Raw genomic sequence first — 57,671 nt, 5'->3', positions numbered from 1 at the left:
TCCGCGCCCTGCCGGCAGGGCGCCCGAAGGATGGTGTGCGCATGCTCGACGACATCGACCGCGCCCTGATCCACGCCCTGCACATCGACGGACGCGCCTCCTTCAGCCAGCTGGGCGCCGTGCTGGCGGTGTCCCCGCAGACGGTCTCCCGCCGCTACGAACGGCTGCGCGAGCAGGCGGCCCTGCGCGTGGTGGGGCTGCCCGACCCGCAGCTCACCGGGCACGAGCAGTGGCTGCTGCGGCTGACCGCGGCGCCCGAGACCGCGCTCGACCTCGCGCACGCCCTGGTGCGCCGCCCGGACACCTCGTGGGTGTACCTGACCGGCGGCGGCACCGAGATCGTCGCCGTACTGGAGACCCCGCTGGGCATGGCGCACGGCCACTCGCTGCTGCTGCACGAACTGCCGCCGAGCGTCGGCCTCACCGCCGTCTCCGCGCACCATCTGCTGCACACCTACCTGGGCTGGCGCACCCCGTGGCGGATGAGCGCCAACGCGCTGACCGCACGGCAGCAACGGATGCTGGGCGCGCCGAGGTCCAACGGGTACGGCGGGCCGCAGCAGGACACGCAGGTGCAGCTCACCCCCGCCGACCACGCCCTGATGGACGCGCTGCGGCGGGACGGGCGGGCCGCCGTCGGTGAACTCGCCGCCGGCACGGGCTGGTCGCCGGCGACCGTCTCGCGCCGCCTGGATCATCTGCGCGCCTGCGGGGCGATCTTCTTCGACATCGAGCTCGACCCGGGCGTGCTGGGCGGCAGCGCCAAGACCCTGCTGTGGATGGCGGTCGCCCCGGCCCACCTCGACGAGGTGGCCACCACGCTGGCCGGCCACGACGAGCTGGCCTTCGTCGCCCACACCACCGGCCCCACCAACCTGGTCGCCCACGCCCTGTGCCGCGACACCACGGCCCTCTACCACTACCTCACCCACGGCCTCGGCTCGGTCAAGGCCATCCGCACCCTGGAGACCGCCCCGGTACTGCGCACCCTGAAGGCGGTGGGCACCCTCACACCGGCTGGGCGACCGAGGGCGAGCCGCTGACCGTCGCCGTCGCCCAAGTGGTCGCACCACCGCGGGCGAGCGGGGGACCGCCCTTGTCGCTCGGGCAGTTGCGCCGCCGCGCTCAAGGCCATCCGCCCCGAGACCACGCCCGCGCTGCGCACAGGAAAGCCCGTCGGCGCGATCGCACCCGCAGGCCGACATCCCGCCGAGGGCCGGCCGTTGACTCGTGTGACTCCGGCGCCTTGGTGCCCAAGTGGTTTGCGGGGCCCGTCAGTTGGCCAAGGTGGTTGTCGAGGCTTCCGGGAGAGCGACGACGTGACGGGAGGGGCCACGTGCCCGAGGACAGTGCCCGGCCGACCGGCCGCACCGCTGCAGCCGACAGCGGCTTCGCCGCGGACGGGACAGCGCACGCCGCGCGGATCTACGACTACATCCTGGGCGGCAAGGACTACTACCCCGCCGACCAGGAGGCGGGCGACGCCATGTGCCGGGAGTGGCCCGCCCTGCCCATCCACATGCGGGCCAACCGCGACTGGATGAACCGCGCGGTGCGGTGGCTCGCCGAGGAGGCAGGGGTACGCCAGTTCCTCGACATCGGCAGCGGCATACCGACCTCGCCCAACATCCACGAGATCGCCCAGTCGGCGGCCCCCTCCTCCCGGGTCGTGTACGTCGACAACGACCCGCTCGTCCTCGCGCTCTCCCGGGGCCTGCTCACCAGCACGCCGCAGGGCCGGACTTCGTACGTCGAGGCGGACATGCGCGATCCGCAGGCCATCCTCGACAGCCCCGCCTTCCGCGACACCCTGGACCTGGGCGAGCCCGTCGCCCTGACCGTCATCGCGATCGTGCACTTCCTGCTGGACGAGCACGACGCCGTCGGTATCGTCCGCCGCCTCCTCGAACCGCTGCCGTCGGGCAGCTACCTTGCCATGTCCATCGGCACGGCCGAGTTCGCGCCCGAGGAGGTCGGCCGGGTCGCCCGCGAGTACGCGGCCCGCGACATGCCGATGCGGCTGCGCACCTTCGCCGAGGCCGAGGAGTTCTTCGAGGACCTCGACCTCGTCGAGCCGGGCATCGTCCAGGTCCACAAGTGGCGTCCGGACCCCGCGGACGCCGGGGCGGTCCGCGACGAGGACATCGCGATGTACGGGGCGGTGGCCCGAAAGCCGTAGACACACCCCCTGCTGGCAGGAAAGGCATCATCACGATGCGGCAGCGACAACTCACTCAATGTTGCTGATCACTTGACTACCGGCGGTCACACACGATTGGCTCCGGCCAGCGAGAGTCACCCGGACGGGGTACGACACGTCGGACGTCGTGCGGGGGCTCCCTCTCGCCGTTCCTCCAGCTCGGCCGCACAGCGAGGTGCCGCTCCCCTCATGAAGACTCCTCCCCCACCCGCCGTCCCCCGCAGATCCCGGGCGGTCGCCGCCCTGGCCGTCGCCGGCTGCCTGCTCGCGGCCGGCTGTTCCGCCTCCGGTGGCACGTCCGCCTCCGGCGCGGACCCCCTCGGCAAGGCCGGAAACGGCCGGTTCAGGGTCACCCTGGTCACGCACGCCGACAACGGCGACACCTTCTGGAACCTGGTGAGGAAGGGCGCCGAGGCCGCCGCCGCCAAGGACGGCATCGACCTCACCTACACCAACGACCCCGACGCGGCGGGCCAGGCCGAGCTGGTGCGCGACGCGGTCCGCGACAAGGTCGACGGCATCGCGGTGACCCTGGCGAAACCGCAGGCGATGAAGGCCCCGGTGGCCGCGGCGAAGGCGGCGGGCATCCCGGTGGTCGGCCTCAACTCCGGCATCTCCGACTGGCAGTCCGCCGGACTGCTCGAGTACTTCGGACAGGACGAGAGCGTCGCCGGTCAGGCGGTGGGCGACAAGCTGGACGACCTCAAGGCCGAGCACGCCCTGTGCGTCATCCACGAGCGCGGCAACGTCGCCCTGGAGGCCCGCTGCGCCGGCGTGAAGAGGACCTTCGGCGGCCGGACCGAGAACGTCTACGTGGAGGGCAACGACGCGGACGCGACCGCCGCCGTGCTCACGGCCCGGCTGCGGCAGGACCCGACGATCGACGAAGTGGTCACCAACGGCGCGCAGTTCGCCCTCACCGCCGTCAAGTCGGTGAAGGCCTCCCGCAGCAAGGCCCATGTCGCCACCTTCGACCTCAACCAGGACATGGTGAAGGCGATCAAGGACGGCGACGTGCAGTTCGCGGTGGATCAGCAGCCGTATCTGCAGGGCTATCTCGCGGTCGACGCGCTGTGGCTCTACCGGACCAACGGCAACATCAGCGGCGGCGGTGTGTCCCCCGTGCTCACCGGTCCGGCGTTCGTGACCAAGACCAACGTGGCCGCGATCGCGAAGTACGCGGAGCGCGGCACGCGCTGAACGACACTTCGTACGTCAATGTCTCGAAAGATTCGCAGACCCGTGGCACGTGCGGTCACTTGTACGGATAGCATCCTGTGCACCCCATCTCTCCCCCGCTCACGGCCACCCCCCGTGTTCCCCCTCCGCTCCGCTGACCGCCTAGGACGACGATGTCTCCACGGACAGGTGCCCGGCGCCGTCTCGGCTCCATACGTCTTTCCCTGATCCTGCTGGCCCTGGTGCCCAGCGTCACCCTCGCCGCCATGTGGGGCGTGACGACGACGCAGATGTTCACCGAGGGGCTGCGGCTGCGCGGGCAGACCGAGCTGAGCCGGTCGACGGGTGCCATGGGCACGGACGCGACGCTCGCGCTGCAGCGGGAGCGCAGCCTGTCGGCGGCCTGGCTGGCCGATCCGCACGGCTCGCGGGCAGCGCTCGACGCGCAGCGGAAGAAGACGGACCGGGCGGTCGCCAAGCTGGTCGGCCAGACCGACGCGATCAACAAGGCACCCTCGCGCATCTCGGACCGGCTGTACTCGGTGCTCGGCTCGGTCAGCAGCCTCGAGTACTACCGCAGCCAGGTCGACGACCCGGCCGACATCACCGCCGCGCAGGCGCTGGACCAGTACAGCTCGATCATCGACGACCAGATCCACGCCTTCCAGGAGCTCTCCCAGGTCGACGACGGCGACCTCACCTCGCAGGCCGGCCCGCTGGTCGCGCTGGAGCACGCGGCGGAACTGGTCTCGCAGGAGGACGCCCGGCTCACCCTGGCCTGGCCGTCCGGGCAGCTGAGCGCGAAGACGTGGGCCGACTTCGCGCAGCTGGTCAACACCCGGCGCTGGCTGGTCGAGGACCAGATCGTCCCCTCGCTGCAGGGCAGCGCGAAGACGCAGACCGAGCGGATCCTGCAGAGCTCCGAGTGGCAGACCCTCCAGGACGTCGAGGACAAGGTGCTCGCGGCCCGGGCCTCCGCCGCCGGCGGGAAGATCCCGCTGCCGGACACGCAGAAGCAGTGGACGGCCGCGCTGAACACGGTCGGCGACCGGTACACGGAGCTGATCGAGGACCAGACGACCGGGCTGCTGGACCGCAGTGCCGACAAGGCCGAGAGCACTCTGCTGACCGCCGCCTCGCTGAGCGCGGGCGGTCTGATCGCGCTGCTGCTGTGCGTGGGCATGTCCTGGCGGATCACCCGCTCCCTGTCCCGGCGGCTGCGCGGCCTGCGCGAGGCCACCCTGAGCCTGGCCGAGGAGCGGCTGCCCGAGGTGGTGGCCCGTCTCGACCGGGGCGAGACGGTCGACGCGGACGAGGCGGCCCCGCCGCTGGACTACGGCGGCGACGAACTCGGCCAGGTGGCACGCGCGTTCAACAAGGCGCAGCGCACGGCCGTGCACACCGCCGTCGAACTCGCCGACACCCGGCGCGGCTTCCAGAAGGTCATCCTCGGCATCGCCCGGCAGAGCCAGAACCTGGTCAACCTGCAGCTCACCAAGCTGGACGCGCTGGAGCGCGAGCACTCCGACCCGGACGTCCTCAAGGGCCTGTACGAACTGGACTCCACGGCCAGCCAGTTGCGCCGCTACGAGGAGAACCTGGTCATCATCAGCGGCGAGCAGCCCCGGCGCAGCTGGCGGGAGCCGGTCGCGCTGATCGACATCCTGCGCAGCGCCGTCGGCGAGGTCGCCGAGTACCAGCGGGTGGACGTGCACACCGACGAGGACGTGTACCTGGCGCCGCCCGCGGTGGCCGACGTGATCCACCTGCTGGCCGAGCTCATCGACAACGCGACCGCGTACTCGCCGGCGCCTGCCCCGGTCGGGGTGCGGGCCGCGATGGTCGCCAAGGGCCTCGTCGTGGAGGTCGAGGACCGCGGGCTCGGCCTGTCCGAGGAGGACTACGCCTCCTTCAACGAGCAGTTGGCGGTGGAGCCGCAGTTCGACGTGGTGGCCCTGGCCGGCGACCTCCGGCTCGGCATGTTCGTGATCGCCCGCCTCGCCACCCGGCACGGCATCGCGGTCACGCTGCGCCCGTCGCCGTACGGCGGCACGACGGCGATCGTGCTCCTCCCGCACGAGATCGTCGTACGGGAGGCACCGGCCACCCCTGCCGAGGAGGAGCCGGCCGACGCGGAGGAGCCCACCGAGCCCGTACGGGAGCCACGCATTGCCGCCCCCGCGCGCACCGCACCCTCCCCGGCACCGGAGCCTTCCGCGCGTCGCGACGGCATCACACCGCTCCCCCGCCGTGTCCCCCAGACCAGCCTGGCCGCCGAGCTGCGCGAGGACGCGCCGAGCGGTGAAGACAACGGTCACGCCGAGGAGTTCACCGCGGAGCAGGCCGCCTCCTCGCTCGCGTGTTTCCAGCGCGGCACGCTCCGGGCGCGTGACGACGAGACAGAAACGCAGTACGACCAGGAGGAAGCAGCCGTATCTCGGGAACCGGACGAGCCCCTCCCCGCCGAAGGCACCACCTCCCCCACTCTCGACTGCGCTCGAGCGGGGGGACCCCCATCCTCGACTCCGCCCGCCGACCGCTGACGAAGGAACACCGCCATGACACGCCCCATCCCAGCCACCCATACCCAGCTCGACCAGCTGCTGACCGGACTCGTGGAGCGGGTCGCCGAGGTCAACCACGCCGTCGTGCTCTCCGAGGACGGACTGGTCGTCAGCAAGTCCACCGGGTTCCTGCGCGACGACGCCGAACGCCTCGCGGCCACCGCGTCCGGTCTGATGAGCCTGAGCAAGGGCGTCAGCATGGACTTCCGCGGCGGCCCGGTGCGCCAGGCGCTGATCGAGATGGCCAACAGTTTCCTGATACTGACCTCCGCCGGCCCCGGCGCCCACCTCGTCGTCCTCACCAACGCGGGGGCCGACGTCGGCGTGGTGGCGTACCAGATGAACATGCTGGTGAAGAAGATCGGCGAGCACCTCAGCGCGGCACCGCGGGCAGGCATCGGCCCCACCGTCGACTCCGGCGCGTGAGGTGGGCGGAGGCGACACGGACGGCCGACTGGTCCGGCTGTTCGCGCTGACCGGCGGACGGACCCGGCCCAGCCGCGCCGACTTCACGCTCATCACGACGGTGACCGCGGTGGACCCGCCGCCGACCTGGGCCACCCGGCCGCAGCCCGAGCACCAGCGCATCCTGCGCAGCTGCGCCGAGCCGATCGCCGTCGCGGAGCTGTCCGCGCTGCTCGACCTCCCGGTGAGCGTGGTCGTGATCATGCTCTGCGACCTGCTGGAGGCGGGCCGGATCACCGCCCGTCCGCCGCACCCGGTCTCCCGGACCCCGGACCTGGACCTGCTGCAGAAAGTGAGGGACGGTCTTGGCCGCCTCTGACACCATCACCCGGTCGGCACCCGACACGGTCAAGATCCTGATCGCCGGGGGCTTCGGCGTGGGCAAGACCACCATGGTCGGCTCGGTCAGCGAGATCGTGCCGCTGCGCACCGAGGAACCCCTGACCGCCGCGGGCCTCGGCGTCGACGACCTCGACGGCATCGAGGAGAAGCACGCCACCACCGTGGCCCTGGACTTCGGCCGCATCACCATCAGCCGCGAACTGATCCTCTACCTCTTCGGCACCCCGGGCCAGCAGCGGTTCTGGTTCATGTGGAACGACCTCGCCCTCGGCGCCCTGGGCGCGGTCGTCCTGCTGGACGTGCGCCGCCCGGAGTCCAGCTTCGCCGCGATCGACTTCTTCGAACGCCGGAACATCCCGTTCGTCGTGGGCGTCAACGGTTTCTACGGCGAGCACCCCTATCCGCCCGCGGAGATCCGCGAGGCACTGGCCCTCCCGGACGACGTCAAGGTGCTGCTGTGCGACGCCCGCGAGCGGGAGTCTTGCAAGGCCGTACTCATCGCCCTGATCGACCAGTTGATCGCCTCGGCGGTGCAGTCGAACGGGAACGGGCGGCTCACTCGTCCGGGCCGCTGAGCGGCTCGTTCGAGGGCGGGACGACCCGCGCCGTGAGATCGGGCTCCGGCATGTCCTGGTCGAAGGGGAACATGGGGCGGCGGATGCGGTGGTGGCCCAGGCGCGCCAGGTCCTGGTCGACGCCGCCCGGCGTGAGGGCCATCTTCCAGTCGGCGCGCAGGGCGAAGAGCTCGGGCTCCAGATAGCCGATCTTGACGACGACGACGTCCGCCGTGCGCGGGTCCAACTCCAGGTCGGTGAAGTCCCGTTCGAGGTGGTACGGCTTGCGTAGCCGGGTCAGGATCACATGCACGCTCCCCACCCGCAGCACCACTTCGAGCTCGGCGTCGACGTCGCCGTGCCGGATCGCGTGGACCACACCGGTCATGGTGAGCGGCCCTGCGTCCCGGTCGTCGACCTCCGCGCCGGCCGTGACGGTGACCGTCGCGCCGACGCCGGCCTTCTCGGCGATCTCGACGGCGTCCGGCCCCGGCAGGGAGGCGTACAGGACGGTCGGGCCCGAGGGGTCGGCGAACTCCGGGCGGGCCAGGATGCGTTGGAGGCTCCAGGTGACGTCGCCCGCGCCGCCCGCGGTCGGGTTGTCGCCGGTGTCGCTGATGACGTAGGGGCGGGCGGTGGAGGCCAGCGCCTCGTCGAGACACCCGTCCAGGGTCCCGGTCGGTGCGACGAAGTCGAAGTCGTGCCGGGCCGCCCAGAAGCCGCGGGCGAGGTGCTCGGCGCCCGACTTCACGACGTCCGGCGAGTCTCCCGTGACCACGACCGCGGCCCGGTTGCGGGGTTCGTCCGCCCACGCGTAGCCGACCCAGATCGCGGCGTCGGTGACTCCGGGCAGCGCCTCCACGTCCTCGACCGCCGCGTACACGCTCTTCGCGGGTTCGATACGGGTCGAGGTCTGCTCCCCGGCCAGCAGCACCGGCACCGGGATCCAGGCCTTGACCGGGCGCGGCGCCCCGCTCGCCAGGAGGTCCACGAGGTTGCGGGCGGCCCGCTCCTTGGTGTCCATCGCGTCCTCGTGCGGGGCCATGCGGTAACAGGTGATCAGGTCGCTGCGGTGGACCAGTTCGCGGGAGACGTTGCCGTGCAGGTCCATGGAGGTCGACACGAGCACGTCCGGGCCGACGACCTCCCGGATCCGGTCCAGGAGTCGGACCTCCGCGTCGTCCAGGCCCTCGACGGTCATCGCGCCGTGGATGTCGTACCAGAGGCCGTCGATCGGTCCCGACTCCCGTAGCCGGTCGAGGAGTTCGCCGGACAGGTCGGCGTACGCGGCCGCCGTCACCATGCCGCCGGGGCGTGCCTTGCCCACCAGGGCGCCGCGCCAGTCGGCGGCGGCACGCAGCGGGGCGTCCGGGGCGAGGAACGGGTAGCGGGTGAGGACGTCGGCGCCGCGCAGGGGGTGGAAGGCGGGGGCCTCGGTGCGGGCCGGGGAGAAGGTCGAGGACTCGATGCCGAGTCCGGCGACGGCGATGACGGGGCGCTGTGGCGACATGGCTGCTCCGAAGGTCAGGGGTGGTGGTTGCCGGTCACGGCGTGCAGCGCGTGCGCCAGCGCCCGCTGCAGCGCGAACTGGCCCGCGCCGACCAGGCCCGCATCGGCGCCGAGGCTGGCCCGCTCGATCGCCAGATGCTCGGTCACCAGCGGATGGCAGCCCTCGTACAACTGGCTGCGTACGGCGGCGACGAACGGCTCCAGGGTGGAGAGGATGCCGCCGAGGTAGACGGCGTCGGGGTTGAAGAAGTTGACGTTGGCGGCGAGGACCTGACCGAGGTAGCGGCCGGCCTGGCGGACCGCGCGGGTCGCTTCCGGGTCGGCGTCGGAGGCGAGGCGTACGACGTCCTCGGTGGACGTCACCTCCAGGCCGCGTTCGCGCAGGATGCGGACGAGGGCCGCGCCCGAGGCGACGGTCTCCAGACAGCCGGTGTTGCCGCAGGAGCAGGGGATGTCGTGGGCGGCCTCGACGCGGACGTGGGTGATCTCGCCGGCGGCACCGGTGCCACCGCGGTAGAGGCGGCCGTCGGCGATGACGCCGGCGCCTATCGCCGTACCGGTCTTCACCATGATCGACTGGCGGCGCCCGGCGGGCTGGACGGTGTGCTCGCCCACGGCCATGCAGTTGGCGTCGTTCTCGATGGCCGCGGGGACGCCGAAGCGGTCCTCCAGCCAGGCGCGGACGGGGAAGCGGTTCCAGCCGGGCATGCGGGAGGGGAGTGTGACGACGCCGGACACGACGTCGACCGGGCCGGGGAGGGAGAGACCGACTCCGCGCAGCAGGGCCCGCCCGTGCCGGTCGGCGAGCACCTCCAGCGTCTCGGCGAGTCCGGGCAGCGCGGCCTCGGGTCCGTCGGCCGTCGGGAACGGCACGGTCGAGACGTCGGTGAGGCCGCCGCCCGGCAGCACCACCCCCACATGCGCATGCCGGCCCCCGAGTTCGGCCGCCACCGCGAAGCCGTCGCTGCCGCCGAGGCGCAGCACCTTGCGCGGGCGTCCGCCGGCGGAGGACACCGTGCCCTCCTCGGCGACCAGACCGTGCTCCAGCAACTGGCCCACGGTGAAGGAGATCGTCGAGGGCGCGGCTCCGAGCAGCCCGGCGATCTCCGTCCGCGTCGTGGCCTGTCCGGAGGCGAGGAGTTCGAGGACCCGCTCGGCCAGCGAGGAGACGCCGACGCCGTTCTTGCGACGTGGCGGACTTTTTTCGGTCATGGACGAAGTAACTTCCGTCGACGGCGTTCGGAGCGACGAGCGTAGGTCAACTCCGGCCTCTCCGTGGTTTTTTCAGAACGGCAGTAACAGGCTTTTTACAGCTGCACGCCTGTTTCTTCGAACACTCGGGTCGTTGACTGTCCTCGCCCCCGCCTGAGTTCCCCCCTTTCTGCGAGGAGAGCCATGTCCCCTGCCCGCACCAGATTCCTGGCCGCCGGTGTCGCCTTCTCCGCGGGCACGCTGCTGCTCGCGGGCTGCTCCGGGACGAGCGGCACGTCGTCCGGGTCCAAGGACTCCATCACCTACGCGCTGCCCGCGAACTTCACGCCGAACTGGATCCTGCCGATCGGCACGGCCGCGCATCTGAACACCAACAACATCTCCATCGCGAACACGCTGTGGGAGCCGCTGATCGCCTACGACGGCTCGACCGGCAAGATCGCCTGGAACAAGGCCGGTTCGATCGCGACGGCCGCCGACTTCGCGTCCGACAACAAGAGCGTGAAGATCACCCTGGGCGACCGCCACTGGAGCGACGGAAAGCCCATCACGTCCGAGGACGTGAAGTTCTGGTTCGACCTCATCAAGGCCAACAAGGCGCAGTGGGCGGGCTACACGCCCGGCAAGGCGCCCGACAACTGGACCTCCTTCAAGGCCGGGGACGACCGCCACTTCACGATCACCTTCGACAAGGCGTACAACCCGCAGTGGATGCTGGCGAACGAGCTGAACAGCATCAACCCGCTGCCCGAGCACGTCTGGGACAGGGGCAGTCCGAAGCAGACCTGGACGTACCTCAACAACGCGGCCAAGAACATCGGGAGTTACGCCTCGAACCCGCTCTGGAAGACCGTCAGCGGCCCGTACACCGTGAAGTCCTTCTCGACGGCGGGCAAGGTCGTCCTGACCGCCAACAAGAAGTACGACGGCGGGGAGAAGCCGGGCATCGCCACCGTGAACCTGCTGCCCTTCACCACGGCGGACGCCGAGAAGAACGCCCTGCGTTCGGGCACGGTCGACTACGGCTACATCGAGGCGACCGACCTCGACCAGAAGGACAGCTTCACCGCGCAGGGCTACGAGGTGAAGCCGTGGTCGGGCTGGGCGATCACCTACATGCCGTACAACTTCAACAACCCTGCCATGGGTGCCGTGTTCAAGCAGCTGTACGCCCGCCAGGCGGTCCAGCGGTCGATCGACCAGACGAGTCTCGCGAAGGTCGTCTTCAACGGGACGGCGGTCCCGGGCTACGGGCCGATCCCGCAGGCCCAGACCTCCGACTTCCTCTCGCAGGCACAGAAGGACAACCCCTACCCGTTCTCGACGAGCGCCGCCAAGTCCCTTCTCTCCGGCCATGGTTGGACCGAGCAGGGCGGGGTGATGACCTGCACGAGCCCGGGCAGTGGCGCCTCCCAGTGCGGTGAAGGGGTGGCCAGGGGAACGAAGTTCGAGATGCAGGTGCTGTCGCAGTCCGGCTCGACCGTCACCGACAACATGATGAGCGCGATCCAGTCCTCGCTCGCGAAGACCGGCATCAAGTTCTCCATCAGGACCGCGCCGGTCAACTCGGTCCTGTCGCAGACCCCGCAGTGCACCACGAGCCAGTCGATCTGCAAGTGGCAGCTGTCCTTCTTCGGCACGGCGGGCAGCTGGTACTTCAACGCCTTCCCGACCGGTGACTCGCTCTTCCAGTCCAAGGGCGGCTCGAACTTCGGCGGCTACTCCGACACGGCGGTGGACCGGCTCATCTCCGCGTCCACGACGTCGAGTTCGAACCAGGCGATCCAGGACTACAGCGCGGCTCTCGCCAAGGACCTGCCGGTGATCTGGCTGCCGGAGCCCGACTACCAGATCTCCGTCGTCAAGAAGGGCCTCGGCGGCTTCTCCCAGGACTCGCTCGCCAACTTCCACCCCGCGCAGTGGAAGTGGACCAGCTGAGGCATGGAGACTCTCGCCTATCTGGCCCGGCGGGTCGCCCAGGCCCTCGTGGTGGTCCTCATCGTCACGGTCGTGGTCTTCTGCCTGCTGCACGCGCTGCCCGGGGGTCCCGCACGCGGGATCCTCGGCCCGCAGGCGACGGCCCAGCAGATCGCGGCCTTCAACCACGAACAGGGCCTGGACCGTCCGCTGCCGGTCCAGTACGTCTACTATCTGCGCACCCTGCTGCACGGTGATCTGGGAACGTCGTACACGCTCAACGAGGCGGTCTCGCAGCTGATCGAGCAACGCCTGCCGAAAACCCTGGTGTTGACCGTCCTGTCCGCACTCGTCGGGCTGCTGCTCGCGATTCCGCTCGGCATGTGGCAGGCGGTGCGGCGCAACAAGCCGGCGGACTATGTCATCACCACGCTGAGCTTCGTCGCGTACTCGACGCCGGTGTACTTCCTGGGGCTGATCCTGGTGCTGGTCTTCACCCAGACGCTGCGGTGGTTTCCGTCCCAGGCGCCGCAAGGGGACACCGTGGGCCAGGTGTTCGCGGATCCGGTGGCGCTCGTGCTGCCGGTGGTCACGGGGGCCGCGTCGATGGTCGCCGTGTTCAGTCGGTACATGCGCGCATCGACCTTGGAGAATCTCTCCGAGGACTACGTGCGCACGGCGCGGGCCGGGGGTTCAAGGCAGGCGTCGATCCTCTTCAGGCACGTCTTCCGCAACTCGTTGACGCCTGTGATCGCCATGCTCGGTTATTACGTGCCGGTGCTCTTCGGCGGTGCGCTCGTCGTGGAGCAGCTCTTCAACTACCCGGGGATGGGGCTGCTGTTCTGGAGTGCGGCGCAGTCTTCCGACTATCCGGTGCTGCTCGGGTGTGTGCTGGTCATCTCCGTGGCGACGGTCGTGGGGACGTTGCTCGCGGATGTCGTGCAGCGGGTTGTCGACCCTCGGGTGAAGGGGGGACGGGCGTGAGCGGTCGTATGGAAGCTGCGGGCCGGTGGGGGTTGATCGCGCAGTTCCCCGCGCCCCTGAAAGGATCGCGCTTCGCGCGCAACAAGCTTGCGGTGGCCGGGGTCCTGGTCGTCGCCATTTTCCTCCTGTTCTGCTTCGTCGGTCCCCTCCTCCACTCCACCGACCAGACCCACACGAACCTCACGCAGGTCAACCTCGTGCCCAGCGACGCACATTGGCTGGGCACGGATGCCGTCGGACACGACGAGCTCGGGCGGCTCATGTACGGCGGGCGGGTCTCGTTGCTCGTCGGGCTCGCGGCCGGGATTCTCGCGACCGTCATCGGGACGCTGTGGGGCGCGACCGCCGGGTACGCGGGCGGCTGGGTGGACGCGGTGATGATGCGGGTCGTGGACGCCGGGATCGCCATCCCCGCGCTGTTCATCCTGCTGGTCGTGTCGGCGATCACGACCCCGGACACGCTCGGGCTGATCCTCGTACTCGGCCTGGTGTCGTGGCTGGTGCCGTCCCGGCTGGTGCGGGCCGAGACGCTCACGCTCAAGAGCCGCGACTACGTGCTGACGCTGCGCGCGACCGGCGGCACGCACGGCCGGGCCATCACCCGGCACATCCTGCCCAACTCGGTGTCCACGATCGTCGTCGCGGCCACCTTCCAGGTCGCCGACGCGATCCTGCTGGTCGCCTATGTCTCGTATCTCGGCCTGGGTGTGCAGCCGCCGAAGACGGACTGGGGCGGGATGCTGTCCGCCGGTCTGACGGCCGCGTACTCCGGACGCTGGTGGCTGATCGTTCCACCCGGTCTCGCGATCATCCTCGTCGTGTGCGCGTTCAACGCGATCGGCGACGGGCTGCGCGACGCCTTCGACGTGAGGGGGCGCGGATGAACGCGCGGGACAAGGTGCTGGAGATCGAGGGGCTGGGGGTCACGTTCACGACCGACACCGGTGACGTATCTGCGGTATGTGACACAGCACTGCACGTGCGGCCCGGCGAGACGCTCGCGCTCGTCGGCGAGTCCGGCTCCGGCAAGTCGACGGTGGCCCTCGCCGCGCTGGGCCTGCTGCCCGGCAACGCGCGGGTGTCGGGCCGGGTGGCGATCGACGGCACGGATGTCGTCGGGGCCCGCGAGGCCGAACTCGCCCGTCTGCGCGGCCGTACGGCCTCCATGGTCTTCCAGGAGCCGGCCACCGCCCTCGACCCGCTCACCCGGGTCGGCGCGCAGATCGCCGAGGTCATACGGAACCACCGCCCCGTCTCGCGGAAGGAAGCCGCCAGTGAGGCGGTCGAGCTCCTGCGCCGCGTCGGCATTCCGGAGCCGGAGCGGCGGGCGTCCGCGTTCCCGTTCCAGCTCTCCGGCGGGCAGCGGCAGCGGGTCGTCATCGCGATGGCGATCGCCAACTCGCCGGCCCTGCTGGTCGCGGACGAGCCGACGACCGCGCTCGACGTCACCGTGCAGGCCGAAATCCTCGATCTGCTACGGGGGTTGGCGGCCGACTCGGGCACGGGCGTGCTGCTGGTCACGCACAACATGGGCGTCGTCGCCGACTTCGCGGACCGCGTGGCCGTCATGCTGCAGGGTCGGATCGTGGAGACGGGCCCGGTGGAGGAGGTGCTGCTGCGGCCGACGCACGAGTACACGCGGAAGCTGCTGGCGGCGGTGCCCCGACTGGTGTTCAGCGGCGAGGACGCCCCTCCGAAGGAGGACGCTCCCGTCGTGCAACTCCGGGACGTCTCCGTGCAGTTCGGACGAGGGCCCCGGGCGGTACGGGCCCTCGACGGCGTGTCGCTCGACGTCCGGCCCGGCGAGACCGTGGGCCTCGTGGGCGAGTCCGGCTCCGGCAAGTCCACCGCGGCCCGGGTCGCCCTCGGCCTGGTTCCGGCGGACTCCGGCACGGTGTCGCTCTTCGGCACCGACGTGGGGCGTTCCCGGGGCCGGAAGCGGCGGGCCCTGCTGTCCGGCGTGGGCGTGGTGCTTCAGGACCCCGTCGCCTCGCTGGACGCCCGGATGAGCGTGGCCGAGTGCGTCGCCGAACCGCTGCGGATGCACCGCCGGGGCATGTCGGCGGCCGAGCGCCGGGCCCGGGTCGCGGAGGTACTGGAACTGGTGCGGCTGCCAAGGGAGTTGGCGGCACGCGGACCGCGCGAGCTGTCCGGCGGCCAGCGGCAGCGGGTGAGTCTCGCGCGCGCCCTGGCCCTTCAGCCCCGGCTCCTGGTCGCGGACGAGCCGACGAGCGCACTGGACGTGAGTGTGCAGCGCACGGTCCTCGAAGTGATCGCCGAGCTGCAGCGCGAGCTGGGCTTCGCCTGTCTGTTCGTCTCCCACGACCTGGCCGTCGTGCAGGAGTTCGCCGGGCGGGTGGTCGTCATGCGGGCCGGTCGGGTCGAGGAGCAGGGGCCCACCATGTCCACGCTGCTGCGTCCGGAAAGCGCGTACACACAGCGGCTCATCGCGGCCGTGCCCGTACCGGATCCCGTGGTGCAGCGGCAGCGGCGAGCGGGGGTCACCGCGTGACGGGCGTCGTCGCAGGCGTCGACATCGGCGGCACTACCACCCAAGTGGCGCTGTGCACGGAGGACTTGGGCATCGTGGACCGCGTGGAGGTACCGACCCCGGCGGCCGAGGGCGGCACGGCGATGGTCGGCGCCGCCCTGGACGCCGTACGGCAGCTGCTGGACCGTACGCCCGCGCGGCTGCTCGGTGTCGGGGTCGGGGCGGCCGGGGTGGTGGACGCGCGGGCCGGGCGGATCCTGGTGGCGAGCGACTCCTTCCGCGACTGGGCCGGGTTCGAGGTCACCGCCGAGGCAGAACGGGCCCTGGGCGTACCGGCGTTCCTCGACAACGACGTCAATGCGTTCCTGCGCGGCGAGGCGACTGCCGGTGCGGTCGCGGGCGAGCCGGACGTGCTCGGCATGACGCTCGGCACCGGGGTGGGCGGCGCGCTGTGGCTGGATCACGCCCTTTACGACGGTCCGCACGGCGCGGCGGGCGAGATCGGGCACGTGCCCGGCTTCGGCGAACTGCCGTGCACCTGCGGCGGCCGCGGCCACCTGGAGACCCTCGCGTCCGGCCGCTCTATCGCCGCCCGTTACGGCGAGCGCACCGGCCGGACGGTGACCGCCGAGGCCGTCGCCGAGGCGGCGCGGCGCGGCGACCCGGACGCGCTGGCGGTGTACGAGGCGGCGGGCGCGGGCGTGGCCCGGGCGGTCCTGATCGCGGCGGGCCTGCTGGATGTCACCACGTTCGTGATCGGCGGGGGCGTCAGCCGGTCCTGGTCGCTCGTCGAGCCGTCGATCCGGCGGGCCCTGGCCGCCGAACCCCCCGTGAGCGGGCGCCCGGTCCGCGTCCTGCCCGCCGGGCTCGGCGACGACGGGGTGGCGGTCGGGGCGGCGGCGCGGGCGCGGGCCGAGATCCACAGGGGAGCCGCACAGCAAACGGCAAGGTGGACGACGAAAACCAGCCAAGCGCGACCGCACGATTGACGCGTACGCACCACTCTCCTTAGCTTCTGGTCGCTCACTCGAACTTTGTTCGACTTACCGAACAGAGCCGCACCCCTGGAGAGCCCATGGCCCACCCCTCCCGCCGCCACTTCCTCGGCATGGCCGCCACCGTTCCGCTGGCCACGACCGGCGCGCTGGCGCTCGGCGCCGGAACCGCTCGCGCGGCCACCGACTCGGCGTACGTGATGTGCTACTTCACCGAGTCCCCGGACATGCTGGCCGCCAACTACGGTCTGCACCTGGCCGTCAGCCCCGACGGCCTGCAGTGGACCCCGCTCAACCAGAACGCCCCCGTCGCCACCCCGACCGCGGGCTCCACGGGCCTGCGCGACCCCTTCATCCTGCGCAAGCAGGACGGCACGTTCGTGGTGCTCGCCACCGACCTCAAGGGCACCGACTGGACGTACGTCAGCCAGTACATCCACGTCTGGGACTCCACCGACCTGCGCACCTTCACCGGCTACCGGCGGATGAAGCTGCACGACATGAACACCCACAGCTGGGCGCCGGAGGCCTACTGGGACGCGAGCCGCGGCCAGTACGGCGTGATCTACTCGGCCGTGAACTCCAGCGGCCACAACGTGATCATGGTGAACTACACCGGCGACTTCGTGACCGCGGGCAGTCCCCAGGTCTTCTTCGACCCCGGCTACGACGTCATCGACGGCGACCTGGCCGTCGGCGTGAACGGTGTCAACTACCTCTACTTCAAGAAGAACTCGACGCTGGTCGGGGCTCGCTCCACCTCACTGGACCCGGGCAGCTTCACCGAGTTCAGCACCGCCGTCTCGCACAACGGCACCGAGGCCCCGACCCTGGTCAAGTCCCTCACCTCGAGCAGCACCTGGCACCTGTGGGGCGACACCTGGTCGCCGAACGGCGTCTTCTACGCCTGGCAGACCAGCAGCCTGGCAGCCGGCACCTGGACGGCCCTCGACCAGAAGGCCTACACCCAGCCGCTGAACTCCAAGCACTGCGGCATCCAGCCGATCACCTCGACCGAGTACAACAACCTCATCGCCAAGTGGGGCACCCCCGCCTGGAACCGGCTGAAGTCCTACAACTACCCGGCCCGTTACGTCCGCCACTCCAACTTCGTCGGCCGGATCGACGAGTACGCCTTCGACCCGTACACCGACTCCCAGTGGAAGCTGGTGCCGGGCCTCGCGGACTCCTCGGGCGTCTCGTTCCAGTCGGTCAACTACCCGACCCGGTATCTGCGGCACTACAACTACGCGCTCCAGCTGGACGTGAACGACGGCACGTCGACGTTCGCCGCGGACGCCACGTTCTACAGGACCGCCGGTCTCGCCGACGCCTCCTGGGCGTCGTTCCGGTCGTACAACAACCCGACCCGCTACATCCGTCACTCGAACTACGTCCTGCGCATCGACCCGATATCGACCACCACCGAGAAGCAGGACGCGACGTTCTACGTCGGGTACTGAGTACGGGCCGGGCGCACCGCCCGGCCCGTACTCGGGTCAGCCCAGGCCGACCGACTTCAGCCACGCCTTCGCGACGTCCAGCGGGTCCTTGTTGTCGAGCTGGACCTGGGAGTCCAGGTCCAGCAGGGCCTTGGTGTCGAGCTTGGCCGAGACCGCGTCGAGCGCGTCCTGGCCCGCCGAGGACAGACCGCTCTTGTAGACGAGCGGCTGCACGTTCTCGAAGCCGAAGAGGTTCTTCGGGTCCTGGAGGACGACGTGCTTCTCCTTGACGATGGTCGGGTCCGTGGTGAAGAGGTCCGCGGCCTGCACGGTGTTCTTCTTCAGCGCCGCCTGGGTCAGCGGGCCGCCCGCGTCCAGCGCCTTGAAGGACTTGAACTCCAGGCCGTAGACCGACTTCAGGCCCACCAGGCCCTGCTGCCGGGTCTGGAACTCCGGCGAGGCCCCGATGGTCAGGTCCTTCGCGATGTCCTTGAGGTCCGCGATGCTGGAGTCGGACGTCAGCTTGTACTTGTCGGCGGTGGCCTTGTTGAGCGTGACGGAGTCCTTGTCCTGCGCGGAGGCGGGCTTCAGGAGCGCCAGCTTGGAGTCGAGCTTGGCCTCGATCGCGGCCGTCGTCGCCTCGACCGTCTTCGGCGTCGCCTTCGGGTCGAGGTAGGCCAGCAGCGCGCCGTTGTACTCCGGCAGCACCGTGATGGAGCCGTTCTTCAGCAGGCCGTACGTGGTCTCGCGGCTGCCGATGTTCGGCTTGTAGGTGACCTTGACACCCTTGGCCTTCAGGGCCTCGCCGTAGATGTCGGCGAGCAGGATGCTCTCGGCGAAGTTGTTGGAACCGACGACGACGGTCTTGCCGTCGGACTTCCCTCCCTCGAGCGGGTTGTCGGACTTGCTGTCGGAGGAGCCACATCCCGCCAGCAGGGCCGTGGTCGCGGCGAGCGCGACGGCCGTCGCGGAGTAGCTCTTGATGGACCTGCTGCGTGCGGCGTTGGAAGTCACGATTCCCGTTCCGGACTCAGGGGATTGATGAGAAACAAACTCTGGAACTGATCCAATCCAGCCAGTTCTCACTCAGTCAAGAGCAGCCTGGTCACCAATTGGCCTCAATGCGTGATCAGTTGTGAATGGAGCGTAAACAGAGCGAGGCGGAAGCGGACGCGCTTTGTAATGGATTCTTGACTAAGGGCGACGTGCTTGATCATTCAATGTGGCGGTAGTCTCACGGCAGTTGACGTCGGTCACAGCGGTGTGCGGGGGCCGCTTCGGCGTCATCGGCACCATTCCTCAGGGTCCAGAATCGATCGGAATCAGTCATGCCCCAGACCAGGCGCGGTGGCGTACGCGGCTTCGCCGACCGGTGGCCGTTCCGGCGCAAACTCAACCTCCTGGTCGGCGTGCCCCTGGCCGTGGTGGCCGTACTGCTCTCCTATCTCATCGCCGGCCAGGTCGGCCAGGCCCGGGACGCGGCGTCGGCGGCGGACCTCGTGCGCAACAGCGAGCAGGTGGCCTCGCTGGTCAACGAGATCGAGAGCGAGCACCAGCTGGCGATCCTGCTCTCGGTGCGCTACGAGGCGGGCGGCAAGGGCGTCCAGTCCACGCTCGCCGCCTACCGCAGGGCGCAGCGGGCGGTCGACGCGCAGATCGCGCAGGTGCGCGCGAGCTTCGGCGACGGGCTGCCGGGCAGCGAGGCGCAGGCGCTGAAGGAGGTCGAGGGCCTCACCAGCCTGCGCGGGACCGTCGAGCAGAGCTATCTGCCCGCGAGCAACATCGACCCCGCGTACGACAACGCCGCCAAGACCGTGATCGCCGGCCTCGGCCTGGACCGCAACCCGGAGCTGGCGGCCACCTTCACCGGCAACCTGCTGGACTCCCTGCTGCGCGCCGACGCCGCGCACGGCTCCTTCGAGACCGGCGTGTTCTCCGCGACGACCGGTGACACGAACGCGCAGATCGAGTTCACGACCGCCGTCGGCGCGTACACGCTCTACACCAACCAGGCCGAGCGCTTCGCCCGGTTCGCCACCGAGCAGCAGGCCGACGAGCTCGGCGGCATCGAGCACACCAGCGCCCAGAACGACATCGCCAAGGCCTACGCCGAGCTCCAGGTCGCCCCCAGCACGCTCCAGGCCAGTACCCCGACGGAGATCAAGGCGGCGTTCCAGGACGCGCTCGGCGACTACCCCGCCTACCCGAAGCAGGCGCAGGCGCGGCTCCAGATCACCTCCTCGCTCATCGACCAGATCGCCGACGGCGCCGACAGCGCGTCCACCAGCGCCTGGTGGCGCGCGGGCCTGCTGCTGGCCTCGGCGCTGCTCGGCTTCGTCCTCTGGCTCGCCTTCTCGGTGCTGGTGCGCCGGTCGGTGGTGCGGCCCGTGACGGCCCTGACCGGTGCCGCGCAGGAGGTCGCCGAGGTGGCGGGCCGCGAGCTCGCCCGCGTGGCCGACGACGACACCGAGGACGACAGCCCGCCCAAACTGCGCGAGATGCCGGTCACCGCGGACGACGAGATCGGTGAGCTCGCCGAGGTGTTCAACCGGGTGCAGACCACCGCGATCGCGCTGCTGGAACGCCAGGTGCTCAGCCGCCGCAACGTCGCCGAGATGTTCGGCAACGTGGGCCGCCGCGTCAGCAATCTGACGACACGTCAGCTGGCGTTGATCGACGCGGTGGAACGCGGCGAGACCGACCCGGCTCTCCTCGAACGCCTCTACTCCATCGACCACATCGCCGTACGCCTGCGCCGCAACGCCGACAGCCTGATGCTGCTCGCCGGCATCCGCGAGACGGTCCTCGACTCCGGTCCCACCGCGCTCACCAACGTCGTACGCGCCGCTCTCGGCCAGATCGAGGGCTTCCAGCGGGTACGGCTGCACGCGCGCACCGAGGTCATGGTGGAGCCGGACATCATCGGCGACCTGACGCTGATGGTGGCCGAACTCCTGGAGAACGCGGTGGCGTTCTCGCCGGCCGGCAGTCCCGTCGAGGTGTACGTCCGGGACTCCGCCGAGGAGGAGTCCGCGGGCGGCGCCACGATCGTGATCGCCGACCACGGCCTGGGCATGGGCGCCGAGCGGCTCGCCGAGGAGAACGCCCGGCTGATCCGCCGCGAGCGCCTGGACGTGGTGCCGACGAAGGTGCTGGGCCTGTTCGTGGTCGGCGCGCTGGCGCGCCGCTGGGAGGTCGAGGTCACGCTGTCCCGCACGCCGGGTGGCGGTGTGACGGCCGAGGTGCTGGTCCCGTCGTCGCTGCTGCTGGCGATGAGTCCGGTGGGGGCGGGGGCCTCCGGCGGTTCCACAACAAGGGCGACGGCGGGCTCCGCGAGCGGTCCGGTGACGGGTCCGACGGCCGGTACGGCGGCGGGCCCGGTGGGACGGGAGTCCGGCTCCCAGCCCGCGCCGGTCACCGCGCCGCGACCCTCGGCCGAGGCAGCCGGCGCCGCCCCCCGCCCGCGTCCCTCCGCCACCGCCGACGACGCCGGCGGTCACCCCGGACCGCTCCCCCGTCGGGTGCCGCGCCGGGAGACCGACGCGGGCGAGGCAGACTCCCTGCCCGACCCGAGCACCGCCGCGGACGCGGCTGCCGAGGCGGCCACTGTGCCGTCCGAGAGCGAGGCCGAGACCGGTTCCCGCTCCGGCGCCGAGCAGACCCCGTTCATCCCGCAGGCCCGAACCGAGGCGGATTCCGGCGTGACCCACACCCGGCCCGACGAAGCAGCCCCCGCCCACCCGGCAGAGGCAGGCCGACCGGTATCGTCGTCCGAGGTCAGACCTGGCGCGACAACGCAGTCCGCCCAGTCCCTGGCCGGCTCGGCCACCCCCGTCGCCGAGCCCGAAACCGACGCCGCGTCACCGGCTCCCCCGTCCCCGGGCTACGCCTCCGGCTCCCGCCCCCTGCGCCGCCGCGTTCGCGGTGCCACCCTCCGTACGACCGCCGACGCCGCACGGCAGACCGAGTGGCAGGCACCGCGGCCCGCCGACGCGGACGCCGTACGGGACGCGCTCGACGAGTTCGAGGCGGCCGTGGAGCGGGCGCACCGCGACAGCGCCGGCGACCGGCCCACGACCACCGACCCGCACGACCAGAACCACCTCCCGGAAGGAGCCGAGCAGTGAGCACGTCGACAGGTGACACTCCCCCCGCGGGAGCCACCACGCCGGCCGAACTGCAGGCCGCCGCAGCCGACTTCAATTGGCTGCTCAACCGCTTCGCCACCGAGACCGCGGGCGTCGTCGACGCCATCGCGGTGTCCTCCGACGGGCTGCTCATCGCCGTGGCGGAGCTGCACGAGCGCGCCCACTCCGAGCGGCTGGCCGCGATCGTCTCCGGCATGACCAGCCTGGCCGCCGGAGCCTCCGGCAACTACGGGCTGGGCGGGCTCAACAAGGTCATCATCGACCTGGAGGGCGGCCATGTCATCGTCTCCGCGATCGGCAGCGGCGCCGTGCTCGGCGTCGTCGCCGACAAGGAGGCCAAGCTGGGCAACATCGCCTACGAGATGACGCTGTTCGCCAACCGGGCCGGCAGCGCGCTCAGCCCCCAGCTCGTGCTCCAGCTCAAGAACAGCGTCGGCGTAGCTTCCGGGCGCTGACGGTCGCCGCCGCCGAGCGCGCGGTCGAGGAGGAAGAAGACAAGCCATGGCGGACGGCTCCCCACCGCCGGACGGTCCGGAACCGGTCGGCCCCGCCCCCGCCGTACGGCCGTTCCTGGTCACCGCCGGCCGGGTGGCGCCCACCGCGTCCGGCCGGCCGGTTCCGGTGGAGACCCAGGTGGTGGCCACCGTGGAGGGCCTCGCCGTGCTCGACGGGCTCACCTTCGAGCAGCACGACATCGTCGCCGCCTGCCGTCGGCCGCAGTCGGTCGCGGAGCTCGCGGCCCGGCTGCGGCTGCATCTGAACGTGGTCCGGGTCCTCGCCGAGGACCTGCGCGCCGCCGGGTATCTGGCGGTGCACGTCCCCGACTCCGGCGTCACCCACGACGCCTCCGTCCTGCGCAGGGTGATCGACGCCCTGCGTGCCATCCCCGACTCCCGAGGGGTACTCCGTGACTCGGACTGAACCGGCCGCCCGTTACGCGGCTGCTCCGGTGGCCGCCGTATCGACGCCGCTGCCGGTCAAGATGGTGATCGCGGGCGGTTTCGGCGTGGGCAAGACCACCGCCGTCGGCGCGATCTCCGAGATCGAGCCGCTGACCACCGAGGCCGCCATCACGGAGGTCGCGGCGGGCGTGGACGACCTCAGCCACACCCCGGCCAAGACCACGACCACGGTGGCGATGGACTTCGGCTGCATCACCATCGACCCGACGCTGAAGCTGTATCTGTTCGGCACGCCCGGCCAGGAGCGGTTCGGGTTCATGTGGGACGACATCGTGGAGGGCGCGATCGGCGGCCTCGTCATCGTGGACACGCGCCGCCTCGACGACTGCTATGCGGCCGTCGACTACTTCGAGCACCGGCAGATCCCGTTCGCCGTCGCCGTCAACGCCTTCGACGGGAGGGTCGAGCACACCCTGGACGAGGTGCGCTGGGCGCTCGACGTCGCCGACCGCGTCCCGGTGGTCGTCTTCGACGCCCGCGAGCGCGGCTCGGTGCGGGACGCGCTGCTCGTCGTACTGGAACTCGCTCTGGCCCGTTCGGGGGGCTGAGAGCCGGGACAGAAGCGGGCCCGGGGCGGATGGAGGATCCGCCCCGGGCCCGCGGCTCGGGGGTCAGTTGCTGCGGCGCACCCCGGGCGACACGGTGAGCCGTGCCACCGCCCAGAAGAAGCCGAGCGTCAGCAGCGCCAGTACGGCCACCAGGGTCGCACCGCCCACCACCTTCTCGTAGTTGCGCTGGTAGAGGCCGTCGACGATGTAGCGGCCGAGGCCGCCGAGGGAGACGTAAGCGGCGATGGTGGCCGTCGACACGATCTGGATGGCGGCCGAGCGCAGACCGCTGAGGATCAGCGGGAGCGCGACCGGCAGTTCGACCTGGAAGAGGATGCGCGGCTCGGCCATGCCCATGCCGCGGGCCGCGTCCACCGGGGACGGGTCGACGGAGCGCACCGCCTCGTAGGTGGTGACCAGGATCGGCGGGACGGCGAGGACGACCAGCGGGATCATCACGGGCGTGAGACCGAGGCCGAGCAGCACGAACATCAGCACCAGCAGGCCGAAGCTGGGCAGCGCACGGCCTGCGGTGGCGACGAAGGCCACGCTGTTGCCGCCGCGTCCGGTGTGGCCGGTGAGCAGGCCGGCGGGCAGCCCGATGGCGGCGGCGATGGCGAGCGCCGTCAGCGAGTACTGGATGTGCTCGCGCAGCCGGGTGGGGATGCCGTCGTAGCCGTGCCAGTGGGCGCTGTCGCTGAAGAAGGCGTTGATGAAGTGGAGGACGTTCATCGGACGGCGTCCTCCAAGGCGGCCGTGACGGGTTCGGGCTCGTCCACGGGGCGGGGCTTACGACCGCCGCGCGGCATCCAGGGCGTCAGGAGGACGCGGACGAGGACCAGCAGCGCGTCGGCGAGGATGGCGAGGACGGCCGTGCCGATCACGGACAGCCAGACCAGGCGCGGCTGGTGGTAGATCATGCCGTCGTTGAGCAGGTTGCCGAGCCCGCCCTGGTTGCCGATCAGCATGCCGACGCTGACGAGCGAGATGCTGGAGACCGTAGCGACGCGCAGCCCGGCGATGATCGCGGGCGCGGCGATGGGCAACTGCACCTGGAAATAACGGCGTACGGGCCCAAGACCCATGGCGGTGGCCGCGTCGAGCGTCTCCTGCGGCACGGACCGGACGCCGTCCACGATCGCCGGGACGAACACCACGAGGCTGTAGACGCCCAGCGGGATCATCACGGTGAGTTCGGTCTGGCCGGTGTAGTCGATGAGGACGACGAAGAAGGCCAGCGACGGAATCGCGTACAGGATCGTCGTCACCCACAGCACGGGCGGGTAGAGCCAGCGCAGCAGCACGCACAGCTGGGCGATCGGCAGCGCCACCAGCAGTCCGCCCACGACCGGGATCAGGGCCAGGCGCAGATGCAGCCCGACCAGACCCCAGTACGTGTTCTGCAGGTCGCTCGGGATGTCGAAGATGCCGCTGTTCATCCGGCGACCTTCTCGTCGCTGCGTCCCTCGGCGTGCGCGGTGCGGATGGCCTCGCCGATGCTCTGCTGCGAGACGACCCCGCTGACCCGCCCGTCGGCGCCGACCGCGACGGCCCAGCCGGTGGGCGAGAGCACGGCGCAGTCGAGCGCGGCGCGCAGCGACTCCCTGCCCTGCTCGAAGGGCCTTCCGTACGGCAGGAGTTGTGCGGGGTCGATGTCGCCGGCGATCAGGGCGGCCGGCTCGCTCCAGCCGAGCGGCTTGCCGTCCACGTCGGTGACGAGCAGATACGGCACGTCCTCGGCGCTGCGCTCGGCGATCTGCTCGGCGGTGGCGTCGACAGCGACGATCGGGGTGGTCAGCAGGTCGAGTCCGGCGGAGGAGAAGAACGACAGCCGCCGGATGCCCCGGTCCGCGCCGAGGAAGTCCTCGACGAAGGCGTCCGCCGGGTTGGACAGCAGCTCGGCGGGCGGCGCGTACTGGGCGAGGTGGCCGCCGGTACGCATCACGGCGACCATGGTGCCGATCTTCACGGCCTCGTCGATGTCGTGGGTGACGAAGACGATGGTCTTGCCCAACTCCTCCTGAATACGGAGCAGTTCGTCCTGCAGACCCTTCCGCACCACGGGGTCGACGGCCGAGAACGGCTCGTCCATCAGCAGCACCGGCGGATCCGCGGCGAGCGCCCGCGCCACGCCGACGCGCTGCTGCTGGCCACCGGAGAGCTGGTACGGGTACCGCTTGGCGAGCGCACCGTCGAGCCCGACCCGCCCCATCAGCTCCCGCGCCCGCTCCCGGGCCTTGTCCTTGCTCCAGCCGAGCAGCCGGGGCACGGTGGCGATGTTGTCGACGATCGTGCGGTGCTGGAAGAGACCGGCGTTCTGGATGACGTAACCCATGGACCGCCGCAGCGTGTTGACCGGCTGCTGCGTGATGTCCTTGCCGTCGATGGTGATCGTGCCCTCGCTCGGCTCGATCATCCGGTTGATCATGCGCAGGGTGGTCGTCTTGCCACAGCCCGACGGGCCCACGAGGACGGTGATCGAACGGTCGGGTATCTCCAGGGAGAGGTTGTCGACCGCCACCGTGCCGTCGGGATAGCGCTTGGTGACTGAATCTATCCGTATCAAAACGCCGAATACCCTTCGGGTCTGGACTGTTGGAGGCCGAGTCTAGACCTGTTTTGTTTCACGACTCCTGCGGGAACTTGGCGGGATCCGATCGCCCCGCGGAACGGTCCCTTCCGGGGCCGAGCCTTGGGATCCGGCATCACTGACCTGTGGCCGACCTGTGAGTCCGCTGATTCTCACTCTTCGCTCAGAACCCGCTCAGTGATCCCACAGACAAGCGCCCGATCGTCATGGTCATGAACGAAACGAACGCGGGAGGCGTCCGGCGGCGGTCGGTCGAGATCGTGGTGCCGGTGTACAACGAGGCGCACGTCCTCGCCGACAGCATCGGCCGTCTCCACGCATACCTCGAAGAGTCCTTCCCGTTCCCGTTCCGCATCACGGTCGCGGACAACGCCAGCACCGACGGCACATGGGAGGCGGCGACGGAACTGACCCTGCGCCTCCCGCACGTGCACGCCGTACACCTGGAGGCCAAGGGCCGGGGGCGCGCGCTGAAGCAGGTGTGGTCCGACTCCACCGCGGACGTCGTCGCCTACATGGACGTCGACCTCTCCACCGGACTGGAGGGCTTCCTGCCCCTGGTGGCCCCGCTGCTGTCCGGTCACAGCGACCTCGCCGTCGGCAGCCGGCTGCACCGGCAGTCGGACGTGGTGCGCGGCACCAAGCGGGAGTTCATCTCCCGCTCCTACAACCTGTTGCTGAAGGCCGGCCTCGGCGCCCGCTTCTCGGACGCGCAGTGCGGCTTCAAGGCCGTACGCACGGACGTGTTCCGGGCGCTCGCCCCGCACGTCGAGGACACCGCCTGGTTCTTCGACACCGAGCTGCTGGTCCTCGCCCAGCGCAACAGGCTCCGCATCCACGAGGTCCCGGTCGACTGGGTCGACGACCCCGACAGCCGGGTCGACATCGTCCGTACCGCCCTCGACGACCTCAAGGGCATGCGCCGGATGCTGCACAGCACCCTCACCGGCCGTACCCGCATCGCCGTACCCCGGCGGACCAGCACCCCGCAGGTGCCGGCCGCCCGCACGTCCCCCGAAATCCTGCCGGCCCCGGCGAACACCTCCCTGGACACCCTGGAGTACGCGTCATGACGACCCTCGCCCCGCCCCCCGCGCCCGCCCAGGAGGGCAGGCACCGGGCCGCCGCCCCGCCCGTCGCGTCCCGCGCGAGAAGGCTCTTCATGGGCTCCCCCGAGGACCCGAGCTGGGCCCGGCCCGCCCTGTGGGCGATCCTGGTCCTGGCCACGGCCCTGTATGCCTGGAACCTGTCCTCCATCACCGGCAACACCTTCTACAACGCGGCCGTCTACTCCGGCACCAAGAGCTGGAAGGCGTTCTTCTTCGGCGCCCTCGACTCCGGCAGCTTCATCACCGTCGACAAACCGCCGTTCGCCCTGTGGGTGATGGGCCTGTCGGCCCGGGTCTTCGGTTACGGCACCTGGCAGTTGATGCTGCCGATGGCGGCCGTGGGCACGGGATCCGTCGCCCTGCTGTACCGGCTCGTCAAGCGGGACTTCGGGGTCGTGGCGGGCACCGTCGCCGCCCTGACGCTGACCCTCACGCCGATCACCGTCGCCATCAACCGCGACACCAACCCGGACCCGATCCTCGTCTTCCTGATGCTGCTCGGCGCGGCCGCGCTGCTGAAGGCCGTGCGCACCGGACGGCTGATGCCGATGGTGTGGTCCGGCGTCGCGATCGGCTTCGCCTTCAACACGAAGATGATGCAGGCGTACGTCGTCCTGCCCGCGTTCTTCCTGGTCTACCTGTGGGCGGCTCAGTGCAGCCTGGGCAGGCGCATCCGCAACCTGGCCGTCGGCACGGTGGCGTTGATCGCCTCCAGCGCCTGGTGGATGGTGATCGTCGATCTCATTCCGGCTTCCTCGCGCCCCTACATCGGTGGCTCCACCGACAACACCGTCTGGGACCTCGTCATCGGCTACAACGGCTTCGGTCGAATCTTCGGGGCGAGTTCGTCGGTCGGCTCGCAGGGCAACGGCGCGAGCTTCGGCGGCAGCGCGAGCATCTACCGGATGTTCAACGCGATCATGGGCGGCCAGATCTCCTGGCTGATCCCCTTCGCGGCGATCGCCCTGATCGGCGGGCTGGCGCTGCGCGGCCGGGCTCCCCGGACCGACGCCAAGCGGGCGGCGCTGATGCTCTGGGGCGGCTGGTTCGTCCTGCACTACCTGACCTTCGCCCTCGCCGAGGGCACCTTCCACCCGTACTACGTCACCGCCATGGCCCCCGGTATCGCCGCTCTGGCCGGTGCGGGCGGGGTCATGCTGTACAAGGCCTTCAAGGAGGGCTCGGCCGCGGTGGGGGTCCCCCCGCGCGAGCGTATTCGGGCGTGGGGGAGGGCGTGGATGCTCCCGGGCGCCATCGCGGTCAGCTCGGTCTGGGCGATCGTCCTGCTGCAGCGGGTCTCCGGCTCCGGGACGCTGTACACGGTCGCGGAGGTCGTGGTCGGCCTCGCGGGTGCGGCGGCGGTGCTCGGTCTGCTGGTCGGGCGGTTCATGAAGCGGCAGAAGCTGGTCGGCTTGGCCGCACTGGCGGCGATCGTGGCCCTGCTCGCCGGTCCGGCCGCCTACTCGGTCTCGGCGGCGACCACCGCGAGCACCAACGGCACCAACCCGACGGCCGGCCCCAACACCGGTGGCGGCATGGGCGGCGGTCCGAGCGGCAGCAGCAGGAGCGGGGCGCCGAGCGGCACCAAGCCCAGCGGGACCGCACCGGGCGGCTCCAGCAGCAGCGGCCAGTCGATGGGTACGCCTCCGTCCGGCAGCTCCGACTCCTCGTCGAGCAAGGGCTCCTCGTCCTCGTCCTCCTCCTCTTCCTCCTCCTCGTCGAAGACCGGCGGTGGCGGCGGCATGGGCGGTGGCTCCCAGGTCAGCTCCGCGATGATCACGTACCTGAAGAAGCACCAGGACGGCGCCACCTGGCTGGTGGCGGTGGCCACCGACCAGACGGCCTCCTCGATCATCCTGGAGTCCGGTCAGCCGGTGATCTCCATGGGCGGCTGGTCCGGCAGCGACAACGCGATGACCCTCGCCAAGCTGAAGAGCCTGGTGACGTCGGGCAAGCTGCACTACATCGTCGTCAGCAGCGACGGCGGCCAGAGCACCAACTCCGAGATCTCGACCTGGGTCAAGAAGCACGGCACGGCCGTGAGCGCGTACAGCGGCCTCTACCACCTGGACGCCTCCGACGTCGGCTGACCCTCATCCCCACCCCCCAGCGGGCGGGCCGCCGGACTCCCCTGCCGGCGGCCCGCCCTTCCTCGTGTCCGCCACCTGGTTTCACTCATGTTCGCCGCGCGTCATCCGTGTCGGCCACCACCGCTGACCTGCTTCTCTGCTGGGGGTCCGGGGGTCATCCCCGGGAATGACGCAGCAGCCCACCCGTCCCGCTGAAACCGCCGTGAAGCCGCCCTGAATCCGGCCCCCCGCAAGCTCTGCGGCATGAACCCGACGACAACCGCGATCGAGGCCACCGGCCTCCACAAGGCATACGGCGACAAGCTCGTCCTCGACGGCATCGACCTGCACGTCCCGCGTGGCACGATCTTCGCCCTGCTCGGCCCGAACGGCGCCGGCAAGACCACCACCGTCCAGATCCTCTCCACCCTGATCCGCGCCGACGGCGGCACGGCCCGGGTCGCCGGGCACGACGTGGCCGCCACCGCGCAGTCCGTGCGGGCCGCGATCGGCGTCACCGGCCAGTTCTCCGCCGTGGACAACCTGATCACCGGCGAGGAGAACATGGCCCTGATGGCGGACCTGCATCATCTGGACCGCGCCGAGGGCCGCCGTATCACCGCCGAGCTGCTGGAGCGCTTCGACCTCACCGAGGCCGCGAAGAAGCCCGCCGCCACCTACTCGGGCGGTATGCGCCGCCGCCTCGACATCGCGATGACGCTCGTCGGCTCCCCCGAGGTGATCTTCCTCGACGAGCCGACGACCGGCCTCGACCCGCGCTCCCGGCACACCATGTGGCAGATCATCCGCGATCTCGTCGACGGCGGGGTCACCGTCTTCCTCACCACGCAGTACCTGGAAGAGGCCGACCAGCTCGCCGACCGCATCGCCGTCCTCAACGGCGGCCGCATCGTCGCCGAGGGCACGCCGGACGAGCTCAAGCGTCTCGTCCCCGGCGGCCACGTCCGGCTCCGCTTCCTCGACCCGGCCGAACTCGCCCGCGCCGCCCAGGTGTTGGACGTGGGAACACGGGACGACGAGGCGCTCACCCTCCAGGTCCCGGGCGACGGCAGCGTCCACACCCTGCGCGCCCTGTTCGACATCCTCGACGGCGCCGCCATCACGGTCGACTCGCTCACCGTCCACACCCCCGATCTCGACGACGTCTTCTTCGCGGTCACCGGCCGCCCCGACCACGAGAAGGTGCAGGCCCGATGAGCACGAACATCCAGACCCTCCACACCCGCGACTCGCTCACCATGCTGCGGCGCAACCTGCTCCACGCCCACCGCTACCCCTCGATGACGCTCCAGGTCGCGCTCATCCCCGTCTTCCTGCTGCTGTTGTTCGTGTACGTCTTCGGCGACGCGCTCGGCACCGGGATCGGCCGGGGCGGCGGCCGCACCGCCTACCTCGCCTATCTCGTCCCCGGCATCCTGCTGATGACCGCGGGCACCGGAGCCGTGCCGACCGCGGTCGCCGTGTGCACGGACATGACCGAGGGCATCGTCGCCCGTTTCCGCACGATGGCGATCTCCCGGGCGTCGATCCTGGTCGGCCATGTCGTCGGGTCGGTCATCCAGACGGTGATCAACCTGGTGCTGGTGACCGCGGTCGCCCTCGCCATCGGCTTCCGCCCGAACGCGGGCTTCCTGGAGTGGTCGGCCGCCATCGGGCTGCTCGTCCTCTTCGTCCTCGCGCTGACCTGGCTCTCGGTCGGCCTCGGGCTGGTCAGCAAGACGCCCGAGGGGGCCAGCAACGCCCCGCTGCCGATCTCGTTCCTGCTGCCCTTCGTCAGCAGCACCTTCGTACCGGTCGACTCGATGCCGTCCTGGATCCGCTGGTTCGCCGAGTACCAGCCCTTCACGACCGTCATCGAGACGGTACGCGGACTGCTCACCGGCACGGAGATCGGCCACAACGGCTGGATGGCCGTGGCGTGGAGCGTGACCATCGCGGTCCTCGGGTTCGTGTGGTCGCTCCGCCTCTTCGACCGCGACCCCAGCTGACACTCACGCCAACTACCAGGAAAGGAAAGCGACATGACCTCCGACGCCCTCCACCTCACCCCCGAACTCGTCGAGAACCCCGTCGGCGCCTACGCCGAGCTCCGCTCCCGCGCCGGCCTCGGCCACGTCGTCCTCCCCGGTCTGAACACCCCCGTACGACTGGTCACCCGCCACGAGGACGTGAAGGCCGCGCTCACCGAACCGCGGCTGGTCCGGGACAGATCGACCGTCCCCGACTCCGAAATGCCGGACCCCCAGGCCGAGTTGCTGGCTCAGGGCGCAGACGGCCTCCCGCCGGAGTACGCCCAGTACCTCTCCGGACACCTGGCCCTCTTCGACGGCGACGAGCACAACCGCCGCCGCAGCCCCCTCACCCGCGCCTTCACGGCCCGCCGGGTGGCCGCACTCCGCCCCTTCGTGGAGAAGACGGCACGAGAGCTCATCGAGGCCCTCGCCGAGCGCGAACAGGCCGATCTGGTGGCCGAGTTCGCCTACCCGCTGAGCACGGCCGTCATCTGCGCCCTCGTCGGCGTGGACGCGGCCGACCAGGACAACGTCTGCGGCTGGATCCGCGACTTCGCGTACGGCGACGGCAGCCGCGTCCTCGAGGGGCTCGGCGGAGTCGTGGACTACACGAAGGACCTGGTCGCCCGGCGCCGTACCGAACCCGCCGACGACCTGGTCTCCGCCCTGCTCGCGGACGGCGGGATGACCGACGACGAGATCGTCACCGTCTTCTTCCTGCTGATCAACACCGGCATCACCCCGCCCGCCCTGTTCCTCGCCCACGCTCTGCTCGCCCTGCTGGACCACCCCGATCAGCTGTCACGACTGCGCGCCGAGCCGGCCCTGATCAGCCGCGCGGTCCCGGAACTCCTGCGCTACGTCACACTGGTCCGCATGGGCGCCACCCTGTACGCCACCGAGGACTTCGTGTTCGCGGGCACGCGGCTGCGGAAGGGCGAGGCGGTGACGGTAGCCCTGTTCGCCGCCGACCACGACCCGGTGGCCTACGACAACCCCGAACGCCTCGACGTGACAAGGGAGTTCGGCCGCGGCGACGGCCATCTGGCCTTCGGTCACGGCCCGCACTACTGCATCGGCGCGGCGCTCGGCCGGCTGGTGACGGGCGTGGTCTTCGAAGAGCTTCTCGTACGGCGGTCAGCGGCACCGGAGTTGGCCGTGGACCGCGCCGAGGTGCGGTTCGGACACTGGCCCGGCGACGGCTTCCACCTGCTGAGCCTGCCCGTCAGGCTGTGACCCGCAGCAGGCGGAGGGCGGCTTCCCGAAGCCCCTCCGCGTCCAGGGCGGCGTACGAGGACACCGCGTCCTCGTAGGCCGCCTTGTCGGCGTTCTCGGCGTCCTCGCGGGCGCGGGCCGAGGACATCGTGGGCTGGAAGTTGCGCAGGGCGCGGAAGCGTTCGGCGAGGGCGGTCAGACGGGCGCCGCGAGCGCTCTCCCCGTCGGCCAGGGAGACCGTGCCCAGGGCGAGCAGCAGCGCCCCGCAGACCGGGAAGTCGACGGTGACGTAGTGCGGGGCGGCCGTCGGGCGGGTCAGCAGGGCGGCGAGACGGTCGGGCAGCGCGGCGGCGAGCGGGGCGACAAGGTGGGTGCGGCCGTGCCGGGCGTGCGCGGTGAGGGCGACCGACTGGAGCTCCAGCACCCAGCCCTCCATGACGAGTTCGTCGCCGAAGACCGGACTCGAAGTGCGTTCCAGCCGCTCCAGGGCCCGGCGCCACAGACCGAGCCCCGTCTCGACGTCGCCGCGCGCGAGGGCGATCTCGCCGCGGGCGCCCAGGTCGGGGGTGAAGGCGTCGGCGGCGTTGCTCTCAGGCTGGTTCCGCAGCGCCTCCTCGAGCCAGTGCTCGGCCGCGTCCAGGTCGCCGATCTGCAGGTTGGCGAGCATGAGGCCCCATCGCATGCCGATCGTGTCGCTCCACTCGCCGAGGCCCTCCAAGGCGTCGAGTGCGCGCTCCATGTGCACCAGGGCCTCGCCCCCGCGCTCGGTCTGCAGGCACAGTTCGGCGAGTCGGGAGGCCGGCCAGATCCGCAGCAGCGGGATGTCCCCGTCGCCGAGCGCCTCGACCATGCGGCGGGCGGCGGCGAGGGCGAGGTCCGGCCGGTGCTCGCTCTCCCACACGTAACTGGCGACGCAGTTGGCGACGCCCGCGAGCAACGGCTTGTCGCTGTCGCACAGTTCGGCCAGCGCGTCATGGTCCGCGAGCACGTGCGGGAAGGCGCACAGCACCGCCGCCACCGCCCGCACCATCGTGTCCGGTTCCGCGGGCGGCAGCCGGCGCAGGGTGACCAGGGTGCGGACGGCGCCCGGTCCGACGCCCAGGAACAGGTTGGCGGTCAGCAGGGCGGCGGCGGTGCGGGCCGGCTCGACGTACTCGGGGCCGGGCCGGTAGTGGGACAGGGGCCGGGCGGCGTCCTCGGTGAGGGCGATCATCCGGGGGTAGTTGGTCTCGGTGGTCCACAGGCCACCGAGTACCGCGGTGACCGTGGCGACGGTGTCGAGGTCCTCTCGGGCGAGCGCGAGCCGTAGTGCCTGGACGAGGTTGTCCTGTTCGGCGCGGATCTGCTGCCAGGACGCGAACGGATCGGTGCCGAAGGGAGCGTCGTGGTGGGCGACGCCGAACCCCCTTGCCCACTCCAGGAATCGCTCGGTGACCGCCGCCTCCCGGTGCACGGCGGCGAACTCACGGACCGTCTCCAGCATGCGGAAACGGGCACCGTAGGTCGTGTCGGCGACCTTCAGCAGGGACTGGTCGACAAGGTCCTCCAGGATCTCCAGGGCATCGCCGACGAGTTGCTCGGCCGCCTCCGCGGTGAACCCGGCCGGGAAGACGGACAGTGTGGCCAGGGCGGAGCGCGCCGGCTCGTCGAGGAGGTTCCAGCTCCAGTCGACCACGGCGTGCAGGGTGCGGTGCCGCTGCGGGGCGTCCCGGGAACCGCCCCGCAGCAGCGCGAACCGGTCCTCCAGACGCCGGGCGATCTCGGCGACGGACATCACCCGCACCCGGGCCGCGGCGAGTTCCACGGCCAGCGGCAGCCCGTCGAGGCGGCGGCACAGGGCGGCCACGGTGTCGGCGGGCAGGTCGACGCCCGGGCGGGCGGCGCGGGCGCGCTGCTCGAACAACTCGACGGTGGTGCCGGGATCCAGCTCGGGCAGCGGATGGACGGTCTCGGAGGACAGCCCGAGGGGTGCCCGGCTGGTGGTGAGGATCCGCAGGTCCCGGGTCCTGGACACCAGGGCCTGGACCAGCTCGGCGACGCCGCGCACCACCTGCTCGCAGTTGTCCAGCACGAGCAGCGCGGATCCGGAGCCGAGGGCACCGACGATGCCTGCGACCGGATCGGCGCCGGAGGCGTCCAGCGCGGCGGCGACCTCGGCGGCGACGTCCGCGTCGTCGCGGACACCGGCGAGCGGCACCAGGTGCACGACCCGCTGCTCGGCGTCCCGGGCGACGGCACTCGCGAGCCGTGTCTTGCCGAGGCCGCCGGGTCCGACGACGGAGGTGACGCGGGCGCTGTGCAGCAGCCGGGTCACGGCGGCGACGTCGGCATCCCGGCCGAGCAGCGGGTTGGGCTCGTGCGGTACGCCGCGCCGCACGACCGGTGCCTCGCCGCGCAGGAGCTCCTGGTGCAGTTCCTGAAGGGCCGGTCCCGGGTCGGTGCCGAGCTCGTCACGCAGACGGCGCCGGTGGGTGTCGTACGTGGCCAGGGCGACGGCGGCGCCCGCGGTGGCCGACTGGCAGCGCATCAGCTCCAGCAGGAGCTCCTCGTCGCGGGGGTGCGCGGCGGCCAGTTCGGCGAGCGGTCCGCCGGCCTCGTCCCGGTGGCCGGTGCGGGACAGTGCGAGCGCACGGGAGCGAGCGAGGGCGTGGTGGGTGACGGCCCGGGCGGCACGGAGCTCACCGACGGGATCGCCCAGGGTGCCCGCTTCGTCGACCGCCGCCCCGTCCCACAGCGCGAGCCCCTCCTCGGCCTCGGCGAGGGCACCCGCGTGGTCCCCGGCCCGTGACTTCTCGGCGGCCGCGGCGGCGAACAGCAGGACGGCGGCGGAGTCGACCTGGTCCTCGCGCAGGGTCAGCCGGTAACCCGTGGGCGTACTGGCGATGACCTCGGCGCCGAGTTGCCTGCGGGCCCGCGACACCAGGATCTGCAGGGCCTTCGTCGGGTTCTCGGGCTGCTCGTCCGGCCACAGCCCGTCCACCAGCCGCCCCGCACCGCACCCCGCCCGCAACTCCCCCGCCAGCAGCGCGAGCAGCCCGCGCAGCCGGGGCGCGGTGATCTCCTGCCCCCGGTGGGAGACGGACGACAGCAGCGTCAACTCGATGGTCACCGCGCCAGGTTAGCCATGCGGTCGGGCAGCGGCCGACGGCTCCGGTACGGCAGGGAACCCCTCCGTCCGCAGCACCTGTCCCCCGGCGTCCACGGCGAACACCTCGCAGCCCGGCAGCGAGGCCGCCCACCCGATGCCCTCGACGCCCATCGCGAAGGCCGCCGTGGCGACCGAGTCCGCCTCCGTCAGGGAGGACGCGACGACCGTCAGGCTCAGCAGCCCGGTCGCCGGGCGCCCCGTGCGGCCGTCGATGATGTGGTCGCCGCGCTCGTAGCGCGCGGAGGTGGCGACCGCCCCCTCGGTGAGCTCTAGGACGGTGCACAGCTTGTCGGCGTGTTCGGGGTGCCGTACGCCGACCCGCCAGGGACCGCCGGCGGCGACCACGTCACCGCTGGCGTTCAGGACGAACCTCTTCGCGCCGGCCGCCTGCAGCAGCTCCGCCGCCCGCTGCACCGACCAGCCCTTGACCACCGCGCAGGGGTCGAGGCGCCGGCCGGGCAGCCGCACGTCGAAGGCGCCGCCGGTCGCGACCCGGTAGTGCTCGCACAGGTCGAGGACCTCGGTCAACTCATCGCTGAGTTCGCCGAGTTGCAGCTCGCCCCGGTCGTAGCGGCACACCTCGCTGTCCGGCTTGAACGGGCTGAACCGGGCGTCGACGTCGCGCAGCCACGCGAAGACCGCGTCGGCGGCCGACGCCCCTCTTTCCTCGAAGCCCTCGTCGTCGACGCGGAGCGAGACGGGGAAGCCCATGACGTGTTCGACGCGGTGCATTCCGATCAGCCCTTCGCGTCGATCGCGGCCTGGAGGGACTCCTTGTAGCCGTCACTCGTGATCGTCGCACCCGACACGGTGTCGATGTCGGCGCTCTGCGCCTTCAGCGTCTCCGCGACCAGCTTCGGTACGGCGGCCGTCGTCTGCGGATGGTTCGGCTGCTGCAGCATCTTCACAGCCGTGATCTTGTCGCCGGAGAAGGTGGCCTGGACCTGCACGGGGCCCTTCTCCGTCTTGATCGTCGTGCCCTTGACGACGGTGCCGGAGGTGGTGCCCGAGGAGGCGGACGCGGACGGCGTCGAGGCGGTCTCGGTGGTGGACGTCGTACCGCCGATCGAGGGCTCGTAGCGCCAGACCGGGACCAGGCCCGCGATGCTCAGGACGACGACAGGTATGGCTCGCTTCATTGTTTCCCGTCCCTCATCCAGCCAGGCTGAAGCGCTCGAAGTGCGTCTGCTGCTTGGGCACGCCCAGGTCCGACAGGCTGCGCAGCACCGCGTTCATCATCGGCGGCGGCCCGCACAGGAAGACGTCCCGGTCGGCGATGTCCGGCACCAGTCGCGCCAGCTCGCGCGGCGCCAGCCGGTCGGGGACGGGCGGTCCGGTGATCAGGTGCAGCTCGGCGCCCTTGGCCACCGCCAGCTCGCGCAGTTCGTCGTAGAGGACGGCGTCGCGGTCGGAGGAGACGCGGTAGATGACGACCGCGTGGCCCTCGATGTCCTCCAGGATGGCCCGGATCGGGGTGACCCCGACGCCGCCGGCGATCAGCAGGGACTCCGGCTTCGTGCGGTGCAGCGTGGTGAAGGCGCCGTACGGGCCCTCGGCGAAGACGCGTGTGCCGACCTTCACATGGCGCAGGGCGGCGCTGCCGTCGCCGGCCGCCTTGGCGGTCAGGCGCAGGGTGCGGCCGTCGGGGGCGGCGGAGAGGGAGAAGGGGTTGGCCTGCCACCAGCGGTCGCGGGTCAGGAACCGCCACATGAAGAACTGGCCGGCCTTGGCGGGCAGCTTGTCGAGGTCGCGGCCGGTGATGTGGATCGAGACGACGTTGTCGGACTCGGGGACGACGGCGGAGACCCGGAACTGGTGGCGGGTGTTGCGCCACAGCGGCAGGATCAGCCGGCCCAGGACGACCGCGCCGAGGGCCACGCCCCACACGCCGTACCAGTACGTCTTCGCGGCGGACGACGAGGTGAACGTCGTACCGACCGCTACCTGGTGCGTGAAGGCGAGCACCACGGCGACGTAGGTGTACAGGTGGATGAAGTGCCAGGTCTCGTAGGCGAGGCGGCGGCGGGCGTAGCGGGCCGAGACGGCGCCGACCACGATGATGATGCCGAGCGCGACGATCGCGCGGAGCACGCCCTCGGTGGTCTCGGCGAGGTCGACGAGCTCGCTGACGGGGCCGACGCCCGCGCCCTCGGCGTAGCCGAAGCTGATGAAGACGGCGTGCGCGAGCAGCGTCCACAGCAGCGCGAAGCCGGTCCAGCGGTGCCAGGAGGTCAGCCGGTCCATGCCGATCCGGCGGTCGAGCCAGGGCAGCCGGGCCACCAGCACCAGCTGGAAGGCCATGACGAGGGCGCCGTAGAGGCCGGTGAGGCGGCCGATGACGATCAGGGCGTTGGAGGCGAAGCCCGCTTCGGCGAAGAAGTAGGCGACCACGGCCGCGTTCGCGGCCAGTACGGCGTACAGGCCCGTGCGGGCCACCACCCTGGGCCGTATCGCCGTGGGGGGCGCGGGGGGCGATTGGACGGTCGTCACGGGTCGGCAGCTCCTTGATCGGGTCCTGGGTAACCGAGCTTGGCTGGCGGGAGCTGTCGAGAACCTGTCGGACTACTTACAACTACTTATCGATGTTCCGGCTGTGTGCCGGACCACATGGTCCGACCAGCCGCGTGACGCACTATGAGCGGGTGGAAAAAGTACGCCTCCTCGTCGTGGACGACGACCCGCCCATCGCCGATCTCGTCGCGACCGTCGCCCGCTACGAGGGCTGGGACGCGGTCACCGCGAACTCCGGTGAGGAGGCACTGCGGCTGGCCGGCGACTTCCACCCGGACATCGTGGTGCTCGACCTGATGCTGCCGGACGTGGACGGCTTCGGCGTGCTCGACCGGCTGCGGCGCTCCGGGACGATGGTGCCCGTCGTGTTCCTCACGGCGCGGGACGGCGTCGCCGACCGGGTGGCCGGGCTGACCCGGGGCGGTGACGACTACCTGGTCAAGCCGTTCGCGGTGGAGGAGCTGATGGCCCGGCTGCGCACGGTGCTGCGGCGCAGCGCCGGGCCCTCGTTCCAGCGCTCGGTGCTGCGGGTGGCGGACCTGACGATGGACGAGGACACCCGCGAGGTGCGCCGCGGCGACAAGCTGCTCACGCTCACGCCCACCGAGTACGAGGTGCTGCGCTTCCTGATGCGCAAGTCGCCGACCGTGATGACCAAGGCGCAGATCCTCGACCATGTGTGGGAGTACGGCTTCGGGGGCCGCTCGAACGTGGTCGAGCTGGTCGTCAGCCGGCTGCGCCGCAAGCTCGACGACACGGGTGAGCCGCTGATCCAGACGGTGCGGGGCTTCGGGTACGTCATCCGGCAGGCCGCCGAGTGATCCGCCGGCTGCTGCGGTCGTACCGCAGGCTGCGGCTGGGCACCCGGCTGGCGCTGGGGCTCGGGGCGCTGGCCCTGGTGGTGTTCGCCGTCGTCGGCACGGCCCTGACGACGTACATGCGGGACTACCTGTCCAACCAGCTCGACGACCAGCTGGGGCTCGCCCAGGTCGCCCAGTCCAAGAATGTCGCGGAGACCGGCACTCTCCAGGGCAAGAAGTACTGGGGCTGGTACTACGCCGTGTACGACGTGTCGGGCGACAGCGCCGTGCTCCGCAAGCCGGAGGAGACCACCGACCTCCCCTCCGACATCGCCCCCCTCACCTCCCTGGCCAAGGCCCAGGCCGCCGCGGACACCGAGATCCTGCGCACCGCGAACCTCACGGGTGATGGCGACTACCGGCTGCGCGCCTGTGAGGTCAAGCCCGGTGTGGTCCTGGTCAGCGGCGCGCCGATGGCCGACATCGACGACACGGTTCGGCGGCTGATCACGGTCCAGGTGGTCGCGTTCGGGCTGGCGCTGCTGGCGCTGGTGGTGTTCGGCCGCAGGATGCTGAAGCGCGGTCTGAACCCGCTGAGCGACATGGCGCACACCGCCCACGGCATCGCCTCGCACGACCTGACGGAGTCGGCGGCGAGGCTGCCGCTGCGCGCCGACAAGCGGGGCGGCAGCCCGGAGGTCGAGGAGCTGCGCACCGCGTTCAACACCATGCTGGAGCACATCGACGACTCCCTCGCGGTCCGCGCGGAGGCGGAACAGCGCCTGCGCCGTTTCGTCGCGGACGCCTCGCACGAGCTCCGTACCCCGCTGATGTCCGTACGGGGCTACGCGGACCTCTTCCAGTACGCCGCCGCCAACGCCCCCGAGGAACGCGACAAACACCTGGCCCGGCTGCGTGCCGAGGCCGCCCGCATGGGCGTGCTCCTGGACGACCTGCTGCTGCTCGCCCGCCTGGACGCGGCCGAGGTGGACGCACCGCTGCGGCTGGCCGACACCGATCTGGTGGACCTGGTCGAGCAGGCGGCCGACGCCTTCCGCGCGAGCCACACCGGCCACCCCCTGACGGTGACGGCGAACCCGGACACGCTGCGGCTGCGCGTCGACCCCCAGCGCATCCGCCAGGTCCTGGACAACCTGCTCACCAACGCTGCCGTGCACACCCCGGTCGGCACGAAGGTGTCGGTGACGGTGACGGCAGCCAAGGACACCGCCTCGGTGCAGGTGGCCGACGCGGGTCCCGGCATCCCGGCCGCCGACCGCGAGCGGGTCTTCGACCGCTTCTACCGCGTGGACAAGGCCCGCAGCCGCGACCGCGGCGGCAGCGGTCTGGGCCTCGCGGTGGCCGGCTCCCTGGTCTGTGCCCACGGCGGCACCATCGAGCTGAGCAGCGAGCCGGGCGCGACGGTGTTCACGGTGTCCCTCCCCCTCGGCGCGGCAGGTCTTACGGACCCGTGACGTGACGGGCGCGCACCGCCGGTCCGCGGGGTCTGCGGCCCTAGCGTGGGCGCATGCGCGTACTGGTCACCGGCGGTGCCGGTTTCATCGGATCCCACGTCGTGCGGACGCTTCGGGCCCACGGACACGAGCCCGTGGTGTACGACGTCCGTGCCGACCCCGGCTCGGACGTCCGCAACCCCGCCGCCGTCAGCGGTGCGCTGGCCGGCGTGGACGCCGTGTGCCACCAGGCGGCGATGGTCGGCCTGGGCACCGGCTTCAGGGACGCGCCCGACTACGTCTCCCACAACGACCTGGGCACCGCCGTCCTGCTCACCGCCATGGCCGAGTCGGGCGTACGGCGGCTCGTGCTGGCCGGGTCGATGGTGGTGTACGGGGAGGGCCGGTACGAGTGTGTGCGCCACGGCGTCGTACGACCGGGTCCGCGCGCCGTCGCCGACCTGGACGCCGGCCGCTTCGAGCCGCCGTGCCCGGTGTGCGGCGCACAGCTGTCGCCCGGCCTTGTCGGGGAGGACGCTCCGGTCGATCCGCGCAACGTCTACGCGACGACCAAGCTCACCCAGGAACACCTGGCGGCGGCATGGGCCCGCGCGACGGGCGGCTCGGCGGTGTCGCTGCGCTACCACAACGTGTACGGGCCGGGCATGCCCCGCGACACCCCGTACGCCGGCGTCGCCTCCTTCTTCCGCTCGGCGCTGGCGCGGGGCGAGGCGCCGCGGGTGTTCGAAGACGGCCGTCAGCGCCGGGACTTCGTGCATGTACGGGACGTGGCTGCGGCCAACTTGGCCGCGCTGGAGGCGAGTTCGCGCGAGGGTGCGTTGACCGCGTACAACACCGGCAGCGGTGAACCGCACACGGTCGGCGAGATGGCCGAGGCGCTGGCGGCGGCCCACGGCGGACCCGCACCCGTCGTCACCGGCGAGTACCGCCTGGGCGACGTACGGCACATCACGGCGGACTCCTCCCGGCTGCGGGCGGAACTGGGCTGGAAACCGGAGATCGGCTTCGCGGAGGGGATGCGGGAGTTCACGCGGACGCACTGAGCGTGTCCACGCCTGAACGACGCCGTTGTCGTCGATCATGGCGTCATTCTCAACAAATCAGTTGAAAGGACCGCACAATGCTCCGGCGCACCCCCAAGCCCACCCGCACCCGGATCGCCGTGCTGCTCACCGCACCGGTGCTCGGCGTGGGCCTGCTCGCCCCATCGGCCTTCGCGGACACGGCGCCGCCCGGCGAGAAGGTCGACAGCGCCACCGTCATCGACAGGACCTGCCGGCACGCGAGCGAGGACGCCGAGGACGGCCCGGGTCTGTCCTGCGAGAGGGACATCGCACCGCTCCTCTCGCGCCTCATCGGCCCTGGAAGCGGGCTCACCTGCCGGGAAACGTCCCCGACCGACATCGACTGCCGCCCCGAACAGTGACCGTTCACGCCTCCGCCACCGGCAAGGTCACCTCGAAGCGGCAGCCACCCGGGATGTTGCGGACGGCCGCCCGGCCCTGGTGCGCCTCCACGATCCCCCGCACGATCGCGAGCCCAAGTCCCGCCCCCGCAGGCGGAGTCCGGGCATGCGTACCCCGCCAGCCGGTGTCGAAGACGCGCGGCAGGTCCTCCTCCGGGATGCCTCCGCAGCCGTCCGTCACGGACAGGACGACACCCTCCGGCGAGCGCTCGGCGGCGACGGCGACCGTGCCGTCGGCCGGGGTGCGCCGGATCGCGTTGACCAGCAGGTTGCCCAGGACGCGGCTCATCTCCTTGCCGTCCACCTCCACCGGCACCGGCTCGACGCGGTCGCCGACGAGCCGCACGCCGTGCTCGCGCGCGAGGGCGTCCGCTCCGGACAGGGCGTCACCGACGAGGTCGTACAGCGAGATCCGGCTCGGGCTCAGCGCCAGCGCACCCGCGTGGATGCGGGAGAGCTCGAAGAGGTCGCCGACCATGCCATTGAGGCGCTCGACCTCCGTGCGGATCTGGCGGAGGTAGCGGTCGGGGTCGGTGGCGACGCCGTCCTCCAGGGCCTCGGACATGGCGCGCAGGCCGGCCAGCGGGGTGCGCAGGTCGTGGGAGATCCAGGCGACGAGTTCGCGCCGGGAGGACTCCAGGGCGCGCTCCCGCTCCCGGGACTCGGCGAGCTTGACGCTCGTCGCCTCCAACTCACGGCTGAGCGCGGCGAGTTCGGCGGCCGCCGGGCCCCGTGGTGAGGTGAAGTCGCCGCCGTCGCCGAAGGAGCGGGCTGCGAGCGCGAGGGCCCGGCTGCGGGCGACGACCCACCGGCCCAGCAGCAGGGCGGTGATCAGCGAGACCGCGGCGGCCATCGCGACGACCGTCGTCACCACCTTCAGGTCGTGCGCCGACAGGAACATCGCCCGGGCCACCGCGAGTGTGCCCGCGAGCATGGCGGCGACGCCGACGGCAGCGACTACGGCGAGGTGCAGAGCCAGCGAGCGCCGCCGGATCAGCAGCAGTACACACGCCCCGACCAGCCCGGCCGCTGCGGCACCGAGGAAGGCGAACAGGGCGATGAGGAGGTTGTCGCTCATGCTCACGCCTCCGCTTGCGAGCCGTCGAAGCGATAGCCGACGCCCCACACGGTCTGGATCAGCCGGGGTCTGCCCGGGTCGTCCTCGACCTTCCCCCGCAGGCGCCGCACATGGACGGTGACGGTCGACAGGTCGCCGAAGTCCCAGCCCCACACCTCGCGCATCAGGTCCTCGCGGCTGAAGACCCGGCCAGGATGCCGCAGGAAGAAGGCGAGCAGGTCGAACTCGCGGATGGTGAGGGCCAGTTCGGCCCCGCCTTTGAGGGCGCGGCGGGCCGCCGGATCGACGGAGAGCCCGGCCGCGCGCAGATGGCCGGCCGGCTCGGCCGGGCGGGTGCGGCGCAGTACGGACTCGACGCGCAGGACGAGTTCGCGGGGGCTGAACGGCTTGGTGACGTAGTCGTCGGCGCCGACCTCCAGACCGAGGATCCGGTCGTCCTCGTCACCGCGCGCGGTGAGCATGATGACCGGCACGGGCCCGTGCCCGCGCATCCGCCGGCACACCTCGAGGCCGTCCATGCCGGGCAGCATCAGGTCCAGCACGACGAGGTCGGGCCAGTGCGCGGCCGCCCGGGCGAGCGCGTCGGGGCCGTCGCCGGCCCGGTCGACGACGTATCCGGCCCGGTCGAGGTATCCGGTGACGACCTCGGCGACGGTGGGATCGTCGTCCACGACGAGCACCCGGGCGCCGGTCTGTCCGTGCTGCTGCTCCATGAAGCCAGCCTCGCACCGCGCACGCGCATACGCGGCCCATGGCATCCGACGTCCGTGTTTCGTAAGAAGCCGAAGTCCGATATGCCCCTTTCTCGCTCGTAGGGTGAGTGCCGTGACAACCCCTTCCGACGAAGACGCATCCTGCGAAAAGGACCCGGTCACGGCATCCGTGGACGTCGTGCTCCCCTGTCTCGACGAGGCCGGTGCCCTGCCCTGGGTCCTGGACCGCATCCCGTCCGGCTGGCGCGCGCTCGTGGTCGACAACGGCTCCACGGACGGCTCGGCGGACATCGCCCGGGCCCTCGGCGCGACCGTCGTGCAGGAGGAGCGGCGCGGCTTCGGTGCCGCCTGCCACACGGGCCTGGCCGCCGCCACGGCCGACATCGTCTGCTTCTGCGACTGCGACGCCTCGCTCGACCCCGGCGACCTGGTGCCGTTCGTGCAGCGGATCCTGGCCGGCGAGTCCGACCTGGTGCTGGGCCGGCGGCGCCCGCAGTCCCGCACCGCCTGGCCCGCGCACGCCCGCGCCGGCAACCTCGCGCTCTCCCGTCTGCTCCACCGCCGCACCGGCCTGCGGCTGCGCGACCTCGGCCCCCTGCGCGCCGCCCGCCGCGAGCCGTTGCTCGCCCTCGGCCTCACGGACCGGCGCAGCGGCTACCCCCTGCAGATGGTCGTCCGCGCCGCCGACGCGGGCTGGCGGATCGCCGAGTCCGACGTCCCGTACCGCCCGCGCACCGGCGCCTCCAAGGTGACCGGCACCTGGCGCGGCACATGGCAGGCGGTGCGGGACATGAGCCGCGTACTGGCCGAGCCGCCGGTCCAGGAAGGAGCCCGCCCGTGACCACGACCTTGCTGGTCATCGCGAAGGAGCCGCGGCCCGGGCGGGTCAAGACCCGGCTGACGCCGCCGTTCACGCCCGAGGAGGCCGCCGAGTTGGCGGCGGCCTCCCTCGCGGACACCCTGGACACGGTCGCGCGCACCCCGGCCGGCCGCCGGGTCCTGGTCCTGGAGGGCGAGCCGGGCGACTGGCTGCCGCCCGGTTTCGAGGTCGTACGGCAGTGCGCGGGCGGCCTGGACGAACGGCTGGCCGCCGCCTTCGCGCACTGCGACGGCCCGGCCCTCCTCATCGGCATGGACACCCCCCAGGTCACCCCCGACCTCCTCACCGTCGACTTCACCGACTGCGACGCGTACTTCGGCCCCGCGGAGGACGGCGGCTTCTGGGCGCTGGGCCTGGCGGCCCCGGACCCCGGGCTGTTGCGCGGCGTCCCGATGTCGACACCCCACACGGGCGCCGCCCAGCGCGCCCGGCTGACCGGACTACGGGTACGTGACCTGCCGCCACTGCGGGACGTCGACACGGCGTACGACGCCGAACTGGTCGCGAAGGCGGCACCGGGAGGCCGCTTCGCGACCGAGCTGGACCGACTCGCGGAGGCACGCCGATGAGCGGCACCACTGAGGTGGCGGCGCGGATCGGACGACAGCCGGGTACTCCGTCGGACAACGGCACCTGGTCCGCGGACCCCTACACCCGCGCCCTGCACACCGGCCGGGGCCCCCTGTTCCTGCGCCGCACCGACGGCTGGCTGCTACCACTGGAGATCGAGCGCTGGTGTGCCGAGGCAGACACTGCCGACCTCGAGGTACTGCGCCGCTGCGAGGGCCCGGTACTGGACGTCGGCTGCGGCCCCGGCCGCCTGGTCGCCGCCCTGAGCAGGTCGCCCTCAAGGGGCGCGGGGCTGTGTTCGACATGCGGCTGCCGCCGCGGGGGCGCGACCAGCCACGACGGCGCAGCAGACGACCGACGGCATCTCGCGGACCTGGGTATCGACGTCAGCGAAGCTGCCGTCACCCGCACCATCGCCCTCGGCGGCCACGCCCTGCTCCGCTCCGTCTTCGAACCGCTTCCCGCCGAAGGCAGCTGGGGCACCGCCCTCCTGATCGACGGCAACATCGGCATCGGCGGCGACCCGCAGACTCTGCTCGCCAGGATTTCCCAACTCCTCGCCCCCGGTGGCCTGTTGATCGCCGAGACCGCCCCCGAGCCGGACATCGACGAGCGGGTCCAGGTGCACGTCACCGACGCACGAGGGGCCCAGGGCAGCCCGTTTCCCTGGGCCCGGCTCGGCACATCCGCCCTGCTGCGGCACGCGCACCGCTGGCGTGCCGTCGATCAGTGGACGTCCGGCGGCCGCTGCTTCGTCGCCCTGCGCAGCCGTAGCACGAACAGCACCGCCGAGCCGCCGAACAGTGCGGCGGTCACGAGCAGCCAGCGGGTGAGGAAGCCGTCCGCGGACAGGGCGGTGGCGGAGGCGTAACGCCTCGTCACCTGCCCGCTGATCAGCGGGAACCAGACCAGCAGAAGCAGCAACGACAGCGCGGCCGGGACGCGGACGTACCCCACGTACGCCCGCCGCGTGCCGGCCGCCTTCACGAGCAGGCGGTCCGCCGCCGCGTAGAGCGGCAGCAGCACCAGGTCGTGGAGGAGCGCCGCCCCGACGATCCACAGGGCGACGCCGAACCAGTCGTCCGCCAGCAACCGCACACCGGCATAGGCGGCGAGCGCGAACGAGCAGACGAGCAGCAGGAGTTGAAGCGGGCTGCCGATCACGATCCGGGTCCGCATCACAGGTCTCCGAACGTCATCCGGGCCACCCACTTGGTGTTGAGCACACCGGGTGCCGCGGGCACGATGACCCGGGCCGGGTGGCCGTGGTCGGGGGTCAGGTCCTCGCCGTTGACGAAGAGCGCGAGCAGGGAGCGCGGGTCGGCGACCTGGTTGGCGCGCAGGGCGGCCCGGCGGAAGGCGCCGTGGCGTTGCAGCGACTCGACGAAGAGGTCCGGCGGATCGCCGTCGTACCCGACGAGGGCCGCGAGGTCCCGCAGCCGTACGCCTCTCCACCACTGGTCGGAGGTCGACCAGCCCTCGACGCAGGCGATGGGCAACGCCGAGCTGTGCAGGGGCAGCCGAAGCAGCTCGGCCCGGCTCAGCCGTACGGTCCCGCCCCGTCCCTTCACGACCAGCCGCCAAGCCTCCTCCCCGGTCTCGGCCGGCCGGATCCCGGCGTACGCGGCGGTCTTGTTGACCTGGAAGCCGCCGGGACCGTTTCCGGGGTCGCGACGGCCGTGCGGGGCGAGAAGCGCCGTCCGGCGCAGCCCGTCGAAGTCCTGCCCGACGGTCGTGCCGAACAGCAGCAGCGAGCCGCCCCCGACCAGCCCGAGGGCGCCGCGCCGGGAAACGGTGGGCGGATCGGGGTCCGGAGCCACCAACTCACTTGGCTCCTCCCGAAGTTGAGTGGGCCTGCGCATATGACGCAGATTGCGCAGGGCCATGGGTGTCTTCAGCACCGCGTGCGCGACGAAGGCGGCGAAGAACACCCAGGCGCCGTAGAAGTGCAGCGGGTAGAAGGAGCCCGGGAAGACATAGTCGAGCTGGACGTTCAGGATGCCGGTGACGAACTCGAACAGGCCGCCGCCGACCAGCAGCAGGAGCGAGATCCGCTCCAGGGCGTGAGCGAGGGAGCGGGCGGGCGGAAGGGTGAAGAGCTTCGGCACGACCGACCACAGCTTGGCCAGCAGGACGGGCACGAGCGTGATCCCGAGCGTGACGTGGGTGCCCTGGGTGAGCCGGTACAGCCAGTGCGGGTCGGTGGGCCAGGCGAAGAGGTAGAAGCCGAGGACGCCCTTGTCCGGGGTCTTGTCGTTGACCGGCGACAGGTCCGGGTTGTAGGCGGCGTACGACAGCAGTCCCGTCACGAACAGCACGGTGATCCCACCGAGCAGGACGACACCGAGCACCGAGGTGAACCAGGGACCGCGCAGCGGGCTGCGCCAGAAGGAGGGTGAGAAAGGGGTCCGTCGCATGCCCCGACCGTAGGTCCGAACCGCCCCGGGAACGGGCCTGCGAACCATGACGAAACTCTGACGTCTTCGCATGTCAGCCGTCCGGGCCAGGCCTGGCGGCCTAGCGTTTCCACGTGAACCGCGACCTCCTGCGTGACCTGTACGCGGCCGCGGCCGCCGCGCTGCTCGTCGTGGCGGCCGTTCTGATCGGCACCGGCATCGAGCACCGCGACGGCACCCTGCGCGTGAGCTGGCCTCCACTGCTGGCGACTTGGGACCCGCACATCGGCCCGGGCACTCCCGCCGCGATCACCGTCGCGGCCGCCGTGGTGGCCTACGGCCCGGCCCTCGCCGCCCGCCTGCCCTGGCGCCCCCTGCTGCTCGCGGCCTGGGCCACGGCACTGGCCTGGACATGGTCCCTCGCCCTGGTCGACGGCTGGTACCGGGGCGTCGCCGAGCAGCTGACGACCCGCAACGAGTACCTCCAGGTCATCGACCGCTTCCACGACATCCCCGGCACCCTGCGGGACTTCACCCACCACATCCTGATCGACTCCCCCGCCAACTGGCCCGCGCACGTCGCCGGCCACCCCCCGGGCGCCACCCTCACCTTCGTCCTCCTCGACCGGATCGGACTGACCGGCGGCGGCTGGGCGGGCGCCTTCGTCATCACCGTCGGCACCACGGCGACGGTCGCGGTCCTGGTCGCCGTACGCACACTCACCGACGAGCACCTGGCCCGCCGCGCAGCCCCCTTCCTTGCCCTGGCTCCGGCGGCGGTGTGGGTGGGAACCTCGGCCGACGGCTACTTCGCCGCGGTCGCCGCCTGGGCGGTGACACTGCTCGCCCTGGCGGTGACGGGCCACCACCCGCGACGGACCGGCTTCGCCGCGGGCCTCCTCTTCGGCCTGACCGCCTATCTCTCCTACGGCCTCACCCTCTTCGCCCTGATCGCCGCCACCGTCCTCCTGCTGGGCACCCGCCGCGCCCCTCCCCTGCCCTTCCTTCTCGCCGGACTCGCCGTGGTCCCGGCCGCGTTCACCGCTCTGGGCTTCAACTGGTGGGAGGCGTACCGCCTGTTGGTCACCCGCTACTACCAGGGCGCGGGCGGCGTCCGGCCCTACGGCTACTGGGTGTGGGCGAACCTGGCGTGCACGGTGTTCATCGTCGGCCCGGCGACGGCGGCAGGCCTGCGCCGCACCGGCACCACCCTCGCGAACCGCGCCCAGGCACCCGCCTTCCGCCTCGCCGTCCTCGTCACCGCCGCCCTGCTCGCCCTGCTCGTCGCGGACGCGTCCGGCATGAGCAAGGCGGAGACGGAACGCATCTGGCTCCCGTTCGCGATGTGGCTCCTGCCGAGCTGCGCGTTCCTGACGGGGGCGCGCGGCTGGCTGGCAGCACAGGCCGCACTTGCGCTGCTGGTCAACCACCTGTTGCTGACGGGCTGGTGACGGGCGTTCAGGAACTCGACGGAAGCGGCTGCTCCGTCCAGATCACCTTCCCGTACGGCGTGTACCGCGTCCCCCAGCGCTCGGTGAGCTGGGCGACCAGGAACAGGCCGCGGCCGCCCTCGTCCTCCGTACGGGCCCGGCGCAGGCGGGGGGAGGTGCTGCTGCCGTCGGAGACCTCGCAGATCAGGGCGCGGTCGCGCAGGAGGCGCAGCTGGACGGGTCCGGTGGCGTGGCGGATGGCGTTGGTGACGAGTTCGCTGGCGATCAGTTCGGTGGTGAAGGCGAGGCCGTCCAGGCCCCAGGCGGACAGTTGCCGGGTGACCGCGGTGCGGGCCCGGGAGACGACCGCCGGGTCGCTGGGCAGATCCCACTGGGCGACCCGTTCCGGGCCGAGGACATGCGTACGGGCGACAAGCAGGGCCACGTCGTCGCCGGGCCGGGACGGCAGCAGCGCGTCGAGGACCGCCTCGCAGGTGTCCTCGGGCGGGCGGCCGGGCACGGCGAGGACGGTGCGGAGGCGGTCCAGGCCGGAGTCGATGTCGCGCAGCCGGTCCTCGACCAACCCGTCGGTGTAGAGCACCAGCTGGCTGCCCTCGGCCAGTTCCAGCTCCACGGTCTCGAAGGGCACTCCGCCGAGGCCGAGGGGCGGCCCGGAGGGCAGGTCGACGAACTCGACGGTGCCGTCCGGCGCGACGACCGCGGGCAGGGGGTGCCCGGCGCGGGTGAGGGTGCAGCGCCGGGACACCGGATCGTAGACGGCGTAGAGGCAGGTCGCCCCGACTATGCCGGAGTCGGCCTGGGTGCTCTCCACCGCCCAGCCCTCGCCCCGGTCGAGCCGTCCGACCAGGTCGTCGAGGTGGGTGAGGAGGTCGTCCGGAGGGAGGTCCAGGGAGCAGAAGTTGTGGACCGCGGTGCGCAGGCGGCCCATGGTCGCGGCCGCGTGCAGGCCGTGGCCCACGACGTCGCCGACGACCAGCGCGACCCGGGCGCCGGACAGCGGGATCACGTCGAACCAGTCACCGCCGACGCCCGCCTGCGCGGGCAGATAGCGGTAGGCGACCTCGACGGCGCTCTGCTCGGGGCGGCCCTTGGGCAGCAGGCTGCGCTGCAGGGCGAGGGCGGTGTTGTGCTCGCGGGTGTAGCGGCGGGCGTTGTCGATGCAGATCGCCGCGCGGCCGACCAGCTCCTGGGCGAGGGAGAGATCGTCGTCCTCGAAGGCGGCGGGCCGTTCGGAGCGGTAGAAACTGACCACGCCGAGCGTGGTGCCGCGGGCCCGCAGCGGCACGGTGATCAGGGAGTGGACGCCCGCCGCGAGCACCCGTTCCATCCGCTCGGGGTCCTGCGCGATCCAGCCGCCCGCCTCGGCCAGGACGGGTTCCATGACCGACTGCGTGATCTCCAGGCTGCGCGCCTGCGGCGTGGACGGCACGTACTCGACGGTGTCGCCGACGTCGTACAGATTGGCGGGCTGCTTGCGTACGGCACGGATGGCCACCCGCCGCAGCGCGGACCCGCCGCCCAGCGTCTGCGGCTCCTCGCCGCGCAGCACCGCGTCCGGCAGGTCCACGGCGGCGAAGTCGGCGAACCGCGGCACGGCCACCTCGGCCAGCTCCTCCGCGGTGCGGGTGACGTCCAGCGTGGTCCCGATCCGCACCCCGGCGTCGTGCAGCAACTCCAGCCGCCTGCGCGCGAGTACGGCCAGCCGGCCCACCCCGGGCTCCCCGACGAGCAGCAGCCGGCTCTCGGCGCCGCCGAGGATGTCGCCGACGGTCTCGGCGGACTGCGGCGCCGGCAGCGGAGAGGGGGGAGGCGGCGGCGGTACGACGGTTCGTACGACGACCGGCGGTGTGGTGGTCGGGGTCGCGGGGGCTGCGGGGGTCGTGGGTGCTGCCGGGGTCGCCACCGGCACCGGCCCGGCGACCGGTGGCGACGTCCTCAGCTGGAGGCCGCTGAGCCGTGGCCCGCCGAGAATGCGTGCCTCGACCGCAGCGCCCGTCTCCCCCGCCGCGCCCATGACCTGACGGCGCAGCAGCGTGGCGATGCGGCCGCCGGACAGCGCGACCTCGTCGAGGGTGCGGTTCGGGGAGGCGATGAGCTCCTCGGCGCGCTCGCGCAGCACCGCCAGGTCGATCCGGCCGAGCTCGTCGCCGTCGCGCCCGTCGCCGTGACCCGGCGCCGGACGGCCGGACCGCCGGTACGCGGCGAGCAGTGCCTGCTCCCGCTGCGTGGCCTGGTCCAGCAGCCGGGCCTCGATGCTCCGTGCGGCCTCCCGGACCAGGCGCAGCATGGTGAGGTCGCCGTCGTCACGCAGACAGGTGAGGTCGAGCACGGCCTCGATGCGTCCGCTGAGGGGGTCGCGGACGGGGGCGCCCGCGCAGGCGAACGGCTGCAGGCAGTCGGCGAAGTGCTCACGCCCGACCACATAGATGGGGCCGCGCTCGGCGAGCGCGGTGCCCACGCCGTTGGTGCCGACCACCGGTTCGGAGGCGTCGTAGCCCGGGGCGAAGTTCACCTCGTCGAGCCGGTGGCGCAACTGCGGGTCGCCGCCGAGCCGCTGCACCATGCGCCCCTGTGCGTCGCACAGCGCGATCGCCATTCCCACCTCGGCCAGCGAGGCGGTCAGCCGCTGGAGCACCGGATCGGCCGCGCGCAGGAACCGTTCGTCCAGGGTCAGGTCCGGCGCGTAGGGGACCAGCAGCTGATGCGGTTCGAGCCCCGCGGAGCGACAGCGTTTCCAGGACTCCAGCACCGAGCCCCGGACGTCCGCCTCGACTCGCGCACCGGCCAGAAAACGTTCATGGGCATCGACGAGCCCGCCGATGTCGTCCCAGGCGACGGACAAGGACATCACTTCCCTCACCCGGAGGGGAGCCTCCAGGCGGTTTCACCCTAGACCCGCTGTGACCCACACCACAACATCGAACACTTGTGGGGCGCCGTCCCGTCGCGGCCGCCGCGCCGGCCCCCGCTCCGCGCCCGTCGCACGGCCCTTCCCAAAGATCCCGGCAAGGATCTATGTTACCGGTAACATCGCATCCCTCGGCCGCCCGGAGAAGCCCTGATGACCCGACCGCACCACCTGCGCGTCCCCGTCCCCTCCGCACCCCCGCTGACCGGCCATCTCCCCTTCGCCGACGCCCCCGGCGTCCCCGACCCGATCGAGGTGACGAGCCGCTGGCTGACCCGCGGCGGCCGCCCCTGGTTCCCGGTCTCCGGCGAGTTCCACTACTCCCGCCATCCGGCCGCCGCATGGTCGGAGGAGCTGCTGAAGATGAAGGCGGCCGGGGTGACGGCGGTCGCGAGCTATGTCATCTGGATCCACCACGAGGAGGCCGAGGGCCGCATCCGCTTCGACGGCGACCGCGCCCTGCGCCGCTTCGCCGAGCTGTGCGCCCGCCACGGCCTGGACTTCATCCCCCGCATCGGCCCCTGGTCGCACGCGGAGGTCAGGAACGGCGGCCTCCCCGACTGGCTGCTCGCCCGCGACTGCACACCCCGCACCGACGACCCCGGCTACCTGGAGCCCGTACGCACCTGGTTCGCGGCGATCGCCGAGCAGCTGCGCGGCCTCGACCGGGCGCACGGCGGCCCGATCGTCGCCGTCCAGATCGAGAACGAGCTCTACGACCAGCCCGGCCACCTGCTCACCCTGAAGCGCATGGCCCAGGCGGCCGGCCTGAGCGCGCCCCTGTGGACGTCGACGGCCTGGGGCGGAGTCCGGCTCCCGCCCGACGAACTGCTTCCGCTCTACGGCGGCTACACCGAGACCTTCTGGACCGAGGCGGACGGCGGCTGGCCCGACACCTGCCGCAAGCACTTCTTCTTCACCCACCAGCGCGACGACGAGGGCATCGGTGCGGACCTGCGCCCGACCACCGTCCGGGGCGGCGACCCGGACGCCTTCGCCGACCGATTCCCTTGGGCCACCTGCGAGTTGGGCGGCGGCATGGCGGTCTCCTACCACCGCAGGCCACGCGTGGACGCCGCCGACATCGGGGCGCTGGGCCTCACGAAGATCGGCTGCGGCTCGGTGTGGCAGGGCTACTACATGTTCCACGGCGGCACGAACCCGCGCGGCGAGCTGACCACCCTCCAGGAGTCCCACGCCACCGGCTACCCGAACGACCTGCCGATCCTGACGTACGACTTCCAGGCACCGCTCGGCGAGCACGGCCAGTACCGGCCCTCGTACCACGAACTCCGACTGCAGCACCTGCTGTTGGCGGAGTACGGCCATCGGATCGCGCCCATGGAGTCGGTCCTGCCGGAGCGTCGGCCGACCGGGCAGGACGACCGCGACACCCTGCGCTGGGCCGTGCGCGCCGACGCCACCTCGGGCTTCCTGTTCGTCAACAACCACCAGCCCCACGAGCCGCTGCCGGACCACCCGGACACGTCCTTCACCGTCGAACTCCCGGGCGTGGACCGGGCGTTGACGCTGCCGAGCACGCCGGTCACCGTCCCGCAGGGCGCCTACTTCTGCTGGCCGCTGCGGCTCGATGTCGCGGGTCTGCGGCTGGAGTGGGCCACCGCGCAGCCCGTGTGCACCGTGGATGTCGACGGCCGTACGGTCCTGGTACTGGCCGCCACCGACGGCATCGCTCCCGAACTCGCCCTGGACGCCGACACGTTGACGTCCGTGACCGCGCCCTCCGGAGCCGTCGCCCATGTCGACGGACGGGTCCTGGTCACCGGCCTGCGCCCCGGCACCGACGCACTGGTGGAGGTGGACACGGCGGACGGCGGGCGGGCCGGGCTGCTGGTGCTGGACGCGGCTACGGCTCGGACCCTGTACCGGGGCACGGCGTGGGGCGCCGAGCGGCTGGTGCTGTGCGCGGACGGTGTGGTCTTCGACGAGGAGGCGGACGAGGTGCGGGTGCACAGCCGCGCCGACCGGCCGTCGTTCGCGGTGCTGCCCGCTCCGGAGCGGGTGCCGGTGGTGGCCGGGGCGACGGCGGTGCGGGAGGCGGCCGACGGGGCGTTCACGCGCTACCTGGTGGAAGCCGGCGAGGCCCACGAAGTCCCGGAGGTGTCCGTCACCCTGACCCGGCCGGCCGGCGCACCGCCCGCGACCGCGACGGGCGTACTGGACCGGGCGAGCACCCCTGCGGACAAGTACTTCGACACGACGGCGGCGGAGTACCGCGTGGACGTACCGGAGGATCTCCCGCCGGGCACGCTCCTGCGGATCCGCTGGACCGGCGACGTGGCCCGCGCCTACACGGGAGACACCCTGGTCGCCGACCAGTTCCACTCGGGGCGGACCTGGGACATCGGCATCGACCGACTGCCCCCCGGCCCACTGCACCTGCGGGTACTCCCACTCGCCACCGACGCTCCGGTGTACGTGCCGGAGGGGGCGCGCGGGGGTACGGGGACGGCCGCGGTCGTGGGGGCCGAGTGGGTTGCCGTACGGACGTGGGCGGCGCGGGAGGACTGAATCGCGGGCCGCGGGCGTGCGGCCGGCGGGTCGCCGTGCAGACATGGCCGGTACGGGCGGACAGAGGCACCGGCCACGGGCGCGGGGCTGGCGGGTCGCCGCACGGACCTGGCCGGTACGGGCGGGCAGAGGCGCCAGCCGCGGGCGCGGGGCCGGTGGGGCGCCGCACGGACCTGGCCGGTACGGGCGGACAGAGGCACCGGCCACGGGCGCGGGGCTGGCGGGGCGCCGTGCAGACGTGGGCGGTACGGGAGGGCTGAGGCGCGGGCGGCGGGCGCGGGGCCGGTGGGGCGCCGCACGGACCTGGGCGGCGCGGGACAGCAGAGACACCGGCCCGAGCGCGGGCCGAGTAGGTCGTCGTGCAGACGTGGGCGGTACGGGAGGGCAGAGGCACCGGCCACAGGCCTGCGACCGGTGGGCGGCCAGACGGACGTAAGTAGCGCGGCAGGGCTGAGGCACCGGCCACGGGCGCGGGGCCGGTGGGGCGCCGCACGGACCTGGGCGGCGCGGGACAGCAGAGACACCGGCCGCGACGTGGGCGGTACGGAGGGCTGAGGCGCCGGCCTCGGGCGCGGCGGCCGAGCAGGTCAGCGTGCAGACGTAGGAGGTATGGGAGGGCTGAGGCACCAACCAGGGGCACGCGGCCCAGAGGGTCGCCGCACGGAAATGGCCGGTGCGGGAGGGCGGCGACCGCGGGCGGGGCGACGGCCCGGCACTCGACTCCCGGCCCACGGCCTACGGCCTACGGCTCCCAGCTTCCCGTCCACGGCCCCACAGCCCGCAGCCACAGCCCCACGACCCACAGCCCACAGCCCCACGGCCCAGAGCCCCACGGTCCACGGCCCACGGTCCCAGCCCCACGGCCCACAGCCCAGGACCCCCGGCTCCCGGCCCCCGGCTCCCGGCTCCCGGCTCCCGGCTCCCGGCTCCCGGCTCCCGGCTCCCGGCTCCCGGCTCCCGGCCTATGCTGTGGGCCCCGCCCGCCGAACACGATCCGCCGCTCACGACCCACTGATACACGTTCCACCGATCACGATCCGCCGAGGAAACCGCCGCCATGACCCCCAGCTCCGCCGACGGCCCCGCCCCCAAGGCGCGTCGGCGGCGGAACTTCGCCGGGGCGCGGCCCGTGATGGATGACGTGGCCCGGCTGGCCGGTGTCTCGAAGCAGACCGTCTCCCGGGTGCTGAACGACCATCCGTCCGTGCGGCCCGAGACGCGGGAGGCGGTCACGGCGGCCATGAGCTCCCTCGGTTACCGGCCCAGCCGCAGCGCGCGCTCGCTGGCCAGCGGCCGTACCCGGATGCTCGGCGTCATCTCCTTCGACGCCGCGCGCTACGGGCCCGCCTCCGTCCTCACGGCGATCAACACCGCGGCGCAGGACGCCGGTTACCTGGTGAGCTCCATCGCCCTGGACACGGCCGACCGGGAGACGGTCGTCCGGGCCGTGGACCGCCTGTCGGCCGAGGGCGCGGACGGCGTCATCGCGATCGCCCCGCAGCGGTGGGTGGGCCGGGCGCTCGCGGAGGCCGGGCTGGACACCCCGCTGGTGATCCTGGAGAACGACGTCGAGGGCGGCGCCTCGGTCGTCACCGCCGACTCGCGCACCGGCGCCCGCAAGGCCACCGAGCACCTGCTCGGCCTCGGCCACCGCACCGTCCACCACATCGCGGGCCCGCGCGGCTGGACCTCCGCCGACCAACGCGTGGCGAGCTGGCGCGAGACCCTGACGAGGGCGGGCGCCGAAATCCCCGAGCCCCTCTTCGGCGACTGGAGCGCGGACTCCGGTCACGAACTCGGCCGCCGGCTCGCCGAACGCCCCGACGTCACGGCGGTGTTCGCCTCCAACGACCAGATGGCACTGGGCGTCCTGCATGCCCTCCACGAGGCCGGCCGCTCCGTCCCCGGCGACGTCAGCGTGGTCGGCTACGACGACATCCCCGAGGCCGCGTACCTGCTGCCACCGCTCTCCACGGTCCGCACGGACTTCACCGAGATCGGCACCCGCTCCCTGCGCCTCCTGCTGAACCGCGTGGAGGGCGACACCGAGCCGGTACCCGTCGAGCCGCTCGTCCCGGTGGAACTGGTCGTGCGCCGCAGTAGCGGCCCTGCGCCCCATTGAATGCTCCATTCAGCATCTCTAGCATCACTTGGTGGATGCATTCACCCATGGCTCAGGAGAATCCATGTTCCCTGCCAGACGTCCATGGCGTCTCACGGCGGCCGCGCTGCTGCTGACCGCCGGTCTCACCGTCCCGACGATCTCGACGGCGGACGCCGCCCCCACCCCGCTGCCCCAGATATGGCCGACTCCGCGGCAGATCGATGCGAAGAGGGGCCAACTCCCCGTTCCCGAACGGATCGTGGAGATCGTCGGCCCGAAGACCGACCCCGCCGCCCGCCGCCTCGTCGAGTCCGTCCTGCGTGACGCCGGAGCCAGACGGATCACGACGGTGAACGCCGACGACAGCCCCCCATCGGCCGGCCTCACGGTCTACCTGGGCGGCCCCTCCGAAAACCCGGCCACCGCAAGGGCGTTGAAGCATTTGCACGCCAAGTCCCCGACCGGCCTGCCCTCCGGCGGCTACACCCTCGCCTCGGGCCGCAGCAACGGCCGCGCCCTCCTCGCCCTGTCCGGCGTCGACACCACGGGCACCTTCTACGCCGCCCAGACTCTGCGCCAACTGGTCACGGAAAAACACGAGTTGCCGACATCGACCGTACGGGACTGGCCGACCGCGGCCCTGCGCGGAGTGGTCGAGGGCTTCTACGGCACCCCCTGGACCCACGCCGAACGCCTCAACCAGCTTGATTTCTACGGCCGTACAAAACAGAACGTCTACGTCTACTCCCCCAAGGACGACGCCTACCTCCGCGCCCAGTGGCGCGACGAATACCCGCCCGCGGAACTCGCGAAGCTCAAGGAACTGGTCGACCGCGCAGACGCCAACCACGTCCGCTTCACCTACGCCCTCTCCCCCGGCCTGTCGGTCTGCTACTCCTCCGAGTCCGACATCGCCGCCCTCACCCGCAAGTTCGACTCGCTCTACGACATCGGCGTGCGGTCGTTCGCGATCCCGCTGGACGACATCAGCTACACGAAGTGGAACTGCGACTCCGACGAGAAGGAGTTCGGCACCGGCGGAGGAGCGGCGGGCGCGGCCCAGGCGCATCTGCTCAACCGGGTCTGGCAGGACTTCTCCGCCCGCCACACGG

At 71.7% G+C, this 57,671-nt stretch carries 47 protein-coding genes (1 of these 47 cut by a window edge); 33 read left to right on the top strand and 14 right to left on the bottom strand.

The genetic code is table 11. From position 1 onward, the window contains the following. The first annotated feature begins 41 nt into the window (after positions 1-41). From ABZ880_RS13265 to ABZ880_RS13235, 7 genes are all read left to right on the top strand, one after another. Positions 42-1,043: an Lrp/AsnC family transcriptional regulator gene (locus ABZ880_RS13265; protein WP_361260886.1), complete on the top strand. Its 1,002-nt coding sequence runs from the start codon at positions 42-44 to the stop codon at positions 1,041-1,043. Between the two features lie 293 nt (positions 1,044-1,336). Further along, positions 1,337-2,179, top strand: coding sequence for an SAM-dependent methyltransferase (locus tag ABZ880_RS13260; RefSeq protein WP_361260884.1), 843 nt, complete (start codon positions 1,337-1,339; stop codon positions 2,177-2,179). Between the two features lie 210 nt (positions 2,180-2,389). Next, a complete protein-coding gene (locus tag ABZ880_RS13255; RefSeq protein WP_361260882.1) occupies positions 2,390-3,400 on the top strand; it encodes a substrate-binding domain-containing protein in 1,011 nt (336 codons plus the stop codon). A gap of 152 nt (positions 3,401-3,552) precedes the next feature. After that, the gene (locus ABZ880_RS13250; RefSeq protein WP_361260880.1) at positions 3,553-5,922 is read left to right on the top strand and encodes a nitrate- and nitrite sensing domain-containing protein; all 2,370 of its coding nucleotides are present in this window, start codon (positions 3,553-3,555) and stop codon (positions 5,920-5,922) included. Positions 5,923-5,937: 15 nt separating this feature from the next. Further along, positions 5,938-6,369 (top strand): roadblock/LC7 domain-containing protein, encoded by a 432-nt coding sequence (locus tag ABZ880_RS13245; RefSeq protein WP_361260879.1) that lies wholly within the window; start codon positions 5,938-5,940, stop codon positions 6,367-6,369. Position 6,370: 1 nt separating this feature from the next. After that, on the top strand, positions 6,371-6,727 hold the full coding sequence (locus tag ABZ880_RS13240) for a DUF742 domain-containing protein (protein WP_361260877.1): 357 nt from the start codon (positions 6,371-6,373) through the stop codon (positions 6,725-6,727). Beyond that, a complete protein-coding gene (locus ABZ880_RS13235) occupies positions 6,714-7,325 on the top strand; it encodes an ATP/GTP-binding protein (RefSeq protein WP_361260875.1) in 612 nt (203 codons plus the stop codon). Before ABZ880_RS13240 ends, ABZ880_RS13235 begins: the two co-directional genes overlap by 14 nt. Here ABZ880_RS13235 and ABZ880_RS13230 read toward each other — a convergent pair. Together ABZ880_RS13230 and ABZ880_RS13225 are read right to left on the bottom strand one after the other, a co-directional pair. Further along, positions 7,306-8,814, bottom strand: a complete 1,509-nt coding sequence (locus ABZ880_RS13230) for a M81 family metallopeptidase (RefSeq protein ID WP_361260873.1) — start codon at positions 8,812-8,814, stop codon at positions 7,306-7,308. The two genes, ABZ880_RS13235 and ABZ880_RS13230, sit on opposite strands and share 20 nt — an antisense overlap. A gap of 14 nt (positions 8,815-8,828) precedes the next feature. Beyond that, positions 8,829-10,025 carry an ROK family transcriptional regulator gene (locus ABZ880_RS13225; protein ID WP_361260871.1) on the bottom strand — a complete coding sequence of 399 codons (1,197 nt, stop codon included), beginning with the start codon at positions 10,023-10,025 and terminating at the stop codon, positions 8,829-8,831. Between the two features lie 183 nt (positions 10,026-10,208). On the opposite strand from ABZ880_RS13225, the gene ABZ880_RS13220 reads away from it, so the two are divergent. From ABZ880_RS13220 to ABZ880_RS13195, 6 genes are all read left to right on the top strand, one after another. Next, positions 10,209-11,963 (top strand): peptide ABC transporter substrate-binding protein, encoded by a 1,755-nt coding sequence (locus ABZ880_RS13220; protein ID WP_361260870.1) that lies wholly within the window; start codon positions 10,209-10,211, stop codon positions 11,961-11,963. A gap of 3 nt (positions 11,964-11,966) precedes the next feature. Continuing rightward, positions 11,967-12,926, top strand: a complete 960-nt coding sequence (locus tag ABZ880_RS13215; protein ID WP_361260868.1) for an ABC transporter permease — start codon at positions 11,967-11,969, stop codon at positions 12,924-12,926. An 8-nt stretch (positions 12,927-12,934) separates the two neighbouring features. Next, positions 12,935-13,810, top strand: a complete 876-nt coding sequence (locus tag ABZ880_RS13210; RefSeq protein WP_361261085.1) for an ABC transporter permease — start codon at positions 12,935-12,937, stop codon at positions 13,808-13,810. Beyond that, entirely contained in the window at positions 13,807-15,438 is a 1,632-nt protein-coding gene (locus tag ABZ880_RS13205; protein WP_361260866.1) for an ABC transporter ATP-binding protein, read from the top strand. The genes ABZ880_RS13210 and ABZ880_RS13205 overlap by 4 nt, the downstream gene beginning before the upstream one ends. Continuing rightward, on the top strand, positions 15,435-16,406 hold the full coding sequence (locus ABZ880_RS13200; protein ID WP_361260865.1) for an ROK family protein: 972 nt from the start codon (positions 15,435-15,437) through the stop codon (positions 16,404-16,406). Before ABZ880_RS13205 ends, ABZ880_RS13200 begins: the two co-directional genes overlap by 4 nt. 86 nt (positions 16,407-16,492) lie before the next feature. Further along, a complete protein-coding gene (locus ABZ880_RS13195) occupies positions 16,493-17,875 on the top strand; it encodes a glycoside hydrolase family 43 protein (protein WP_361260864.1) in 1,383 nt (460 codons plus the stop codon). Positions 17,876-17,911: 36 nt separating this feature from the next. On the opposite strand, the gene ABZ880_RS13190 is transcribed toward ABZ880_RS13195, so the two are convergent. Next, positions 17,912-18,868 carry an ABC transporter substrate-binding protein gene (locus ABZ880_RS13190; protein ID WP_361260862.1) on the bottom strand — a complete coding sequence of 319 codons (957 nt, stop codon included), beginning with the start codon at positions 18,866-18,868 and terminating at the stop codon, positions 17,912-17,914. A gap of 314 nt (positions 18,869-19,182) precedes the next feature. Between ABZ880_RS13190 and ABZ880_RS13185 the strand changes: the two genes are divergently transcribed. Genes ABZ880_RS13185 through ABZ880_RS13170 form a run of 4 tightly spaced genes read left to right on the top strand, consistent with a single transcriptional unit; the run spans position 19,183 to position 23,512 of the window. Beyond that, positions 19,183-21,981 (top strand): ATP-binding protein, encoded by a 2,799-nt coding sequence (locus ABZ880_RS13185; RefSeq protein ID WP_361260860.1) that lies wholly within the window; start codon positions 19,183-19,185, stop codon positions 21,979-21,981. Beyond that, complete coding sequence (locus ABZ880_RS13180) at positions 21,978-22,457, top strand: roadblock/LC7 domain-containing protein (RefSeq protein WP_361260858.1); 480 nt, start codon at positions 21,978-21,980, stop codon at positions 22,455-22,457. The genes ABZ880_RS13185 and ABZ880_RS13180 overlap by 4 nt, the downstream gene beginning before the upstream one ends. A 46-nt stretch (positions 22,458-22,503) precedes the next feature. Further along, a complete protein-coding gene (locus tag ABZ880_RS13175; protein WP_361260856.1) occupies positions 22,504-22,923 on the top strand; it encodes a DUF742 domain-containing protein in 420 nt (139 codons plus the stop codon). Beyond that, on the top strand, positions 22,910-23,512 hold the full coding sequence (locus ABZ880_RS13170; RefSeq protein ID WP_361260854.1) for an ATP/GTP-binding protein: 603 nt from the start codon (positions 22,910-22,912) through the stop codon (positions 23,510-23,512). Before ABZ880_RS13175 ends, ABZ880_RS13170 begins: the two co-directional genes overlap by 14 nt. Positions 23,513-23,575: 63 nt before the next feature. Here ABZ880_RS13170 and ABZ880_RS13165 read toward each other — a convergent pair whose 3' ends face one another. From ABZ880_RS13165 to ABZ880_RS13155, 3 genes are read right to left on the bottom strand one after another with little or no spacing between them, the layout of a single operon-like run. Continuing rightward, positions 23,576-24,244 carry an ABC transporter permease gene (locus ABZ880_RS13165; protein WP_361260852.1) on the bottom strand — a complete coding sequence of 223 codons (669 nt, stop codon included), beginning with the start codon at positions 24,242-24,244 and terminating at the stop codon, positions 23,576-23,578. Next, positions 24,241-24,951, bottom strand: a complete 711-nt coding sequence (locus ABZ880_RS13160; protein ID WP_361260850.1) for an ABC transporter permease subunit — start codon at positions 24,949-24,951, stop codon at positions 24,241-24,243. The genes ABZ880_RS13165 and ABZ880_RS13160 overlap by 4 nt, the downstream gene beginning before the upstream one ends. Next, on the bottom strand, positions 24,948-26,078 hold the full coding sequence (locus ABZ880_RS13155; protein ID WP_361260848.1) for an ABC transporter ATP-binding protein: 1,131 nt from the start codon (positions 26,076-26,078) through the stop codon (positions 24,948-24,950). Before ABZ880_RS13155 ends, ABZ880_RS13160 begins: the two co-directional genes overlap by 4 nt. Before the next feature lie 236 nt (positions 26,079-26,314). Here ABZ880_RS13155 and ABZ880_RS13150 point away from each other — a divergent pair, with 236 nt between their 5' ends. The 5 genes from ABZ880_RS13150 to ABZ880_RS13130 all read left to right on the top strand — a co-directional run bounded on the left by ABZ880_RS13150 (position 26,315) and on the right by ABZ880_RS13130 (position 32,549). Then, the gene (locus ABZ880_RS13150; RefSeq protein ID WP_361260846.1) at positions 26,315-27,175 is read left to right on the top strand and encodes a dolichyl-phosphate beta-glucosyltransferase; all 861 of its coding nucleotides are present in this window, start codon (positions 26,315-26,317) and stop codon (positions 27,173-27,175) included. Then, entirely contained in the window at positions 27,172-29,301 is a 2,130-nt protein-coding gene (locus ABZ880_RS13145; protein WP_361260844.1) for a glycosyltransferase family 39 protein, read from the top strand. Before ABZ880_RS13150 ends, ABZ880_RS13145 begins: the two co-directional genes overlap by 4 nt. A gap of 243 nt (positions 29,302-29,544) precedes the next feature. Continuing rightward, positions 29,545-30,498, top strand: coding sequence for an ATP-binding cassette domain-containing protein (locus ABZ880_RS13140; RefSeq protein WP_361260842.1), 954 nt, complete (start codon positions 29,545-29,547; stop codon positions 30,496-30,498). Next, positions 30,495-31,289, top strand: coding sequence for an ABC transporter permease (locus tag ABZ880_RS13135; RefSeq protein WP_361260840.1), 795 nt, complete (start codon positions 30,495-30,497; stop codon positions 31,287-31,289). Before ABZ880_RS13140 ends, ABZ880_RS13135 begins: the two co-directional genes overlap by 4 nt. Before the next feature lie 33 nt (positions 31,290-31,322). Then, positions 31,323-32,549 (top strand): cytochrome P450, encoded by a 1,227-nt coding sequence (locus ABZ880_RS13130; protein ID WP_361260838.1) that lies wholly within the window; start codon positions 31,323-31,325, stop codon positions 32,547-32,549. On the opposite strand, the gene ABZ880_RS13125 is transcribed toward ABZ880_RS13130, so the two are convergent. The 4 genes from ABZ880_RS13125 to ABZ880_RS13110 are packed head-to-tail and all read right to left on the bottom strand — an operon-like array spanning position 32,539 to position 38,166. Next, the gene (locus tag ABZ880_RS13125) at positions 32,539-35,637 is read right to left on the bottom strand and encodes a BTAD domain-containing putative transcriptional regulator (RefSeq protein ID WP_361260836.1); all 3,099 of its coding nucleotides are present in this window, start codon (positions 35,635-35,637) and stop codon (positions 32,539-32,541) included. The two genes, ABZ880_RS13130 and ABZ880_RS13125, sit on opposite strands and share 11 nt — an antisense overlap. 9 nt (positions 35,638-35,646) lie before the next feature. After that, positions 35,647-36,408 carry an FAD:protein FMN transferase gene (locus ABZ880_RS13120; protein WP_361260834.1) on the bottom strand — a complete coding sequence of 254 codons (762 nt, stop codon included), beginning with the start codon at positions 36,406-36,408 and terminating at the stop codon, positions 35,647-35,649. 5 nt (positions 36,409-36,413) lie between these two features. Then, positions 36,414-36,815 (bottom strand): FMN-binding protein, encoded by a 402-nt coding sequence (locus tag ABZ880_RS13115; protein ID WP_361260832.1) that lies wholly within the window; start codon positions 36,813-36,815, stop codon positions 36,414-36,416. 13 nt (positions 36,816-36,828) lie between these two features. Continuing rightward, a complete protein-coding gene (locus ABZ880_RS13110) occupies positions 36,829-38,166 on the bottom strand; it encodes a ferredoxin reductase family protein (RefSeq protein ID WP_361260830.1) in 1,338 nt (445 codons plus the stop codon). A gap of 152 nt (positions 38,167-38,318) precedes the next feature. Here ABZ880_RS13110 and ABZ880_RS13105 point away from each other — a divergent pair, with 152 nt between their 5' ends. From ABZ880_RS13105 to ABZ880_RS13090, 4 genes are all read left to right on the top strand, one after another. After that, on the top strand, positions 38,319-39,008 hold the full coding sequence (locus ABZ880_RS13105) for a response regulator transcription factor (RefSeq protein ID WP_361260828.1): 690 nt from the start codon (positions 38,319-38,321) through the stop codon (positions 39,006-39,008). Further along, entirely contained in the window at positions 39,005-40,462 is a 1,458-nt protein-coding gene (locus ABZ880_RS13100; RefSeq protein WP_361260826.1) for a HAMP domain-containing sensor histidine kinase, read from the top strand. Before ABZ880_RS13105 ends, ABZ880_RS13100 begins: the two co-directional genes overlap by 4 nt. 53 nt (positions 40,463-40,515) lie before the next feature. Further along, complete coding sequence (locus tag ABZ880_RS13095; RefSeq protein WP_361260825.1) at positions 40,516-41,505, top strand: NAD-dependent epimerase/dehydratase family protein; 990 nt, start codon at positions 40,516-40,518, stop codon at positions 41,503-41,505. Between the two features lie 77 nt (positions 41,506-41,582). Next, positions 41,583-41,888 carry a hypothetical protein gene (locus ABZ880_RS13090; RefSeq protein WP_361260823.1) on the top strand — a complete coding sequence of 102 codons (306 nt, stop codon included), beginning with the start codon at positions 41,583-41,585 and terminating at the stop codon, positions 41,886-41,888. A 4-nt stretch (positions 41,889-41,892) separates the two neighbouring features. Here the strand turns inward: ABZ880_RS13090 and ABZ880_RS13085 are convergent, their stop codons facing one another. Together ABZ880_RS13085 and ABZ880_RS13080 are read right to left on the bottom strand one after the other, a co-directional pair. Further along, positions 41,893-43,005, bottom strand: coding sequence for a HAMP domain-containing sensor histidine kinase (locus ABZ880_RS13085; protein WP_361260821.1), 1,113 nt, complete (start codon positions 43,003-43,005; stop codon positions 41,893-41,895). A gap of 2 nt (positions 43,006-43,007) precedes the next feature. Next, positions 43,008-43,718 (bottom strand): response regulator transcription factor, encoded by a 711-nt coding sequence (locus ABZ880_RS13080; protein WP_361260819.1) that lies wholly within the window; start codon positions 43,716-43,718, stop codon positions 43,008-43,010. 169 nt (positions 43,719-43,887) lie between these two features. On the opposite strand from ABZ880_RS13080, the gene ABZ880_RS13075 reads away from it, so the two are divergent. The 3 genes from ABZ880_RS13075 to ABZ880_RS13065 are packed head-to-tail and all read left to right on the top strand — an operon-like array spanning position 43,888 to position 46,039. Then, a complete protein-coding gene (locus ABZ880_RS13075) occupies positions 43,888-44,559 on the top strand; it encodes a glycosyltransferase family 2 protein (protein ID WP_361261083.1) in 672 nt (223 codons plus the stop codon). Then, positions 44,490-45,167 carry a DUF2064 domain-containing protein gene (locus ABZ880_RS13070; protein WP_361260817.1) on the top strand — a complete coding sequence of 226 codons (678 nt, stop codon included), beginning with the start codon at positions 44,490-44,492 and terminating at the stop codon, positions 45,165-45,167. Before ABZ880_RS13075 ends, ABZ880_RS13070 begins: the two co-directional genes overlap by 70 nt. Next, a complete protein-coding gene (locus ABZ880_RS13065) occupies positions 45,164-46,039 on the top strand; it encodes a class I SAM-dependent methyltransferase (RefSeq protein ID WP_361260815.1) in 876 nt (291 codons plus the stop codon). The genes ABZ880_RS13070 and ABZ880_RS13065 overlap by 4 nt, the downstream gene beginning before the upstream one ends. A 307-nt stretch (positions 46,040-46,346) precedes the next feature. Here the strand turns inward: ABZ880_RS13065 and ABZ880_RS13060 are convergent, their stop codons facing one another. Further along, positions 46,347-47,585 (bottom strand): molybdopterin-dependent oxidoreductase, encoded by a 1,239-nt coding sequence (locus tag ABZ880_RS13060; RefSeq protein ID WP_361260813.1) that lies wholly within the window; start codon positions 47,583-47,585, stop codon positions 46,347-46,349. A gap of 113 nt (positions 47,586-47,698) precedes the next feature. Here ABZ880_RS13060 and ABZ880_RS13055 point away from each other — a divergent pair, with 113 nt between their 5' ends. Next, a complete protein-coding gene (locus ABZ880_RS13055) occupies positions 47,699-49,015 on the top strand; it encodes a hypothetical protein (protein ID WP_361260810.1) in 1,317 nt (438 codons plus the stop codon). Positions 49,016-49,022: 7 nt separating this feature from the next. Here the strand turns inward: ABZ880_RS13055 and ABZ880_RS13050 are convergent, their stop codons facing one another. Next, the gene (locus ABZ880_RS13050) at positions 49,023-51,863 is read right to left on the bottom strand and encodes a SpoIIE family protein phosphatase (protein WP_361260808.1); all 2,841 of its coding nucleotides are present in this window, start codon (positions 51,861-51,863) and stop codon (positions 49,023-49,025) included. A gap of 213 nt (positions 51,864-52,076) precedes the next feature. On the opposite strand from ABZ880_RS13050, the gene ABZ880_RS13045 reads away from it, so the two are divergent. From ABZ880_RS13045 to ABZ880_RS13035, 3 genes are all read left to right on the top strand, one after another. Next, positions 52,077-54,455 (top strand): beta-galactosidase, encoded by a 2,379-nt coding sequence (locus ABZ880_RS13045; protein ID WP_361260806.1) that lies wholly within the window; start codon positions 52,077-52,079, stop codon positions 54,453-54,455. A gap of 1,057 nt (positions 54,456-55,512) precedes the next feature. Next, on the top strand, positions 55,513-56,577 hold the full coding sequence (locus ABZ880_RS13040) for a LacI family DNA-binding transcriptional regulator (RefSeq protein WP_361260805.1): 1,065 nt from the start codon (positions 55,513-55,515) through the stop codon (positions 56,575-56,577). 64 nt (positions 56,578-56,641) lie between these two features. Further along, positions 56,642-57,671, top strand: the 5' portion of a protein-coding gene (locus ABZ880_RS13035) for a beta-N-acetylglucosaminidase domain-containing protein (protein WP_361260803.1). It continues 2,054 nt past the right edge of the window; 1,030 of the gene's 3,084 nt are visible here — the first part of the coding sequence; its start codon is at positions 56,642-56,644; its stop codon lies off the right edge, out of view.

The sequence above is a fragment of the Streptomyces sp. NPDC047043 genome (genome assembly GCF_040644055.1).
Classification (GTDB): Bacteria; Actinomycetota; Actinomycetes; order Streptomycetales; family Streptomycetaceae; genus Streptomyces.
The sequence above is the reverse complement of the archived record's forward strand: the minus strand, read 5'-3'. Positions and strand labels throughout refer to the sequence as shown.

Excerpts from the sequence above, each read along its gene's own strand:
- ABZ880_RS13265 (WP_361260886.1), top strand. The coding sequence starts at position 42 with ATGCTCGACGACATCGACCGCGCCCTGATCCACGCCCTGCACATCGAC.
- ABZ880_RS13255 (WP_361260882.1), top strand. The coding sequence starts at position 2,390 with ATGAAGACTCCTCCCCCACCCGCCGTCCCCCGCAGATCCCGGGCGGTC.
- ABZ880_RS13250 (WP_361260880.1), top strand. The coding sequence starts at position 3,553 with ATGTCTCCACGGACAGGTGCCCGGCGCCGTCTCGGCTCCATACGTCTT.
- ABZ880_RS13245 (WP_361260879.1), top strand. The coding sequence starts at position 5,938 with ATGACACGCCCCATCCCAGCCACCCATACCCAGCTCGACCAGCTGCTG.
- ABZ880_RS13230 (WP_361260873.1), bottom strand. The coding sequence starts at position 8,814 with ATGTCGCCACAGCGCCCCGTCATCGCCGTCGCCGGACTCGGCATCGAG.
- ABZ880_RS13225 (WP_361260871.1), bottom strand. The coding sequence starts at position 10,025 with ATGACCGAAAAAAGTCCGCCACGTCGCAAGAACGGCGTCGGCGTCTCC.
- ABZ880_RS13220 (WP_361260870.1), top strand. The coding sequence starts at position 10,209 with ATGTCCCCTGCCCGCACCAGATTCCTGGCCGCCGGTGTCGCCTTCTCC.
- ABZ880_RS13215 (WP_361260868.1), top strand. The coding sequence starts at position 11,967 with ATGGAGACTCTCGCCTATCTGGCCCGGCGGGTCGCCCAGGCCCTCGTG.
- ABZ880_RS13210 (WP_361261085.1), top strand. The coding sequence starts at position 12,935 with ATGGAAGCTGCGGGCCGGTGGGGGTTGATCGCGCAGTTCCCCGCGCCC.
- ABZ880_RS13205 (WP_361260866.1), top strand. The coding sequence starts at position 13,807 with ATGAACGCGCGGGACAAGGTGCTGGAGATCGAGGGGCTGGGGGTCACG.
- ABZ880_RS13195 (WP_361260864.1), top strand. The coding sequence starts at position 16,493 with ATGGCCCACCCCTCCCGCCGCCACTTCCTCGGCATGGCCGCCACCGTT.
- ABZ880_RS13185 (WP_361260860.1), top strand. The coding sequence starts at position 19,183 with ATGCCCCAGACCAGGCGCGGTGGCGTACGCGGCTTCGCCGACCGGTGG.
- ABZ880_RS13175 (WP_361260856.1), top strand. The coding sequence starts at position 22,504 with ATGGCGGACGGCTCCCCACCGCCGGACGGTCCGGAACCGGTCGGCCCC.
- ABZ880_RS13165 (WP_361260852.1), bottom strand. The coding sequence starts at position 24,244 with ATGAACGTCCTCCACTTCATCAACGCCTTCTTCAGCGACAGCGCCCAC.
- ABZ880_RS13160 (WP_361260850.1), bottom strand. The coding sequence starts at position 24,951 with ATGAACAGCGGCATCTTCGACATCCCGAGCGACCTGCAGAACACGTAC.
- ABZ880_RS13150 (WP_361260846.1), top strand. The coding sequence starts at position 26,315 with ATGAACGAAACGAACGCGGGAGGCGTCCGGCGGCGGTCGGTCGAGATC.
- ABZ880_RS13145 (WP_361260844.1), top strand. The coding sequence starts at position 27,172 with ATGACGACCCTCGCCCCGCCCCCCGCGCCCGCCCAGGAGGGCAGGCAC.
- ABZ880_RS13140 (WP_361260842.1), top strand. The coding sequence starts at position 29,545 with ATGAACCCGACGACAACCGCGATCGAGGCCACCGGCCTCCACAAGGCA.
- ABZ880_RS13135 (WP_361260840.1), top strand. The coding sequence starts at position 30,495 with ATGAGCACGAACATCCAGACCCTCCACACCCGCGACTCGCTCACCATG.
- ABZ880_RS13130 (WP_361260838.1), top strand. The coding sequence starts at position 31,323 with ATGACCTCCGACGCCCTCCACCTCACCCCCGAACTCGTCGAGAACCCC.
- ABZ880_RS13120 (WP_361260834.1), bottom strand. The coding sequence starts at position 36,408 with ATGCACCGCGTCGAACACGTCATGGGCTTCCCCGTCTCGCTCCGCGTC.
- ABZ880_RS13115 (WP_361260832.1), bottom strand. The coding sequence starts at position 36,815 with ATGAAGCGAGCCATACCTGTCGTCGTCCTGAGCATCGCGGGCCTGGTC.
- ABZ880_RS13095 (WP_361260825.1), top strand. The coding sequence starts at position 40,516 with ATGCGCGTACTGGTCACCGGCGGTGCCGGTTTCATCGGATCCCACGTC.
- ABZ880_RS13090 (WP_361260823.1), top strand. The coding sequence starts at position 41,583 with ATGCTCCGGCGCACCCCCAAGCCCACCCGCACCCGGATCGCCGTGCTG.
- ABZ880_RS13085 (WP_361260821.1), bottom strand. The coding sequence starts at position 43,005 with ATGAGCGACAACCTCCTCATCGCCCTGTTCGCCTTCCTCGGTGCCGCA.
- ABZ880_RS13080 (WP_361260819.1), bottom strand. The coding sequence starts at position 43,718 with ATGGAGCAGCAGCACGGACAGACCGGCGCCCGGGTGCTCGTCGTGGAC.
- ABZ880_RS13070 (WP_361260817.1), top strand. The coding sequence starts at position 44,490 with ATGGCAGGCGGTGCGGGACATGAGCCGCGTACTGGCCGAGCCGCCGGT.
- ABZ880_RS13065 (WP_361260815.1), top strand. The coding sequence starts at position 45,164 with ATGAGCGGCACCACTGAGGTGGCGGCGCGGATCGGACGACAGCCGGGT.
- ABZ880_RS13060 (WP_361260813.1), bottom strand. The coding sequence starts at position 47,585 with ATGCGACGGACCCCTTTCTCACCCTCCTTCTGGCGCAGCCCGCTGCGC.
- ABZ880_RS13050 (WP_361260808.1), bottom strand. The coding sequence starts at position 51,863 with ATGTCCTTGTCCGTCGCCTGGGACGACATCGGCGGGCTCGTCGATGCC.
- ABZ880_RS13045 (WP_361260806.1), top strand. The coding sequence starts at position 52,077 with ATGACCCGACCGCACCACCTGCGCGTCCCCGTCCCCTCCGCACCCCCG.
- ABZ880_RS13040 (WP_361260805.1), top strand. The coding sequence starts at position 55,513 with ATGACCCCCAGCTCCGCCGACGGCCCCGCCCCCAAGGCGCGTCGGCGG.